Source organism: Streptomyces sp. NPDC002701 (assembly GCF_042889045.1).
GTDB lineage: Bacteria > Actinomycetota > Actinomycetes > Streptomycetales > Streptomycetaceae > Streptomyces.
This window is the reverse complement of the sequence record NZ_JBIAQL010000013.1, coordinates 1-57,671: the sequence shown is the minus strand read 5'-3', so window position 1 is coordinate 57,671 and position 57,671 is coordinate 1. Positions and strand designations below refer to the sequence as shown.

The 57,671-nt window shown below is 71.0% G+C and carries 44 protein-coding genes, 1 tRNA gene and 1 rRNA gene (1 of these 46 running past the window's edge); 16 read left to right on the top strand and 30 right to left on the bottom strand.

What is annotated here, in order from left to right:
- Window positions 1–268, top strand: the 3' portion of a protein-coding gene (locus tag ACFYXC_RS28490) for a trypsin-like serine peptidase (RefSeq protein WP_389554694.1). The gene continues 959 nt to the left of window position 1, outside the view; the window shows 268 of its 1,227 coding nt (coding positions 960–1,227); its start codon lies beyond the left edge, outside the window; its stop codon occupies window positions 266–268.
- Between the two features lie 186 nt (window positions 269–454).
- Window positions 455–1,654 (top strand): trypsin-like serine peptidase, encoded by a 1,200-nt coding sequence (locus tag ACFYXC_RS28485; protein ID WP_389554692.1) that lies wholly within the window; start codon window positions 455–457, stop codon window positions 1,652–1,654.
- 96 nt (window positions 1,655–1,750) lie between these two features.
- On the opposite strand, the gene hflX is transcribed toward ACFYXC_RS28485, so the two are convergent.
- The 9 genes from hflX to miaB all read right to left on the bottom strand — a co-directional run bounded on the left by hflX (window position 1,751) and on the right by miaB (window position 13,402).
- A complete protein-coding gene (hflX, locus tag ACFYXC_RS28480; RefSeq protein ID WP_389554690.1) occupies window positions 1,751–3,244 on the bottom strand; it encodes a GTPase HflX in 1,494 nt (497 codons plus the stop codon).
- A 180-nt stretch (window positions 3,245–3,424) separates the two neighbouring features.
- Complete coding sequence (locus ACFYXC_RS28475) at window positions 3,425–4,954, bottom strand: M1 family metallopeptidase (RefSeq protein ID WP_389554688.1); 1,530 nt, start codon at window positions 4,952–4,954, stop codon at window positions 3,425–3,427.
- A 164-nt stretch (window positions 4,955–5,118) separates the two neighbouring features.
- Entirely contained in the window at window positions 5,119–7,251 is a 2,133-nt protein-coding gene (locus tag ACFYXC_RS28470; RefSeq protein ID WP_389554687.1) for a RelA/SpoT family protein, read from the bottom strand.
- 169 nt (window positions 7,252–7,420) lie between these two features.
- Window positions 7,421–8,290, bottom strand: coding sequence for a diaminopimelate epimerase (gene dapF / locus ACFYXC_RS28465; RefSeq protein WP_389554685.1), 870 nt, complete (start codon window positions 8,288–8,290; stop codon window positions 7,421–7,423).
- A 101-nt stretch (window positions 8,291–8,391) separates the two neighbouring features.
- Window positions 8,392–8,913: a hypothetical protein gene (locus ACFYXC_RS28460; RefSeq protein ID WP_389554880.1), complete on the bottom strand. Its 522-nt coding sequence runs from the start codon at window positions 8,911–8,913 to the stop codon at window positions 8,392–8,394.
- A gap of 108 nt (window positions 8,914–9,021) precedes the next feature.
- Window positions 9,022–9,960 (bottom strand): tRNA (adenosine(37)-N6)-dimethylallyltransferase MiaA, encoded by a 939-nt coding sequence (gene miaA, locus ACFYXC_RS28455; RefSeq protein ID WP_388925600.1) that lies wholly within the window; start codon window positions 9,958–9,960, stop codon window positions 9,022–9,024.
- Window positions 9,961–10,821: 861 nt separating this feature from the next.
- A complete protein-coding gene (locus ACFYXC_RS28450; RefSeq protein WP_389554683.1) occupies window positions 10,822–11,550 on the bottom strand; it encodes a class III extradiol dioxygenase subunit B-like domain-containing protein in 729 nt (242 codons plus the stop codon).
- A gap of 34 nt (window positions 11,551–11,584) precedes the next feature.
- On the bottom strand, window positions 11,585–11,851 hold the full coding sequence (locus ACFYXC_RS28445; protein ID WP_389554682.1) for a hypothetical protein: 267 nt from the start codon (window positions 11,849–11,851) through the stop codon (window positions 11,585–11,587).
- 30 nt (window positions 11,852–11,881) lie between these two features.
- Window positions 11,882–13,402 (bottom strand): tRNA (N6-isopentenyl adenosine(37)-C2)-methylthiotransferase MiaB, encoded by a 1,521-nt coding sequence (miaB, locus tag ACFYXC_RS28440; RefSeq protein WP_389554681.1) that lies wholly within the window; start codon window positions 13,400–13,402, stop codon window positions 11,882–11,884.
- Window positions 13,403–13,502: 100 nt separating this feature from the next.
- Between miaB and ACFYXC_RS28435 the strand changes: the two genes are divergently transcribed.
- Window positions 13,503–14,501 (top strand): TAXI family TRAP transporter solute-binding subunit, encoded by a 999-nt coding sequence (locus ACFYXC_RS28435; protein ID WP_389554680.1) that lies wholly within the window; start codon window positions 13,503–13,505, stop codon window positions 14,499–14,501.
- 72 nt (window positions 14,502–14,573) lie between these two features.
- Here the strand turns inward: ACFYXC_RS28435 and ACFYXC_RS28430 are convergent, their stop codons facing one another.
- Together ACFYXC_RS28430 and ACFYXC_RS28425 are read right to left on the bottom strand one after the other, a co-directional pair.
- Window positions 14,574–15,980 carry an ATP-binding protein gene (locus ACFYXC_RS28430; RefSeq protein WP_389554678.1) on the bottom strand — a complete coding sequence of 469 codons (1,407 nt, stop codon included), beginning with the start codon at window positions 15,978–15,980 and terminating at the stop codon, window positions 14,574–14,576.
- 9 nt (window positions 15,981–15,989) lie between these two features.
- Window positions 15,990–16,676: a response regulator transcription factor gene (locus tag ACFYXC_RS28425; RefSeq protein WP_388925618.1), complete on the bottom strand. Its 687-nt coding sequence runs from the start codon at window positions 16,674–16,676 to the stop codon at window positions 15,990–15,992.
- Between the two features lie 312 nt (window positions 16,677–16,988).
- Here ACFYXC_RS28425 and ACFYXC_RS28420 point away from each other — a divergent pair, with 312 nt between their 5' ends.
- The 8 genes from ACFYXC_RS28420 to ACFYXC_RS28385 all read left to right on the top strand — a co-directional run bounded on the left by ACFYXC_RS28420 (window position 16,989) and on the right by ACFYXC_RS28385 (window position 23,396).
- Complete coding sequence (locus ACFYXC_RS28420; RefSeq protein WP_388925621.1) at window positions 16,989–17,765, top strand: amino acid ABC transporter ATP-binding protein; 777 nt, start codon at window positions 16,989–16,991, stop codon at window positions 17,763–17,765.
- A gap of 59 nt (window positions 17,766–17,824) precedes the next feature.
- Window positions 17,825–18,673 (top strand): glutamate ABC transporter substrate-binding protein, encoded by an 849-nt coding sequence (locus ACFYXC_RS28415; RefSeq protein ID WP_388925624.1) that lies wholly within the window; start codon window positions 17,825–17,827, stop codon window positions 18,671–18,673.
- Window positions 18,674–18,763: 90 nt separating this feature from the next.
- The gene (locus ACFYXC_RS28410; RefSeq protein WP_388925627.1) at window positions 18,764–19,429 is read left to right on the top strand and encodes an amino acid ABC transporter permease; all 666 of its coding nucleotides are present in this window, start codon (window positions 18,764–18,766) and stop codon (window positions 19,427–19,429) included.
- A complete protein-coding gene (locus tag ACFYXC_RS28405; protein ID WP_389554676.1) occupies window positions 19,426–20,322 on the top strand; it encodes an amino acid ABC transporter permease in 897 nt (298 codons plus the stop codon). Before ACFYXC_RS28410 ends, ACFYXC_RS28405 begins: the two co-directional genes overlap by 4 nt.
- 203 nt (window positions 20,323–20,525) lie before the next feature.
- The gene (locus ACFYXC_RS28400; protein ID WP_389554674.1) at window positions 20,526–22,121 is read left to right on the top strand and encodes an FAD-dependent monooxygenase; all 1,596 of its coding nucleotides are present in this window, start codon (window positions 20,526–20,528) and stop codon (window positions 22,119–22,121) included.
- Window positions 22,122–22,227: 106 nt separating this feature from the next.
- Window positions 22,228–22,275: a hypothetical protein gene (locus ACFYXC_RS28395; RefSeq protein WP_309506048.1), complete on the top strand. Its 48-nt coding sequence runs from the start codon at window positions 22,228–22,230 to the stop codon at window positions 22,273–22,275.
- 81 nt (window positions 22,276–22,356) lie between these two features.
- Window positions 22,357–22,914 (top strand): cysteine dioxygenase, encoded by a 558-nt coding sequence (locus ACFYXC_RS28390; protein WP_388925636.1) that lies wholly within the window; start codon window positions 22,357–22,359, stop codon window positions 22,912–22,914.
- Window positions 22,905–23,396, top strand: a complete 492-nt coding sequence (locus ACFYXC_RS28385; protein WP_389554879.1) for a rhodanese-like domain-containing protein — start codon at window positions 22,905–22,907, stop codon at window positions 23,394–23,396. The genes ACFYXC_RS28390 and ACFYXC_RS28385 overlap by 10 nt, the downstream gene beginning before the upstream one ends.
- Window positions 23,397–23,631: 235 nt before the next feature.
- On the opposite strand, the gene recX is transcribed toward ACFYXC_RS28385, so the two are convergent.
- From recX to ACFYXC_RS28365, 4 genes are all read right to left on the bottom strand, one after another.
- Complete coding sequence (gene recX / locus ACFYXC_RS28380; protein ID WP_389554672.1) at window positions 23,632–24,684, bottom strand: recombination regulator RecX; 1,053 nt, start codon at window positions 24,682–24,684, stop codon at window positions 23,632–23,634.
- A gap of 3 nt (window positions 24,685–24,687) precedes the next feature.
- Window positions 24,688–25,812, bottom strand: coding sequence for a recombinase RecA (gene recA, locus ACFYXC_RS28375; protein ID WP_388925644.1), 1,125 nt, complete (start codon window positions 25,810–25,812; stop codon window positions 24,688–24,690).
- Between the two features lie 382 nt (window positions 25,813–26,194).
- Complete coding sequence (locus tag ACFYXC_RS28370; RefSeq protein ID WP_388926570.1) at window positions 26,195–27,517, bottom strand: AI-2E family transporter; 1,323 nt, start codon at window positions 27,515–27,517, stop codon at window positions 26,195–26,197.
- A 61-nt stretch (window positions 27,518–27,578) separates the two neighbouring features.
- Entirely contained in the window at window positions 27,579–27,773 is a 195-nt protein-coding gene (locus ACFYXC_RS28365) for a DUF3046 domain-containing protein (protein ID WP_388926567.1), read from the bottom strand.
- Between the two features lie 79 nt (window positions 27,774–27,852).
- Here ACFYXC_RS28365 and ACFYXC_RS28360 point away from each other — a divergent pair, with 79 nt between their 5' ends.
- Window positions 27,853–28,797, top strand: coding sequence for a hypothetical protein (locus ACFYXC_RS28360; RefSeq protein ID WP_388926564.1), 945 nt, complete (start codon window positions 27,853–27,855; stop codon window positions 28,795–28,797).
- A 102-nt stretch (window positions 28,798–28,899) separates the two neighbouring features.
- On the opposite strand, the gene ACFYXC_RS28355 is transcribed toward ACFYXC_RS28360, so the two are convergent.
- The 3 genes from ACFYXC_RS28355 to ACFYXC_RS28345 are packed head-to-tail and all read right to left on the bottom strand — an operon-like array spanning window position 28,900 to window position 30,964.
- Entirely contained in the window at window positions 28,900–29,208 is a 309-nt protein-coding gene (locus ACFYXC_RS28355) for an AzlD domain-containing protein (protein ID WP_388926561.1), read from the bottom strand.
- Window positions 29,205–29,951 carry an AzlC family ABC transporter permease gene (locus ACFYXC_RS28350; protein WP_389554877.1) on the bottom strand — a complete coding sequence of 249 codons (747 nt, stop codon included), beginning with the start codon at window positions 29,949–29,951 and terminating at the stop codon, window positions 29,205–29,207. Before ACFYXC_RS28350 ends, ACFYXC_RS28355 begins: the two co-directional genes overlap by 4 nt.
- 2 nt (window positions 29,952–29,953) lie before the next feature.
- A complete protein-coding gene (locus tag ACFYXC_RS28345) occupies window positions 29,954–30,964 on the bottom strand; it encodes an AraC family transcriptional regulator (RefSeq protein ID WP_389554670.1) in 1,011 nt (336 codons plus the stop codon).
- 161 nt (window positions 30,965–31,125) lie between these two features.
- On the opposite strand from ACFYXC_RS28345, the gene ACFYXC_RS28340 reads away from it, so the two are divergent.
- The 3 genes from ACFYXC_RS28340 (at window position 31,126) to ACFYXC_RS28330 (ending at window position 37,912) form a co-directional block, all read left to right on the top strand.
- Window positions 31,126–36,090, top strand: coding sequence for an ATP-dependent helicase (locus ACFYXC_RS28340; protein WP_389554668.1), 4,965 nt, complete (start codon window positions 31,126–31,128; stop codon window positions 36,088–36,090).
- A 140-nt stretch (window positions 36,091–36,230) separates the two neighbouring features.
- Complete coding sequence (locus tag ACFYXC_RS28335) at window positions 36,231–37,061, top strand: Fpg/Nei family DNA glycosylase (RefSeq protein WP_389554666.1); 831 nt, start codon at window positions 36,231–36,233, stop codon at window positions 37,059–37,061.
- An 86-nt stretch (window positions 37,062–37,147) separates the two neighbouring features.
- Window positions 37,148–37,912: an SDR family NAD(P)-dependent oxidoreductase gene (locus ACFYXC_RS28330; protein ID WP_389554663.1), complete on the top strand. Its 765-nt coding sequence runs from the start codon at window positions 37,148–37,150 to the stop codon at window positions 37,910–37,912.
- A gap of 616 nt (window positions 37,913–38,528) precedes the next feature.
- On the opposite strand, the gene ACFYXC_RS28325 is transcribed toward ACFYXC_RS28330, so the two are convergent.
- The 9 genes from ACFYXC_RS28325 to ACFYXC_RS28285 form a co-directional block, all read right to left on the bottom strand.
- Window positions 38,529–39,008: a Dps family protein gene (locus tag ACFYXC_RS28325; protein ID WP_388926549.1), complete on the bottom strand. Its 480-nt coding sequence runs from the start codon at window positions 39,006–39,008 to the stop codon at window positions 38,529–38,531.
- Window positions 39,009–39,286: 278 nt separating this feature from the next.
- Window positions 39,287–39,661 (bottom strand): helix-turn-helix domain-containing protein, encoded by a 375-nt coding sequence (locus tag ACFYXC_RS28320; protein ID WP_388926546.1) that lies wholly within the window; start codon window positions 39,659–39,661, stop codon window positions 39,287–39,289.
- A gap of 109 nt (window positions 39,662–39,770) precedes the next feature.
- Window positions 39,771–40,316 (bottom strand): CinA family protein, encoded by a 546-nt coding sequence (locus ACFYXC_RS28315; RefSeq protein WP_389554660.1) that lies wholly within the window; start codon window positions 40,314–40,316, stop codon window positions 39,771–39,773.
- On the bottom strand, window positions 40,313–41,119 hold the full coding sequence (gene pgsA / locus ACFYXC_RS28310; protein ID WP_389554658.1) for a CDP-diacylglycerol--glycerol-3-phosphate 3-phosphatidyltransferase: 807 nt from the start codon (window positions 41,117–41,119) through the stop codon (window positions 40,313–40,315). Before pgsA ends, ACFYXC_RS28315 begins: the two co-directional genes overlap by 4 nt.
- A complete protein-coding gene (gene rimO, locus ACFYXC_RS28305; protein WP_388926537.1) occupies window positions 41,116–42,597 on the bottom strand; it encodes a 30S ribosomal protein S12 methylthiotransferase RimO in 1,482 nt (493 codons plus the stop codon). Before rimO ends, pgsA begins: the two co-directional genes overlap by 4 nt.
- A gap of 142 nt (window positions 42,598–42,739) precedes the next feature.
- Complete coding sequence (locus tag ACFYXC_RS28300) at window positions 42,740–43,594, bottom strand: helix-turn-helix domain-containing protein (protein ID WP_388926534.1); 855 nt, start codon at window positions 43,592–43,594, stop codon at window positions 42,740–42,742.
- A gap of 318 nt (window positions 43,595–43,912) precedes the next feature.
- Entirely contained in the window at window positions 43,913–46,690 is a 2,778-nt protein-coding gene (locus ACFYXC_RS28295; protein WP_389554656.1) for a DNA translocase FtsK, read from the bottom strand.
- A 292-nt stretch (window positions 46,691–46,982) separates the two neighbouring features.
- The gene (locus tag ACFYXC_RS28290) at window positions 46,983–47,669 is read right to left on the bottom strand and encodes a two-component system response regulator (RefSeq protein ID WP_388926527.1); all 687 of its coding nucleotides are present in this window, start codon (window positions 47,667–47,669) and stop codon (window positions 46,983–46,985) included.
- 338 nt (window positions 47,670–48,007) lie between these two features.
- The gene (locus ACFYXC_RS28285; RefSeq protein ID WP_389554654.1) at window positions 48,008–53,494 is read right to left on the bottom strand and encodes a HAMP domain-containing protein; all 5,487 of its coding nucleotides are present in this window, start codon (window positions 53,492–53,494) and stop codon (window positions 48,008–48,010) included.
- A 330-nt stretch (window positions 53,495–53,824) separates the two neighbouring features.
- Here ACFYXC_RS28285 and ACFYXC_RS28280 point away from each other — a divergent pair, with 330 nt between their 5' ends.
- Window positions 53,825–56,572 (top strand): SpoIIE family protein phosphatase, encoded by a 2,748-nt coding sequence (locus ACFYXC_RS28280; protein WP_388926518.1) that lies wholly within the window; start codon window positions 53,825–53,827, stop codon window positions 56,570–56,572.
- 73 nt (window positions 56,573–56,645) lie between these two features.
- Here the strand turns inward: ACFYXC_RS28280 and ACFYXC_RS28275 are convergent.
- The 3 genes from ACFYXC_RS28275 to rrf all read right to left on the bottom strand — a co-directional run.
- Window positions 56,646–56,718 (bottom strand) — tRNA-Thr (locus ACFYXC_RS28275).
- An 82-nt stretch (window positions 56,719–56,800) separates the two neighbouring features.
- Window positions 56,801–57,463, bottom strand: coding sequence for a DegT/DnrJ/EryC1/StrS family aminotransferase (locus ACFYXC_RS28270; protein ID WP_389554875.1), 663 nt, complete (start codon window positions 57,461–57,463; stop codon window positions 56,801–56,803).
- A 113-nt stretch (window positions 57,464–57,576) separates the two neighbouring features.
- A 5S ribosomal RNA gene (gene rrf / locus ACFYXC_RS28265) occupies window positions 57,577–57,671 on the bottom strand; the annotation flags it as partial.

Sequence of the window (57,671 nt, the reverse complement as noted above, 5' to 3'; positions counted from 1 at the left end):
CGACGGGGAGACCATGTACCAGTGCGCGGACAAGCCCGGCCGGCTCTCGATCGCCGAGTCCGAGCCGACGATGTACCGCATCGGCTGCACCATGACCGGCGGTTCCTCGGGCGGCGGCTGGGTCGCGACGGGCTCGGACGGCAGCCCCGCGCTGGTGTCCAACACCTCGATCGGCCCGGTGACCGCGGGCTGGCTGGCGGGTCCGCACCTGGGCGCGGAGGCCAAGGGGATCTACGACGCGGTGAGCAAGAAGTACGCCGAGCAGTAGCGGCGCAGCGGCGAACGGCGGCAGGGTGACCGCACGGAAACCTTCACCACCCGGCCGCCGTTCGTCCCCGACTCTCCGGGCATAGTGGGGGGTCGCGGTGGCAGGGGCTCGCGCAGAGCCTTCGTTCGCGTTCTTCGCGCCTGCCCGCAGGTGAACAGTGCACGTTCTATCGGGGGTAACGACACCATGCGTTCCACACGTCCGTCCTGTGCCAGGAGTCGCGGGCGGCGCCGCCTTCTCGCGGCCACCGGGCTCGTCGCGGCTCTGGCACTCACCGGGACCGCCTGTGACTCGGGCGACGACAAGGCGGCCGACGCGTCGGCCGCCACCGGGTCCGAGACGTCCGGCTCCGACAAGATCGAGATACCGGCCGACATCGCCGACAGGCTCAAGGAGCACGGCATCGACGTCGACGACTGGAAGGACGGCGAATGGAAGAACTGGGACAAGGACAAGTGGCTCACTGAGGCCCAGGACTTCGTCAATCCGGTGATCGAGGGGCTCTGGAAGCCCGAGCGGATGCGGTCCGCCGAGGACCCGTCGAAGACGATCTCCACGAAGGACGCGGCGGCCGAGCAGGGCGTCAGCGATCCGGCGCCCGCCCCGGTCAGGGCGACACCCGAGAAGACGCCCTACCACGAGAACGCGGCCCCGGTCGGCAAGGTCTTCTTCGACTCGCCCCAGGGCTCGATGGTGTGCTCCGGGACGGTCGTCAAGGATCCGCGCAACCCGGGCAGATCCAACCTCGTGTGGACCGCGGGCCACTGCGTGCACGCGGGCGGTGGCGGCGGCTGGTACCGCAACATCGCCTTCGTGCCCGCCTACAACGACCTCGGCAAGACCGAGGCACAGCTGGGCGACGCCACACAGCAGGAGGTGGCCCCGTACGGCCAGTACTGGGCCGACTGGGCCTCGACCTCCGACGAGTGGATCGCGGGCGGCTCGGAATCGGGCGGCGAGGGTGCCCCGTACGACTACGCGGTGCTGCACGTGAAGCCGGAGTCCGGTTCCAAGTCCCTGGAGGAGACGGTCGGCAACGCGCTGGACGTGGACTTCTCCACGCCTGCCGCCGCGGACGCGGGCGCGATGGGCGCCTGGGGTTACCCCGCCGCGCAGCCGTACGACGGTCTGATCATGCACAAGTGCGTCGATCAGCCCGGCCGGCTCTCGCTCGGCCAAGGGCTGCCGACGATGTACCGCATCGGCTGCACGATGACCGGTGGTTCGTCCGGCGGCGGCTGGTTCCACGTCGTCGGCGGCAAGACCGTGCTCGTCTCGAACACGTCGATCGGCCCGACCGACAGCACCTGGCTCGCGGGTCCGCAGCTGGGCGAGGGCGCCGAGGCGATCTACGACAACATGAGCGAGCAGTACGGCGCCAAGTAGCCGCCCGTAAAGGCTCGTACCCGTCTGCGCGTACGGCGAAGGCCCGCCCCCTGCGAGAGGGGGCGGGCCTTCGGTCTGTCTGCCGGCGTGCGGGGATCAGGCCGCGGGGGCCGGGACGTACGGGGCGAACTCCGCCGCCAGTTCCTCGTGCACCCGCACCTTCAGCAGGGTGCCCTCCGGGGTGTGCTCCTCGGAGAGGACCTCGCCGTCGGAGTGGGCGCGCGCCACCAGCCGTCCGAGCGTGTACGGCACGAGTGCTTCGATCTCGACCGCGGGGTGCGGCAGTTCGACGTCGATGAGCGCGAGCAGCTCCGCGATGCCCTGGCCGGTACGGGCCGACACCGCGATGGAGTGCTTCTCGTTCCGCAGCAGCCGCTGGAGCACCAGCGGGTCGGCCGCGTCCGCCTTGTTGACCACCACGATCTCGGGCACCTTGGTGGCGCCCACGTCGCGGACGACCTCGCGCACGGCGGCCAGCTGCTCCTCCGGCGCCGGGTGCGAACCGTCCACCACGTGCAGGATCAGGTCGGAGTCACCGACCTCCTCCATCGTGGAGCGGAACGCCTCGACGAGGTGGTGCGGCAGGTGCCGTACGAAGCCGACGGTGTCCGCCAGCGTGTACAGCCGCCCGCTCGGGGTCTCGGCCCGGCGCACGGTCGGGTCGAGGGTCGCGAACAGCGAGTTCTCGACGAGCACGCCCGCGCCGGTGAGCCGGTTGAGCAGCGAGGACTTGCCGGCGTTGGTGTAGCCCGCGATCGCGACCGAGGGCACCTTGTTGCGACGGCGCTCCTGGCGCTTGATGTCGCGGCCCGTCTTCATGTCCGCGATCTCCCGGCGCATCTTCGCCATCTTCTCGCGGATACGGCGCCGGTCCGTCTCGATCTTGGTCTCACCGGGTCCACGGGTGGCGAGGCCGCCGCCCGAGCCGCCGCCCATCTGACGGGACAGCGACTGGCCCCAGCCGCGGAGCCTCGGCAGCATGTACTGCATCTGCGCGAGGGCGACCTGCGCCTTGCCCTCCCGGGACTTGGCGTGCTGGGCGAAGATGTCGAGGATCAGGGCCGTGCGGTCGATGACCTTGACCTTGACGACGTCTTCGAGGTGGATGAGCTGGCCCGGCGAGAGCTCACCGTCACAGATGACGGTGTCCGCGCCGGTCTCGAGCACGATGTCCCGCAGCTCGTCGGCCTTGCCGGAACCGATGTACGTGGCCGCGTCGGGCTTGTCCCGGCGCTGGATGACACCGTCGAGCACGAGCGCTCCCGCGGTCTCCGCGAGGGCGGCCAGCTCGGCCAATGAGTTGTCCGCGTCGGTCGCGGTGCCCGAGGTCCACACCCCGACGAGCACCACACGCTCCAGACGGAGCTGCCGGTACTCGACCTCGGTGACGTCCTCGAGCTCGGTGGAGAGACCCGCGACGCGGCGCAGCGCCGCACGCTCGGAACGGTCGAACTGGTCGCCGTCCCGCTCTCCGTCGATCTCGTGGCTCCAGGCGACGTCCTCTTCCATCAGGGCATCGGCCCGAAGACCGTCGGGGTGGTTCTGCGCGAAGCTCTGCGTGTCCTGGGAAGAGAAAGAAGAGGAGGTCATTGGGTCCTTACGTCGGTGGGATACCTGGGTGGCGGACTGTCGTCCGTCACTCCTCACAACGTCCGGGGCCGCCGGGAGATTCCCGGCCGGGGTCGGAGGGTCAGGGCGTCGACCTGAGGCGTCGTCGACGTGACGATGTTCGCACGGCCCGCCTCGTCTCGTCATGCGAATTCCGGGGGGTCACCGGGCACTCTTCGCGCTCTTCCCGGCGGGCGCCGCGCTGCGCCAGTCGGGGTGCCCCGGCATGGGCGGGGTCTTCGGCGCGTACAGCCACGCCTCGAAGAAGCGGCTCAGATCGCGGCCCGCGAAGCCTGAGGCGAGCCGCTCGAAGTCCGTGGTGTCGGCGACCCCGTCCTGGTGGGCGCTCACCCAGGTGCGCTGCAGCTGTTCGAAGGCGGGGCGGCCGATCTCCTCGCGCAGCGCGTACAGGACGAGGGCGCTGCCGTCGTAGACGTTCGGGCGGAAGATGCTGAGCTTCTCGCCGGGCTCGGCCGCCTTCGGGGCGGCCGGCGGACCGCCTGCCGCGCGCCAGGCGTCCGAGGCCCGGTACGCGGCCTTCATGCGCGTCTCCATGGGCCTGCCGGCCTTCTCCTCCGCGTAGAGGGCCTCGTACCAGGTGGCGTGTCCCTCGTTGAGCCACAGGTCGGACCAGGTGCGCGGGGAGACACTGTTGCCGAACCACTGGTGGGCCAGTTCGTGCACCATGATCGATTCGACGTACCACTTGGGGTACTCGGACCGGGTGAAGAGCTCCCGCTCGAAGAGAGACAGCGTCTGTGTCTCCAGTTCGAATCCGGTCCGCGCCTCGGCGATCAGCAGGCCGTACGTCTCGAAGGGGTAGGCGCCGACCTTCTCCTGCATCCAGGCGATCTGGCCGGGCGTCCTCCTGAGCCACGGTTCGAGCCGCTCGCGGTCCTTGGTCGGCACCACGTCGCGTACGGGCAGACCGCCGGGGCCGGTTCGGCGCAGCACGGAGGAGCGGCCGATGGACACCTGGGCCAGTTCGGTGGCCATGGGGTGCTCGGTGCGGTACGTCCAGGTGGTGCCCGTGGCGCGGCGGGTCGATCCCGCGAAGAGCCCGTTGGCGACGGCCGTGTAGCCGTCGGGGGCGGTGACCCGGATGGTGAACATCGCCTTGTCCGAGGGGTGGTCGTTGCTGGGGAAGACGCGGTGTCCGGCGTCGGCCTGGTTGGCCATCGCGAGCCCGTCCGCGGTCCGCACCCAGCCGCTCTGCTGGTCCTCCGTGGACACCGGGTTGCTGTCGTGCCGCACGGTGACCCGCATCGTGTCGCCGTAGCGCAGGGGTTTCGCGGGAGTGACGACCAGGTCCTCGCCTGCGCTCCGGAACTCCGCGGGGTCGCCGTCGACCGCGACGGACCGCACTGTCCCGTGCGAGTAGTCGAGGTTGAATCGCTCCAGTCGGTCCACCGTCGTGCGGGCTTCGACGACGGTGACGGCCGGGAGCGGCTTGCTGTTGCTGCCGGGGTAGGTGAAGGCCAGGTCGTACGCCGTGACGTCGTAGCCGGGGTTGCCCAGGTGCGGGAAGAGGCGGTCGCCGATACCGAGCGGCGAGGGGGCGGGGGCGCTCGCGGCGATGAGGCAGACGGAGGCGGCGGAAGCGATGCAGGCCACCCGGAGGCGGCGCCGACGCTGTCGGGTGGGCTCGGGGGCGGGGGGTGCGGTGTGGGAGGTCGTGCGAGTACGCAGCATGGATCACCGCTATCAGCGCGTGCCCTCGGGGCGGTGACGGCTCGCGTCGGAGGCACCCGAACGGGCGCTCGCGCGTAGCTCCGAGGGGCCCGCGCGACGGTTCGTCGTGGGGTGCCGTTGTCGGGGCATGCCGCTGCCGGACCGTTCCTGTCCGGCGGGGGGGTCTACGGGGTGGGCGATGGGTGGTGGGCCCGGGTCACGTCGAAGACACCCGGCACGTTGCGCATCGCGCGCATCAGGGCGGGGAGGTGTGCGGCGTCCGGGAGCTGGAGGGTGTAGGTGTGGCGTACGCGCTGCTGGCTGGGCGGTTCGACGGTCGCCGAGACGATGGCGACGCCTTCCAGGGCGATGGCTTCGGTGAGGTCGGCGAGGAGGTGCGGACGTCCGAAGGACTCGGCGAAGAGCGTGACCCGGCACTCGCTGATGTCGCCCCAGCGCACTTCGACCTCCGCGCGCTGAGCGCTCTTCATCCGCGCCACCGCCGCGCACTCCACGCGGTGCACGGTCACCACTCCCCCGCGCACGGCGAACCCGGTGATCGCGTCGGGCGGTACGGGCGTGCAGCACCCGGCGAGACGTACGGTCGCGCCGGGCCGGTCGACGACGACGTCCGCGGCGGCCGGGCGGGCGGCGGGCCCCTCGGCGGCCGGGCGACGGGTCGCGGCGGGGGCCTCGGACGGGGTGGCCGGCGCCGGGTGCGCGGCCAGCCAGCGGGTGATGGCGATCCGGGCGACGGGCGTGTGGGCGTGCTCCAGCCACTCCCTGGAGGGCTCCGAGGCCGGGTCCTGGCCCATGAGGAGCTGGACGGTGTCCCCGTCGCTCAGGACGGTGCTCAGCCTCGCCAGACGGCCGTTGACGCGGGCGCCGATACAGGCGTGCGCGTCCTCGCCGTACTGGGCGTACGCGGCGTCCACGCAGCTGGCCCCCGCGGGCAGCCCGAGGGTGCCGCCGTCGGGCCGGAAGACGGTGATCTCGCGGTCCTGGGCGAGGTCCTCGCGCAGGGTGGACCAGAACGTGTCGGGGTCCGGGGCGGCCTCCTGCCAGTCGAGGAGCCGGGACAGCCAGCCGGGACGGGTGGGGTCGGCGCGCTCGCCGTCGGCGGGCCGGGTGCCGCCGCCGTCCGTCGGTTCGTCCGCGGGCGAGGCGTACGGGTTGCCGAGCGCGATGACACCGGCCTCGGCGACCTTGTGCATCTGGTGCGTACGGATGAGGACCTCGGCGACCTGGCCGTCGGGGCGGGCCACGGCGGTGTGCAGCGACTGGTACAGGTTGAACTTGGGGACGGCGATGAAGTCCTTGAACTCCGACACCACCGGGGTGAGACAGGTGTGCAGTTCGCCGAGGACGCCGTAGCAGTCGGCGTCCTCGTTCACCAGGACCAGCAGGCGTCCGAAGTCGGCGCCCCTCATCTCGCCGCGCTTGCGCGAGGTGCGGTGCACGGAGACGAAGTGCCGTGGCCTGATGAGGACTTCGGCCTGCAGACCGGCCTCGCGCAGGACCCCGCGCACCTCTTCGGCGATCTCGGCGAGGGGGTCGTCGGTGCGGGAGGCGTTCCGCACGATGAGTTCGCGGGTGTGGGCGTACTCCCCGGGGCGCAGGATCGCGAAGACGAGGTCCTCCAGCTCGGTCTTGAGCGCCTGCACCCCCAGACGCTCGGCGAGCGGGATGAGGACGTCCTTGGTCACCTTGGCGATGCGCTCCTGTTTCTCGGGGCGCATGACTCCGAGGGTGCGCATGTTGTGCAGCCGGTCGGCGAGCTTGATCGACATCACGCGTACGTCGCTGCCGGTGGCGACGAGCATCTTGCGGAACGTCTCGGGTTCGGCGGCCGCTCCGTAGTCGACCTTCTCCAGTTTCGTGACGCCGTCGACGAGGTAGCGGACCTCCTCGCCGAACTCGGCGCGGACCTGATCGAGCGTCACTTCCGTGTCCTCGACGGTGTCGTGGAGGAGGGAGGCGGTCAAGGTCGTGGTCTCCGCGCCGAGTTCGGCGAGGATCAGCGTCACGGCGAGCGGGTGCGTGATGTACGGCTCGCCGCTCTTGCGCATCTGGCCGCGGTGCGAGGACTCGGCGAGGACGTACGCGCGGCGCAGGGGGTCCAGGTCGGCGTCGGGGTGGTGGGCCCGGTGGGCCTCGACCACGTGGCCGATCGCGTCGGGCAGCCGGTCGCGGGCTGCGGGTCCCAGGAGAGCGGCCCGGCCGAGGCGCCGCAGGTCGATCCGGGGGCGGCCCCGCCTGCGCTGTGCCGCGGGCGTGATGGGGCCGGGCGTCGCGGGGTTCGTGGCCTCCGCACTCATGGGCACCTCCGGCTGCGTTGACCGGCGGACGGGGCGCCCCATGGCGTACGCGGCTCTGGGGATGGCGTCGTTCCCCCGTCCGGGCCGGTCCTTGATGCTACCGAGCCCACCACGTGCGACCGACCGCCTCTCGCCCAGCGTGAAACGGATCACCCATTCGAGCGAAGGTTCAGGGGGTCACGGTTTCGAACCACTCGGCGTCGATCTCACCCTCTGCGACGATCACCGCGGGCCCGGTCATCTCGATCTCGCCGTCGGGCCGCTCGGTGATCACGAGCCGGCCGCCGGGCACGTCGACGGTGTATGTGGCGGCATTACCGGTCACGGCGGGGTCGACACCGTCCCTGCGAGCCGCTGCCACGGCCACGGCGCACGCCCCTGTGCCGCACGATCTCGTCTCGCCGGAACCCCGCTCATGGACACGCAGAGCAACGTGATGAAGGCCACGGTCGACGACGAACTCCACGTTCACGCCGTCCGGGTAAGCGGACAGGGGGCTGAACGGCGGCGGGGCGTACAGACGTCCGGCGTGGTCGAGGTCCTCGACGAAGGCGACGGCGTGCGGGTTTCCCATGTTCACGTTACGGGTGGGCCAGGTGCGGTCGCCGACGGTCACGGTGACGTCCCCTTCGGGGAGGAGCGCCTTGCCCATGCCGACCGTGATGTCGCCCTCCTTGGCGATGTGCACGGCCTTGATGCCCCCGCGCGTGGCCACCGCGAGATCGCCTTCGGCCACGTGTCCGGCGCGCTGGAGATAGCGGGCGAACACCCGCACTCCGTTGCCGCACATCTCCGCGACCGATCCGTCGCCGTTGCGGTAGTCCATGAACCATTCCGCTTCCGCCGCCATCGACCGGGCCTCGGGGTGCGCCGCGGACCGGACGACGTGCAGCAGACCGTCCCCGCCGATGCCCGCGCGGCGGTCGCACAGGGCGGCGACGGTGGCCGGGGGCAGGTCGATGATGTTCTCGGGATCCGGGACGATCACGAAGTCGTTCTCGGTCCCGTGCCCCTTGAGGAAGGCGATCCGCGTGCTCATGTCCCGATCGTAAGGGGTGGGTACGACAGTCCGGCCGGTCGGCCCGGGGGGCCGCACCACGCGCGGACCGGCCGTCGGGCCGGCAGGGCTGTGGGAGTGGCTCAGCGCAGGCGCGCCACGCGCCACACGGCGAGCACCACGACCGCGGCGACGACCACGGTGTACGCGATCACGACACGCCAGTCCGGGCGACGGCCGGAGCCGCGCGGCGGCAGGCCGGGCCAGGTGTAACCCACCCGGCGGGCGGCCATCATGCCCCAGCCGGCGGCACAGGAGCAGATGAGCAGACCGAGCATGGCGATCATGGCGCCGCTGTCGCCGAAGTCGAAGGCCAGCGGGAAGGCGAACATCAGGGAGCCGAGTGCGGCCAGGCTCACGATGGGAGCGAGCTGCCAGATGCGCAGGCGGCGCTGCGGGCGCAGCTCGACCTCGACCTCGGGTCCCGCGAACATCTCGTCGGGCTCGGGCCCGTCGGCGGTCACACCGCCGGTGGTGTCGTCGGGTCCGTCCGGGCTCAGCCGGCCCCCGTCGGGGTCCTGCGGGTCCATCCCGGTGTCGTGCGCCCCGCCGGTGACGGCGCTGTGCTCCGTGCCTGGTGCGGTGTCACGAGGGCCGGCCTCCATCGCCACGCGCCCTCCCCACTCGGACTCCACTTGGTCGATCGAAGCTCGATGATGGCACGGCCTCGGATGCCCGGATGACGGCCGGAGCGTCCCGATGCCATGACGTGATCAGGCTGTGACCGGTCCTTCGACCAACGCCACTGCGAGCTGCGGAAGTTCCCTGCGGTCCGCCGCGGCCCCACTGAGCCAATGCACCCGTGGGTCGCGTCTGAACCAGGAATCCTGACGGCGCGCGAAGCGCTTGGTGGCACGTACGGTCTCGGTTCGCGCCTCGTCCTCGGTGCAGTCCCCGGCCAGCGCCGCGAGCATCTGCTGGTAGCCGAGGGCGCGCGACGCCGTACGCCCCTCGCGCAACCCTTGCGCCTCCAGTGCGCGCACTTCCTCGACGAGGCCGCCCTCCCACATGCGGTCCACGCGGCGGGCGATGCGTTCGTCGAGTTCGGGGCGCGCCACGTCGACGCCGATCTGCAGGGTGTCGTAGACGGAGTCGTGCCCCGGGAGGTTGGCGGTGAAGGGCTTGCCGGTGATCTCGATGACCTCCAGGGCCCGGACGATGCGGCGGCCGTTGCTCGGCAGGATCGCGTGGGCCGCCTCGGGGTCGGCGACGGCTAGCCGGGCGTGCAGGGCGCCGGAGCCCCGCAGGGTGAGTTCCTCCTCCAGGCGGGCCCGCACCTCGGGATCCGTGCCGGGGAACTCGAGGTTGTCCACGGCCCCGCGGACGTACAGGCCGGAGCCGCCGACGAGGATCGGCCAGCGGCCCTGGGCGAGCAGCTCGTCGATGCGTACGCGCGCGAGCCGCTGGTACTCGGCGACGCTCGCCGTCACCGTCACGTCCCAGATGTCGAGGAGGTGATGCGGGATGCCGCCGCGCTCCTCGGGCGTCAGCTTGGCGGTGCCGATGTCCATCCCCCGGTAGAGCTGCATCGAGTCCGCGTTGACGACCTCACCGCCGAGGTGCAGGGCCAGGTGGACGCCTAGATCGGACTTTCCGGCCGCGGTGGGACCCACGACGGCGATGACCCGCGGAGCGGGAGCTGCTCTACTCACCCCGTCAGTCTCGCAAACCTCGGGGCCACTTCTCGAACGAGCTACGTGACGGCACGGGGGCGGGGTCGTTGCCTGTTGCGAGGTTCCAGCCGCCGGTTTTGAGGACCGGTGACCCCGGGCGACGCAATGGAACGCACCGGGCGACGCGGGATTTCGCCCACACGAGTAGGTTATGGAGACGATATGGGCGTTTTTGCACGGCTTTTTGGTAAGGACAGGCCGAAGCCCACGGGGTCGGAAGAGGCGTCAGCCGCGGAGGCGCCGAGTGATGTTCCGACCGCCGCGTCTGTGGTGGAGGCGGAAGCGGGAGTGGTCTCGGGCTCGACCGAGTCCGAAGCGGACGTCAAGGTTGTCGGGACCGGGTCACGGGCTGAGTCCGGGGGCGCATCTGGATCCGGGTCCGCGTCCGGCTCCGGCTCCGGGGCGGACTCGGAGTCTGCGAGTGCGCCGGTGCCTGTGACGGCGTCGGCGGAGGCCGGTGAGTCCGCGGCCGAGGCCGTCGGGATTCCCAAGCAGCAGTCCGCCGCGAAGGTGGGCGACAGCGACGTGGTCGAGGGCGCCGGCAAGTGACCGGTTCCGCGGCTTCGGCGGTGGCGCTGTCTGTCTTCTGAGCGGCGGTTGTGTCGGTGGGCGGCCTCGGAGCGGGTGCTCTCGGGTCGTCCGCCGGGCCCTCCGGGCGACGGCCGTCCCGACGACGGCCGTCCCGGCGGGATTGCGGCTGCGGGTGCGTTGTGGCTGAGCGCGCCGTTCCCCGCGCCCCTTACGGGGCCCCAGCCCCACGGCGGGATTGCGGCTGCCGGTGCGTCGTGGCTGAGCACGCCGTTCCCCGCGCCCCTTGCGGGGTCCCCGGCGGGGTGGGGGTTAGGACCAGGTCGCGACGAGGTAGCCGACGCCGTAGGGGGCGTCCTCGTACAGCAGGGTGCCCTTCAGGGGGGTGCTGTTCGCCGCTCCTGCCAGGATCTGCCAGGGGGCCCGGCCGGAGGCTTTCAGTTCGTGGGCCAGGTCGGGGTCCAGGGCCGTGAGGGCCGCCACGTCCGCCGTGCCCAGCGCACGCGCGACCTCCGCGTCGAAGCCTGCCGCCCGTTCGTCCAGGTAGCCCGGCGCCTTGAGCGTGCGGCACGCGCTGGCGTCGCCCATCACCAGCAGCGCCACCCTTCCGGTCCGGGCGGCTAGATGCTCCCCGGTCCGGAGGCACCGCTCGGCGGGGAGGGCTTCCTCCACGCCGAGGCCCTCGACGGGTGCGGCGGACCAGTTCGTACGACCGAGCAGCCAGGCGGCGACCGCCAGCGAGGCGGGAAGGGGCGAGGGCCCTGCCGGGTTCTCCGGCGCCCCGGCCGCGTCTCCGCCGAGCCGCACCTCGACGTCCACGCCGAAGCCGCGGAACGAGCCGCGGGAGCCCTCGGGGTACGGTCCGCGCCCGTCCTCACCGGCGGGGCCGACGACCACCAGCCGGTCCGGGCGCGCGGCGGCCAGTACCCCCAGGGCGTCCGTGCAGGCGGCACGCGCCGCGTCCAGTTCGGGTGCGGCCCCCGCGGCGACGTCGGGCACGAGGAGCGGCGGGCAGGGGCACACGGCGGCGGCGACAAGCATGATCGGCAGCGTAACCCCGCGCGGCAGCCGGGCGTCACTCCTCGATGAGCACGTCCGTGAGGTCGATGACGGTGAGGAGGAGCACCACGAGTTTGCCGTCGCTGATCACGTACTCGACGAACAGGTTCCGCGACAGCGCTATCTCACGGGTCGCCTCGTCGCTGCCCACGGGATGGGACAGCTTGTGCCGCGGGTCGGTGACGAGTATGGCCAGGCCGCGGTCCAGGATCTCCCGGCGGTCGGCGGAAAGGCTGTCCCGCACGCGTGCGGCGCGTTCGGTGAACTCCACGCTGTACGGCACGAGGGACCCCTTTCCCGGCCCGGGACGCGGTCAGTCGCAGCCGCAGCCGGTGCCCACGGCGACGGGCAGCGGTTCGGGCGCGCCGATTTTCGGCAGCCCCAGCATGACGCCGGCGGGCTTGGCGGCCGCGGCGGCGTTGCGCTTCTCCCAGGCGTCCCCCGCGCGCGTGCGGCGCACGTCGAGGACGGCGCCCTCGGCGAGCAGGTGGTGCGGGGCGGCGTACGTGATCTCGACGGTGACGACGTCGCCGGGGCGGACCTCGGTGTCCGGTTTGGTGAAGTGCACCAGGCGGTTGTCGGGGGCGCGGCCGGAGAGCCGGTGCGTGGCGCCGTCCTTGCGGCCCTCCCCCTCGGCGACCATCAGCTCCAGCGTGCGGCCGACCTGCTTCTTGTTCTCGTCCCAGGAGATCTGCTCCTGGAGGGCGACGAGGCGCTCGTAGCGCGCCTGCACGACCTCCTTGGGGATCTGCCCCTCCATGGTGGCCGCGGGGGTGCCGGGGCGCTTGGAGTACTGGAACGTGAACGCCTGCGCGAAACGGGCCTCGCGGACCGCGTGCAGGGTCTGCTCGAAGTCCTCCTCGGTCTCGCCGGGGAAGCCCACGATGATGTCGGTGGTGATCGCGGCGTGCGGGATCGCGGCGCGCACCTTGTCGATGATCCCGAGGAACCGCTCCTGGCGGTAGGAGCGGCGCATCGCCTTGAGGACGGTGTCCGAACCGGACTGCATGGGCATGTGCAGCTGCGGCATGACGTTCGGTGTCTCGGCCATCGCGGCGATGACGTCGTCCGTGAAGTCGCGGGGGTGCGGGGAGGTGAACCGCACGCGCTCCAGGCCGTCGATCTTCCCGCAGGCCCGCAGGAGCTTGCCGAACGCCTCGCGGTCGCCGATGTCGGAGCCGTAGGCGTTGACGTTCTGCCCGAGCAGGGTGATCTCGGAGACGCCCTCGCCGACGAGGGCCTCGATCTCGGCGAGGATGTCGCCGGTCCTGCGGTCCTTCTCCTTGCCGCGCAGCGCCGGGACGATGCAGAAGGTGCAGGTGTTGTTGCAGCCGACGGAGATGGAGACCCAGGCGGCGTACGCGCTCTCGCGGCGGGTCGGCAGCGTCGACGGGAACGCCTCGAGCGACTCGGCGATCTCGACCTGTGCCTCTTCCTGGACGCGGGCGCGTTCCAGGAGGACGGGGAGTTTGCCGATGTTGTGCGTACCGAAGACGACGTCCACCCAGGGCGCCCTCTTCACGATGGTGTCGCGGTCCTTCTGGGCGAGACAGCCGCCCACCGCGATCTGCATGCCGGGCCGCTTCGTCTTCATCGGCGCGAGCCTGCCGAGGTTCCCGTAGAGACGGTTGTCGGCGTTCTCCCGTACGGCGCAGGTGTTGAAGACGACGACGTCGGCGTCACCGTCGGAGCCGTCGGGAGCGCGTACGTAACCGGCGTCCTCCAGCAGCCCCGAGAGCCGCTCGGAGTCGTGGACGTTCATCTGACATCCGTAAGTGCGCACTTCATACGTTCTCGTCAGGTCCACTGCCCGGCTCCGGTCGCTGCTGCTCATGTGACAAGGGTAGGTGGTGCCCCGGGTACGTCCCGCCCGGGCGCCGCGGGCCCGGTGCCGCCCTGGTCATCCGGGCCGGTGAGCTGGCAGGATCGCGCGCATGTTCCCGGCACTCACCCAGATCGGCCGCCGCCGAGCCCTCCAGGGCTCGGCCGCCGCCTTCGTGGCCTTCGGGCTGCTGTTGTGGTGGCTGCTGCCCCTGGGCGAGAGCTCACCGGACGGAAAGGTCGTCTTCAGTACGGGGACGCGCACCGGGGTGTACCAGCTGTACGGGCAGCTGCTGGAGGAGGCCCTCGACAAGGACATGCCGCGTCTGGACGTGGACCTGAGGCCGAGCGAGGGCTCGCTGGAGAACGTGGAGCGGGTGGCGACCGGACAGGCCGACTTCACCATCGCGGCGGCCGACGCGGTCGAGAAGTACAAGGACGCCGGCGGACGCGGCGCGGACCTGCTGCGCGGCTGCGCGCGGCTGTACGACGACTACGTGCACGTGGTCGTCCCCCGTAAGTCGTCCGTGCGCTCCATCGCGGAGCTGAGGGGTCTGCGGGTGGCCGTGGGACAGCCCGGTTCCGGGGTGCGCCTGATCGCGGATCATGTGCTGGGAGCGGCCGGGATCGATCCGAAGAAGGACATCCGGCCGGTGTCGGCGGGTATCGCGGACGCGACGGACATGCTGAAGGCGGGGGAGATCGACGCGTTCTTCTGGTCCGGCGGTCTCCCGACCACCGCCGTATCCGATCTCTCGGACAGCTTCGACATCCAGCTGGTCCCGATCGAGGCAGACCTGGTCGCGAAGCTGCACAAGCCGGGCACGGGGTCCAGCTACTACCGGTCCGCCCTCATGCCGGCCGACGCCTATCACCGGGCCCAGGACGGTATCGCCGTACCCACGGTGGCGGTGGCGAACCTGCTGGTGACGCGGGCCGGGACGGACGCGACCCTCACGGAGGGAGTGACCCGCACGGTGATCAACAGCCGTGACCGCATCGGCGAGGAGGTGCATGCCGCCCAGCGCGTGGACCTGCGGACCGCGATCTACACGGACCCCCTGGACCTGCACGGAGGCGCGCAGCGCTACTACCGCTCGGTCAAGCCGTAACGGCGGCGCTGCGACAGGCCCGGCCTCCCGGCGCTCGACGGCGAGGGCACCGCAAGGCCCCTGTACGCCCGCTCAGGCGCCCGGCATCGTCCGCGGGACCGTGACCGTCACCTTCAGCCCGTGCGGCTCGTGGTGCGCGTACGCGATGGATCCGCCGCCCGCGGAGAGCAGGGCCCGCGAGATCGACAGGCCGAGGCCCGAGCCCTTGATGTTCTGGTGGCCGGCGCTGCGCCAGAAGCGGTCGCCGACGCGGGTCAGGTCCTCGTCGCTCAGACCGGGCCCGCGGTCGGTGACGACGATCGTCGAGACCTCGCCGTTGGAGGCCACCACGACCTCGACGGACTCCCCTTCGGGCGTGAACTTCAGCGCGTTGTCGATGACCGCGTCCAGGGCGCTGGACAGCGCCACCGGGTCGGCCCAGGCCGTCGTGGCGGGGCAGGTCCCGACGAGCCGTACGCCCTTGTCGTCGGCGTAGGGCGCCCAGGACGCCACGCGTTCGGCGGTGAGCTCGCCGATGTCGGTGAGCCGCAGGTCCGCCTCGGCGTGCTCGGCGAGGGCGAGGTCGAGGAGGTCGTCCAGGACCTGGGCGAGGCGTTTGCCCTCGGTGCGGACGGCGGTGATCTCCTCGTTGCCCTCGGGCAGCTCCAGAGCGAGCAGTTCGATGCGCAGCAGCAGGGCCGACAGGGGGTTGCGCAGTTGGTGCGAGGCGTCGGCGACGAAGGCGCGCTGCTGTTCCAGGACGTCCTCGACGTTGTCGGCCATCTCGTTGAACGACCGGGCCAGGCGTCTGAGCTCCGGTGGTCCCCCGGCGGCGGCGACCCTGGACTTCAGGCGGCCGGTCGCGATGTCGTGGGTGGTGGCGTCGAGGACGCGTACGGGCCGCAGCACCCAGCCGGTCAGGCGCAGCGCGGCGCCGAGCGCGAGGAGCATCGCGGCGACCTCGCCGACGCCGATGACGAGCCAGCCGTGCAGGATCCTCGACCGCATCTGGCCGGTGGGCGAGTCCGTGACCACGACCGCGACGACGTCACCGTCACGGATGACGGGGGACGCGACGACGAGACGGTCCCGCTGCCACGGCCAGACCTGCTCGGGGTCGTGGCTGCGGCGGCTCTGGAGCGCTTCGTCGAAGGCGCCGCGCACCTCGCCGTCCGCCGGGAGGTACCAGTTCAGCGGCGCGTTCGCCATGACGTCCTCGTCGCGGTAGAAGACGCCGGCGTTGATCCCGTACAGCTCCTGGTAGGTCTCGAGTTCCTGCAGGAGCGTCTCGCCGCGCTGTTCCGTGGGGCCGACCCGTGATCCCTCCGGGCGGTCGGCCACGAACTGGGCCAGGGACGCGAAGCGGGCCGTGTCGTCGATCCGGTCGACGACCACGTTCTGCTGCTGGGCCGCCGCCAGGCTCACGGCGAGGGGGACGCCCAGGGCGAGCAGGATGGCCGCCATCAGGACGATGAGCAGAGGGAGAAGGCGTGTGCGCACCCGGGCCCGCTACGCGGCGGGCGCGACGAGCCGGTATCCGACGCCGCGCACGGTCTCGATCAGGGCCGGCATGCGCAGCTTGGAACGCAGCGACGCGACGTGCACCTCCAGGGTGCGGCCCGTCCCCTCCCAGCTGGTGCGCCAGACCTCGCTGATGATCTGCTCCCGCCGGAACACCACACCGGGCCGCTGTGCCAGGAGCGCCAGCAGGTCGAACTCCTTGCGGGTCAGCTGGACGACCGCACCGTCGACGCTGACCTGGCGGGTGGGCAGTTCGATGCGCACGGGCCCGAGGTGCAGCGCGTCGTCGCCGGGGGACGCCGTGTCGCCCGGGACCGTACGCCGGCTGACCGCGTGGATACGGGCGAGGAGCTCGCCGGTGTCGTAGGGCTTCACCACGTAGTCGTCGGCGCCGAGGTTGAGGCCATGGATCCGGGAGCGTACGTCGGCCCGCGCAGTGACCATGATCACGGGCGTGCTGGTCCGCTTGCGGATCTTGCCGCAGACCTCGTACCCGTCCTGGTCGGGCAGGCCGAGGTCGAGGAGCACCACTCCGAAGCCGGCGCCTTCCGGGACGAGCGCCTGAAGGGCCTCCTCGCCGCTGCGGGCGTGGGTGACCGCGAAGCCGTGCCGGGCGAGGACCGCGGACAGCGCGGCGGCGACGTGGTTGTCGTCCTCGACGAGGAGCAGTCTCATTACGGCCCCCTTCGGTTCATCAGTCGTATGTTCTGACCGGATAGACATGCGTTCCGGGTGGGTGGACAGCGGATGGACTGGGCACGCGCGCGTGTCCCCTGGCAGTCAGGCCGATGGACGCGGACGGCGTCAAGCGTGTGCGGGGCGCGGCCCACTTCCGTTACGCAGCCGGTACGCGCCCGAGGCGGCCTTCACGAAGAGTGTCTGTTTGCCGCCGGATCGTTATGCTCAATTTCCCCTCAGATGTAATGACGCTGGTCGTGCCGCGTTACTACTGTCCTCCGCAACCGAGGAGGACGGAGCTAGAGGCCGATGACCGAAGTATCGGTGACCAAGGACGCCGTACCCACGGCCGAGGATCTGGTCGTACTGAAGAACGTCAACAAGCACTTCGGTGCGCTGCACGTACTTCAGGACATCGATCTGACCATCGCCCGTGGTGAGGTTGTCGTGGTCATCGGACCCTCCGGGTCCGGAAAGTCCACCCTGTGCCGCGCGATCAACCGCCTGGAGTCGATCGAGTCGGGTTCCATCACGATCGACGGAAAGCCGCTGCCCGAGGAGGGCAAGGCACTCGCCCGTCTGCGTGCCGACGTCGGCATGGTCTTCCAGTCCTTCAACCTGTTCGCGCACAAGACCGTGCTCGAAAACGTGATGCTGGGCCAGCTCAAGGTCCGCAAGACGGACAAGAAGGACGCCGAGGACAAGGCTCGCGCGCTGCTCGACCGGGTGGGCGTCTCCGCCCAGGCGGACAAGTACCCGGCGCAGCTCTCCGGCGGGCAGCAGCAGCGTGTCGCGATCGCCCGCGCGCTGGCGATGGGCCCCAAGATCATGCTCTTCGACGAGCCGACCTCGGCTCTCGACCCGGAGATGATCAACGAGGTCCTGGAAGTCATGCAGCAGCTCGCGCGTGACGGGATGACGATGGTCGTCGTCACCCACGAGATGGGATTCGCCCGTTCGGCCGCCAACCGCGTCGTCTTCATGGCGGACGGACGGATCGTCGAAGAGGCTGTGCCGGACCAGTTCTTCAGCAATCCGCGCAGCGACCGGGCGAAGGACTTCCTGTCGAAGATCCTGCATCACTGACGATCTACGTCACCCGCACCGCCGGATCGCACTTCTTCACCACTCAAAGGATGTTCACCATGAAGCTCCGTAAGGTCACCGCCGCCTCGGCCGCCGTCCTCGCCCTCGCTGTCGCCGCCACCGCGTGCGGTTCCGACGACAAGGACGACAGCGGTTCCTCGTCCAGCAGCGGCTCCGGCAACAAGAAGATCACCATCGGCATCAAGTTCGACCAGCCCGGCATCGGCCAGAAGACGCCGGACGGCTACGCGGGCTTCGACGTCGACGTCGCGACGTACGTCGCCAAGGAGCTCGGCTACGGCGAGGACCAGATCCAGTGGAAGGAGGCAAAGAGCGCCGACCGCGAGACCATGCTCCAGCGTGGTGACGTCGACTTCATCGCCGCCTCCTACTCGATCAACGACGAGCGCGCGGCGAAGGTCGACTTCGCCGGCCCGTACCTCCTCGCCCACCAGGACGTGCTGGTCCGCGCCGACGACAAGTCGATCAAGGCGCCGGAGGACCTCAACAGCAAGAAGCTGTGTTCGGTGACCGGCTCGACCTCGGCGCAGAACGTCAAGGACAAGCTCGCCCCGAAGGCCCAGCTGCAGCAGTACCCGACGTACTCGGCCTGTCTGACCGGTCTGCAGAGTGGCGCCATCGACGCGCTGACCACGGACGACTCGATCCTCGCCGGTTACGCCTCGCAGTCGAACTTCAAGGGCAAGTTCAAGCTCGGCGGCTTCAAGATGACGAACGAGAACTACGGCATCGGCGTCAAGAAGGGCAGTGACCTCAAGGGCAAGATCGACACGGCCCTGGAGAAGATGGTTTCCGACAAGTCGTGGGACAAGGCGGTGGAGGCCAACTTCGGTCCGGCCGAGTACAAGAACGAGCCCGCCCCGAAGATCGGCAACGTCGTCAAGTAAAGCGGGATCCGACCTGACTGGTGCGCCGTCCTCCTGGGGCGGCGCACCAGTCAGGAGGAGCCCTCCCCACACGCGGAAGCGCGGGAGATCGTGTTCGATTTTCTTGAAGGTTACAACCTGTGGGAAGCCTTTTGGACGACGGTGCAACTGACCGTCCTGTCCGCCGTCGGCTCCCTGATCTGGGGAACTCTGCTGGCCGCCATGCGGGTCGGTCCGGTGCCTCTGATGCGCGGTTTCGGTACCGCCTACGTAAACATCGTGCGGAACATTCCGCTGACAGTGATCATTCTGTTCACGTCCCTGGGACTCAACCAGACGTTCCGGGTCACCCTCGGCTCGAACAACTTCGACACCACCAACTTCCGGCTCGCGGTGCTCGGTTTCATCGTCTACACCTCGGCGTTCGTGTGTGAGGCGCTGCGGTCCGGCATCAACACGGTGCCCGTGGGACAGGCCGAGGCGGCGCGTGCCATCGGTCTGAACTTCACGCAGGTGCTGACACTCGTCGTGCTGCCCCAGGCGTTCCGTTCGGTCGTCGGCCCGCTGGCGAACGTCCTGATCGCGCTGACGAAGAACACCACGGTGGCGGCCGCCATCGGTGTCGCCGAGGCCGCGCTGCTGATGAAGGAGATGATCGAGAACGAGGCGCAGCTCGTGCTGATCTCCGCGGTGTTCGCGTTCGGATTCGTGTGTCTGACACTGCCGACCGGTCTGATCCTCGGCTGGGTGAGCAAGAAGGTGGCGGTGAAACGATGAGCTCGGTCCTCTATGACGCCCAGGGCCCGCGGGCCAGGCGACGGAACGTCATCGTCTCCGTGATGTTCTTCGCCGTCCTCGCCGCGGTGCTGTGGTGGATGTACGACATGCTGGACGAGAAGGGCCAGCTCAAGTGGGTGCTGTGGAAGCCCTTCTTCACCGACGGCGAGGCTTGGAGCACGTATCTGTGGCCGGGCCTGCTGAACACGCTCAAGGCCGCGGCGCTCTCCATGGTCATCGCGCTTCCGCTGGGCGCGGTCCTCGGTATCTCCCGGCTGTCCGACCATGCCTGGGTACGTGTCCCGGCCGGCATCGTGGTGGAGTTCTTCCGCGCCATCCCGGTGCTGGTCCTGATGATCTTCGGCCTGGCGCTGTTCTCGGAGTACACGAACGTCAGCACCGACGACCGTCCGCTGTACGCGGTCGTCACCGGTCTGGTGCTCTACAACGCCTCGGTCCTCGCCGAGATCGTCCGGGCGGGCATCCTGTCGCTGCCCAGGGGCCAGGCGGAGGCCGCGTCGGCCATCGGTCTGCGCAAGAACCAGATCATGCGGTTCATCCTGCTGCCGCAGGCGGTCACGGCGATGCTCCCGGCGATCGTCAGCCAGCTCGTGGTGATCGTGAAGGACACGGCGCTCGGTGGCGCGGTCCTCACCTTCCCGGACCTGATGGCGGCCGTCAGCCCGATGAGCTCCTACTACGGCGCGAACACCATCGCCAGCTTCACGATCGTGGCCCTGATCTACATCGCGATCAACTTCTCGCTCACGACCTTCGCGAGCTGGCTGGAGCGCCGCCTGCGCCAGGGCAAGAAGTCCACCGGCGCCGTCGTCGAAGCGGGCGCGGTGGAAGAGCTGAGCACTCCGGGTGAGCACGTGGAAGGGCAGCGGTAGGCAGGTCCCGCGAACAGCCCGCGTACATCGCGGAACTGACGAGATGTGAGCAACCGGAGGCAGTGGCGTGGTCGCCGCTGCCTCCGTCACTTGACGCAAGCAGCGGCAATGGGTTGCATACGTTCTGTGATCGTGTACCCCGCTCCACCTGCAAGTCCCGGTCAAGCACTCTGGACGCCGCTCCGGGCAGGGGGCACCGCGCCGTGGACCCGGTGATCATTGTCGGAGCGGGCCCCGTCGGACTCACGCTCGCCCTGGCGCTGGCGCGTCAGGAGGTCCCCTCGGTCGTCCTGGACGAGGGCCCCGGCAACGACGAACAGCGGCTGGCCCGTACGGCCGTCCTGCGCGAGGACACCGCCGCGCTGGTCGGACGGCTGACGGGCTTCCCCGTCGCCGAGGCCGGTTTCCGTTGGGCCGGATGGCGGTCGATGCGGCGCAAGCAGGTGATGCGGCAGATCACGTTCGGCGAGGACGATCCCGCGCTCCTGCACATCCCCCAGCACGTGCTGACCGCGGCGCTGCGGAGGGCCATCGCGGCCGAACGCCTGGTCGAGGTCTCCGTGCAGAGCCGTCTCGACGCCGTCGAGCAGGAGAGCGCGGGCGTCACGGCACACACGCGGGGTCCCGAGGGCACCTGGTGGCGCGGCAGCTATCTGGCCGGCTGCGACGGCCCGCGCTCGACGGTGCGCAAACTCCAGGACATCCGCTTCCCCGGCCGCACCGCCGTCGAACGGCACGCGGTCGCGGCCCTGCGTACGGAACTCCCGTGGCCCGGCGAGGCGCTGCTGCACCGCATGCCGCCGTGGCGGACTTCGGGCCCCCCAGTCGCCGAGGTCACCGCGCGCCCTCTCGCGGAGGACGTGTGGCGCATGGACTGGCTGCTGCCGCCCGGAAAGGACCTCGTCACGCCCGACCTGCTCGTGGCGCGCGTCCGGGAGACCCTCGCCGGCTGGTGCGGGGGCACCACTCCGCCGTACGAGCTGCTCGACACCGGCGTCCACACGGTGCACCACCGGCTGGCGCGGCGCTGGCGGGCCGGCCGGGTCCTCCTCGCGGGGGACGCGGCGCACCTGCTCGGCGCCCTCGGCACCCAGGGCCTCGACGAGGGGCTGCGGGACGCCGACAACCTCGCGTGGAAGCTGGCCCTCGCCTGGCACCACGGTCCGCACGAGGCTCTGCTCGACAGCTACCAGATGGAGCGGCGCGCGGTCGTCGCCGCCCGGCTGCGTGCCGCCGACCAGTCCCTGCCGGTACTGCGCGCCGGGGGCCTGCGGTCCGCGGTGCCCGGAGCGGCTCGCGGCCATGACGCCTTGCTCACGGACGGCCATCTGGGGCGCGGCGCACTGGGTGCGCCGGGAGCGTACGCCGATTCGCCGCTCGCGCCTCCACGCGCCGAGTCCTCGGTCGACGTCGACACGGCGGTGGGCGCACAGGTCGCCGACGTGCGGGTGACGGCCGAGGACGGCTCGACCGTGGGGCTGCGGGACCGGCTGGGCCGGGGTGCTCTCCTCGTTCTGCTCATCGCACCGGGGACCGTGGTGTGGGAGCGCAAGCACTGGGTGACGGCCGGGATCATGCCGCGGCTGGCCGCCGCCGTGACCGCGCTGCCGCACCGGGCCGAGCTGCTGGTCGCCGAGAGCTACCCCGGCGCGGCGGCGCACACGGTGCTGCTCGTCCGCCCGGACGGGCACCTGGTCACGGCGTTGAGCGGGGTGCGCCCGGCGGATCTGTACGAGGCCGCGGAGGCGGCGCTGGGCGGCCCCCGGGCCACGGCGGAAGCAGCCTCCAGCAGGGCTTGAGGCTGCCTCTGTCCACGTGATGACATCGAGTTGACCGGCTCGCGTCGCCGATGGTGTACTCCGGAGCGTGACCGACACCTGTGTGCGCCTGTGGCGGAGGGTCCATATGGACCTCGTCCGCTATGCGGGCTGCGTGTGTCGCCCGTCCTGCTGAACTCGCATCTTTCCTCTCCTCCCGCGCGCGGCCCGTGTGCTGCCGCGCGTACCCCCGCGAACGTTTGTCAGGACGGTACCCGTGTCTGTGTCACCCTCTGTTCCCGTCTCCGCTCCCGCCGACTCGGCGGTCTCGGCTCCGGCCGGCACCCCCACCCAGGCGGAGTTGCTGGACTTCGTGCGGCGTGTGGCCGCCGATGCCGAGCTGATCGCCTCCCTGCCGCTCGATCCCGAGGGCCGTACCTGGGTACGTCTCGACGGTCCTGGCGGCAGTGAGGCATGGCTCATCGGCTGGCCGCCCGGCACGGGCACCGGCTGGCACGACCACGCCGAGTCGGTGGGCGCCTTCCTCACCGCGTCGGGCGAACTCAAGGAGAACTCACTCGTCGCGCGACTGCCCACCGACGGCTGGCAGACCCTCGAACTCACCGAGGGCATCGACCGTGAACGGCGCCTGTCGGCGGGCACGGGCCGTGCCTTCGGCCGCCACCACGTGCACGAGGTGCTCAACGAGTCCACGGAGGAGCACGCCGTCTCCGTGCACGCGTACTACCCGCCGCTGCCGCGGATCCGCCGCTACAGCCGCAGCGGCCGGGTCCTGCGTCTGGAGCAGGTCGAGCGCCCGGCGGACTGGCAGTGACGGCGGGACGCCCCACGGCGACCGAACGCCCCGTAGGCATCGACGAGTTGCTCGAACGGGTCCGTGCGGACCTGGACCGTGTGGAGGCGCAGGCCGCCCACGACGCCGTACGGGCGGGCGACGCCCTGCTCGTGGACATCCGGTACGCGGCACTGCGCGAGCGCGACGGCCTCATCCCCGGGGCGCTCGTCGTCGAACGCAACGAACTGGAGTGGCGGCTCGACCCGCAGGGCAGCCATCGCGCTCCCGAGGCCACGAGCCACGACCTGCGTGTCGTGGTCGTCTGCAACGAGGGCTACGCGTCGAGTCTCGCGGCCGCGTCCCTGCGGCAGTTGGGCCTGCACCGGGCCACGGACCTGGTGGGAGGCTTCCAAGCCTGGCGAACGGCCGGCCTGCCGGTGAACACCACCGCGCCCGCGGCTCCGGCTCCGGCTCCGGCTCCGGCTCCGGCTCCGGCTCCGGCTCCGGCTCCGGCAGTCTAGGAGCACAGGCACACGGAAAACCGGCTCCTCCGGCGTATTCCGTCACCCTATTGGGCATAGCTGACGGTGGGGGCCCCTTCACGTAAGGGGCCCCCACCATTGCGTACCGCCCCTTACCCTGTGCCGCCCTCGTCATTGCGGCGCCGGGCAGGAGGCTCTCCGGGCGACCGGCCCCCGGACGCGATGGGCGCCCCCGCGCGCTCACCGTGCCCGGAGCCTTGAACCGGCGGCCCTTTCAGAACTCCTCGTCACCGAGGAACTCCGTGTCCTCGCCTTCTTCTTCGAGCGCCTGCCGGACCACGCGGAGGGCTGTGCCCTGGGAGTAGCCCTTGCGGGCGAGCATGCCCGCGAGGCGCCGAATGCGCTTGTCGCGGTCGAGTCCGCGGGTGGCACGCAGCCTGCGTGCCACGAGGTCGCGCGCGGTCGCCTCCTCCTGGTCGGAGTCGAGCTGTGCGACCGCTTCGTCGATCAGGGTGGAGTCCACGCCTTTGGTCCGCAACTCCTGGGCGAGGGCGCGCCGGGCGAGGCCCCGGCCGTGGTGGCGGGACTCGACCCAGGCTTCCGCGAAGGCGCCGTCGTTGATCAGTCCGACCTCTTCGAAGCGGGACAGCACCTCGTCCGCCACGTCGTCCGGGATCTCGCGCTTGCGCAACGCGTCCGCGAGCTGTTTGCGCGTACGCGGAGTCCCGGTGAGCAGGCGCAGGCAGATGGCTCGCGCCTGCTCAGCCGGGTCCCGCGGGGGCTCCCCCACCTCGGCCCTCGACGAGGAAGGGGGGCCTCCGTCCTGTGTGCCGCCGCCAGGTGGATCGCCGAAGCCGCGCCGCCGGCCGCGTCCCCCTCGGGCACGGCCTCCGCGGCTCGAGGCACTCTCCTCCCGCGGCCCGCGGCCCTGTCTTCTCCCGGGCTCTCCCCCGTTCCGCTCTTCCCCGTTCCCCTCTTCCCCGTCCCGCTCTCCGTCGTCCCCGTACGGCCAGCCCCTTGCACCACGTCCTGGGGCGTCGCCCAGGGACCCGTCACCCTGCCACGGGCCGACACCGCGGGACGTACCGGCACTGCGCCGCGAACCGCCGGCCGTCCGACGGCCGCCTCCGTGATCACCCCCGTGGCCGCCGTATGCCCCGTCCGCGCCCCAAGCACCGGGACCGGACGGCTCGTCACCGCCGTACGGTCCGCCACCGTCACCTCCGAACGCGCCGCTCCGGTCTCCGGCAGAGATGTCTCCCCCGTGGCCCTGCCCTTCGGGGGCGACGGGGTAGACGTACTCGGACCAGTCCGTTCGTCGTGTCACGGATCAGCTCTTGGCCGCCGCGGCCTTGGGCTTGGTGGTCTTGGCCGCGGGTGCGGGAACCGTCTTCGCGGCCTCTCCGGGGGCGGCCGGCACCGCGGTGTCCGCAGCCGGCTCGGCGGCGGGCTTCTCCGGCTTCACACCGACACCCAGCTTCTCGAGGATCTTCTTCTCGATCTCGTTGGCCAGGTCGGGGTTGTCCTTCAGGAAGTTGCGCGCGTTCTCCTTGCCCTGGCCGAGCTGGTCGCCCTCGTACGTGTACCAGGCACCGGCCTTGCGGACGAAGCCGTTCTCCACGCCCATGTCGATCAGGCCGCCCTCGCGGCTGATGCCCTGCCCGTAGAGGATGTCGAACTCAGCCTGCTTGAAGGGCGGCGCGACCTTGTTCTTGACGACCTTGACGCGGGTGCGGTTGCCGACCGCGTCGGTGCCGTCCTTCAGGGTCTCGATACGGCGGATGTCGAGGCGCACCGAGGCGTAGAACTTCAGCGCGCGGCCACCGGTCGTGGTCTCCGGGGAGCCGAACATCACGCCGATCTTCTCGCGGAGCTGGTTGATGAAGATCGCGGTGGTCTTCGACTGGTTGAGCGCGCTGGTGATCTTCCGCAGGGCCTGGCTCATCAGACGGGCCTGCAGACCCACGTGCGAGTCGCCCATCTCGCCCTCGATCTCCGCGCGCGGCACCAGGGCGGCGACGGAGTCGATGACGATGAGGTCGAGGGCGCCGGAGCGGACCAGCATGTCCACGATCTCCAGAGCCTGCTCGCCGTTGTCCGGCTGCGACAGGATGAGGTTGTCGATGTCGACGCCGAGCTTCTTCGCGTACTCGGGGTCGAGAGCGTGCTCCGCGTCCACGAAGGCGACCTGGCCGCCGGCCCGCTGCGCGTTCGCCACCGCGTGCAGGGTCAGGGTCGTCTTGCCGGAGGACTCCGGGCCGTACACCTCCACCACTCGGCCGCGCGGCAGGCCGCCGACGCCGAGGGCGACGTCGAGGGCGGTCGACCCGGTGGGGATGATCTCGATGGGCTCGTTCGGCCGCTCGCCGAGGCGCATCACCGCGCCCTTGCCGAATTGCCGTTCAATTTGTGCGAGCGCGGCGTCGAGCGCCTTCTCGCGGTCGGTTCCTGCCATGGGTTCCACCCGATTTGCTTGAGTCGATCGCTTCACGTCAAAGACGCTAACGCCTGCCACTGACAATGCGCCCCGACGCCCGTCCGGCCTGTGGATAACTCGGGCACTTCCGCAGGAAATCCCCGCCTGTATCCCGTCTCGGGCTTCGCCGGAGCCTCCATAAGAATGGATGTTCGATTTTAGTGTCAAGCGCATCCCGCGCTCGGGCGAGGGCGTGTCGCGGCCCGTGCCGCCCGGCTGTTCCGGGCACGGACAGCCCGGGGGCGGGACGGCCGGGGAGACGGCGTAGGGACGCCCTGAGGACGGTCTCGAGACGGCGTGAGGACGGCCTCGGGGCGGGGTGAGGGCCGCCCTCGGGACAGAGGGCGGTGTGGGGACGGCGCTAGGAGGAGGCCCCCGGCTCGCCGTCCACCGGCGGCTGCCGCGTACCGCCGCCGTCCACCGGCGGCTGTGGCTGCGGCAGTGGCTGCGACTGCGCCTGTGGCTGCCGCGTGCCGCCGCGCAACAGGCTCCGTATGCGTTTGCGGAGGGTGCCTGAGCCCCGTTCCCGGCGTCCGTGCACCCGCGGGTCGTCCGTGACGTCGTACCGCTTCACGTACGCCCCCAGGAACGCCTGCAGTGTGGCGATCGCCGGGATGGCGATCAGGGCGCCGACGGCTCCGAGCAGGGCGGTGCCCGCGATGACCGACCCGAAGGCGACCGCCGGGTGGATGTTCACGGTCTTCGCCGTCAGCTTGGGCTGCAGGACGTAGTTCTCGAACTGCTGGTAGATCACTACGAAGATCATGACCCACAGCGCGTACCAGGGGTTGACCGTGAAGGCGATCAGCATCGGCAGGGCGCCCGCGAGATACGTACCGATGGTGGGGATGAACTGCGAGACCAGGCCCACCCAGACGGCGAGCACGGGCGCGTAGTCCACGCCGAGGAACTCCAGCAGGACGTAGTGGGCCAGCCCGGAGATGAGGGCCATCAGACCGCGTGAGTAGAGGTACCCGCCGGTCTTGTTGACGGCGATCTCCCACGCGCGCAGGACCTCGGCCTGCCGGGCCGGCGGCAGTACCGAGCACAGCGCGCGCCGCAGCCGCGGGCCGTCGGCGGCGAAGTAGAACGCGAACAGCGTGATCGTCAGGAGCTGGAAGAGGCCGCCCAGTACCTGCGCGGACACGTCCAGGACGCCGGTCGCGCTGTTCTGCACGTACTTCCGGAGCCAGTCGGAGCGCAGCAGGCTGTCCTGGATGTCCACCCGGCTGAGCTCCGTGTGGAAAGTGGTGTTGATCCAGCTGATCACCGAGTCGACGTACTTGGGGAAGTCCTCGACGATGTCGATGATCTGCCCGGCGAGCATCGAGCCGAGCAGTGTGACGAAGCCCGCACTCACGATCATCACGATCAGGAACACGAGGCCGGTTGCCAGCCCTCTGCGCATGCCGAACGAGGACATCCAGCTCACCGCGGGCTCGATGGCGAGGGCCAGGAAGAACGCGATCAGAATGTTGATCAACAGCCCGGTCAGCTGGTGGAAGGCCCAACTGCCCAGCTGGAAGCAGGCGATGAGGGCGAGGCCCAGCACCATGGCCCGCGGCAGCCAGCGCGGCATGCCGCTGCCCCCTTCGGCCGCACCCCCGGCCGGGGGCCTGGGAGGTGTCGTGCCGAGCGGGGATGTGCGCTGTCCGACCTGCGCGGTCTCGTCTGTCGCTGCCACGGGGCAAGTCTCGCCCACGTCACCGACAATCGGCCCCGATCCCTCGGATCTTCGTGGTCGGTCAGCGTGATTCGTGAGGAACGTTCACCGCCGTACACACCGCGCGCCACACGTCCTTCGCCTCCCAGCCCGCGTCCAGCGCCTGCTGCACCGTGCGTCCGCCGAGTTCCGACATCACGTGATCGCGCGCGAAGGTGTCGGCGTACTCCGTACCGAAGTGATCCGCCATCCGCTGCCAGAAGACCGTCAACCGCATGCATCCAGTATCCCGCTCCTGAGGGTGGCCCGAGCCGGGACCGCCTGCCGAGAACGCTTTCCGCCCTACGGTCTGACGCATGGCCGATACCGGAGCATCCCCACTCCCCCCGACGCCCCCGGCGCACACCCCCGTCGCCCGCGCCGAGCAGTTCGTCTGGCTCACCGCCCGCGTGCTGGAGCAGCGCCGTTTCGCGTACCACTTCCTGGGTGGCGACGCGGAGGCGGTCGAGACCGCGCTGTCCGCCTACCGCAACGAGGACGACGGGTACGGCCACGCGCTGGAGCCCGACCTGCGCGGCCCGGTCAGCCAGCCGCTGCACGTCGGGCACGCGCTGCGTGTGCTGGACTCGATCGGGCGCTGCGGTGGGCAGCGGGTGGAACGCGTGTGCCGTTATCTGACCTCCGTGTCGACACAGGACGGTGCGCTTCCGGCGGTCCGTCCGAGCCAGCGGGGCTACCCGTCGGCGCCCTTCGTGCCGATCGTCGACGACCCGCCCAGCGAACTGCTCGCGACGGGCCCGGTGGTGGGTCTGCTGCACCGCAACGAGGTGTGGCACGCCTGGCTGTTCCGGGCCACCGACTTCTGCTGGCAGGCGGCGGAGTCCCTGGAGAAGTCGCATCCGTACGAGATCGAGGCCGCCGTGGCCTTCCTGGACACCGCGCCCGACCGCCCGCGCGCGGAGGCCGCCGCCGACCGGCTCGGCCGTCTGGTGCGCGAGCAGCGGCTCGCCGTGCTGGATCCGGAGCAGTTCGAGGCGTTTCCCGTGGCGCCCGGTTACGCGCCGGGAGAACGCCATCTGCCGCACGACTACGCAAAGACGCCGGGCTCCCTGGCGCGCGCGTGGTTCACCGACGAGGAGATGACCCGTTCACTCGGCTTCCTGGCGGCCCAGCAGCAGGAGGACGGCGGCTGGCCGATCCGCTGGCGCCAGTGGGCCCCGGGCACCGCCCTGGAGGCCCGCCCGATCGTCACGATCGAGGCGCTGCGCACGCTGCGGGCGTACGGGCTGCTCGTCAGCTGAGCGGCGGGGCCCGGAGCCCGCACCTCAGCGGCCCGGCGCCCGGCTGCCCGGCCCAGCACTCAGCCCTACCGCCCAGCCCTGCCCGGCCCAGCTGCCCGGCCCTCAGCCCGTCATCGCCCGCACCCCCGCCGTGACCAGCACGGCCGCGGCGACGACCAGCAGGAAGGGGGCCCGCAGCAGCAGTGCGACGGCGGCCGCAGCGAGCCCGGCGGCCCTCGCGTCCAGCACCAGGACCCGGCCGTCGGCGAAGGTCTGCTGGGCGGTCAGGGCCGCCAGCAGGGCGACGGGCAGCAGAGCGGCCAGTCGCTGGACGAGTGGCCGCTCCAGCACGCCCGCGGGAATCAGCAGTCCGATCAGTTTCACGGCGTAGCAGCCGACAGCGGTGAGACCGATCGCGATCCAGAGGTTCACCGCTTCTCCTCCGCCGCGTCGTCCTTGTCCGCCGTCTCTGTGCGCGCCCCGCGGCGGCCGTCCGCCCAGAGGGCGACCGGGGCGGCCAGCGCGGCCACCAGGACGGGGACGCCGGCAGGAAGTACGGGCAGCAGGCCGAGTCCGAGGACGACCGCGAGTGCCGCGACGGCCCGTTCCAGGGTGGTCCTGACCATCGGCGCGAGCAGTGCCAGGAAGACCGCGGGTCCGGCCGCGTCCAGGCCCCACGCGTCCGTGTCGCCGATGGCTTCGGCGCCCAGCGCGCCGAGCAGGGTGGTGAGGTTCCACAGTACGTACAGCGACAGACCGGTGACGGTGAACCCGATCCGCACACTGCGCCGGGTGGGCTGCGCGAGGGCCACGGCCGTGGTCTCGTCGATGACCCACTGAGCGGCGAACGGGCGCACCGCGCGCGGGAGGGCCAGCAACTGCGACAGACGCAGCCCGTAGAAGGCGTTGCGCACCCCCAGGAAGAACGCGCCCGCGGCGGCCGTGAACGGGTTGCCCCCGCCGGCCAGTGCCCCCACCAGGGCGAACTGCGAGGCGCCGGTGAACACCAGGAGGCTGAGGGCACAGGTCTGCAGCACGGTGAGCCCGCTGCCCGCGGAGGTCACCCCGAAGGCGAAGCCGGAGAGTCCGACGGCCACCCCGACACCGAGGGCGTCCCGCACGACGGCGGCGTCGGGTTTTCCGCCGCCTTCACTTCGTGCGTCCTCGCCACGTATGCCTACGTCTGATGTGTCTGTGCTTGATGTGTCTGTGCTTGATGTGTCTGTACCTGGTTCGTCTGTGCCTTGTGTGTCCGCGTTTCGTGGGGCCGCGCTTGGTGCGGGTGCGCTCGGTGTGTCCGTACGAGTTGTTTCTTCTGCCACGTCCCGGACCGTAGGCCGGGCTCCTGCCGCGGGTCTTGTACGTTCTTGCGCTCTCGCTGGTAGGCCCCCGGTGGTACACCCACGATCCGGGTGAAGTGCCGGTTGAGGTGCGGCTGGTCGGTGAACCCGACCGTGAGCGCCGCCTCGGCGGGGACCACCCCCGCGTCCAGCAGCCGGCGTGCGTGCCGTACACGGACGTCGGTGAGCCACGCGTGGGGCGGCATGCCGTAGGCGTCCCGGAAGGCGCGCAGCAACGCGAAGGGGCTGGTCCCGAGATCGCTCGCGAGCCGTTCCAGCGTGGGCGGCTGCACGATCCGCTCCTCGAGAACGGCACGCGCGCGTGCCGCCACCCGGGCGCCCGCCGTCCGCGGGACCCGTTGGGGCAGCGGCCCGCCGTTGAGTCGCAGCAGCCGGGTCACGGCCACCCGCAACAGTGTGTCGGCGGCGAGCGCGTTGCCCTCGTCGGCGGCGCGCAGCACCTGGTGGACCAGGCCCACGGTGTACGGATCGTCGAGCACGGGGCTCCTGAATCCGGGAGCGCCACGGAGGGAGGTGGTCTCGGCGGCGATCTCCGCCACCAGGTCCGGCGACGGGTAGACAGCCCCGTACCGCCAGCCCTCGGGAACGCCGGCCCGTCCCGTGTGCGGGGTGTCGGGGTTGACCAGGGCGAGGGTGCCGGCGCCCGCGTACTGGTCGGCGCCACCGTGGTGGAAGACCTCGACACCGTCGGCGATGGCGGCGATGACGAAGTTCTCGTGCGTGTGCCGGACAAAGGTCTTGCGGACGTACCGGGCGCGCAGCAGATCGACACCGGGCAGCTCCGCGTACTGCCAGTGCCGCGCCCGCTCCTGCCCCGCGCCCGCCATGCCACCATTCTCCGCCACGGCGGCATGGCCCGGACGAGGCCGCCCCTCGTCGCGCGGGCCGGGTCGGCCCCGCCCTGGCGACGGCCCATCGCGCGAGCCCTGCACGGCCCGCGTTCCCGCAGGTCAATGCCATTGTCAGTGTCCGGGTGCAGGATGGACGCATGGTCAGCTCCGCGCAACGAGCCCTGAACGGCTTCTCCCCCGCGACCCGCGCCTGGTTCACGGGGGCCTTCTCCGCGCCCACCGAGGCGCAGGCCGGCGCGTGGCAGGCCATCGGTGAGGGCTCGGACGTGCTGGTGGTCGCCCCGACCGGCTCGGGCAAGACCCTTGCCGCGTTCCTCGCCGCGCTGGACCAGCTGGCCTCGACACCGCCGCCCGCCGACCCGAAGAAGCGCTGCCGGGTCCTGTACGTGTCGCCGCTGAAGGCCCTCGCGGTCGACGTGGAGCGGAACCTGCGCAGCCCGCTGACCGGTATCCGGCAGGAGTCGGTGCGCCTGGGTCTGCCCGAGCCCGAGGTGAAGGTGGGTATCCGCTCCGGCGACACCCCGGCCGCCGAGCGCCGCACGCTGGCCACCCGCCCGCCGGACATCCTGATCACGACTCCGGAGTCGCTGTTCCTGATGCTCACGTCGGCCGCGCGGGACGCGCTGACCGGCGTCGAGACGGTGATCCTGGACGAGGTGCACGCGGTCGCGGGCACGAAGCGCGGCGCCCATCTGGCCCTGACCCTGGAGCGGCTCGACGAGCTGCTGCCGAGGCCGGCGCGCAGGATCGGCCTGTCCGCGACCGTCCGCCCGGTCGACGAGGTCGCCCGCTATCTCTCCCCTCAGCGCAAGGTGGAGATCGTCCAGCCCCCGTCCGGCAAGGAGTTCGACCTCTCGGTGGTCGTGCCCGTCGAGGACCTGGGTGAGCTGGGCGGCTCGCCCGCGACCGACTCGGACGAGGGCGCGGAGAAACCCTCCATCTGGCCGCACGTCGAGGAGCGGATCGCCGACCTCGTCCAGTCGCACCGCTCGACGATCGTCTTCGCCAACTCCCGCCGCCTCGCCGAGCGCCTCTGCAACCGGCTCAACGAGATCGCGTACGAGAGGGCGACGGGCGAGCCCCTGGCGGAGCACCACTCCCCGGCCGAGCTGATGGGCGGTTCGGGCACGGCCCAGGGCGCCCCGTCGGTCATCGCCCGTGCCCACCACGGCTCGGTCTCCAAGGAGCAGCGCGCCCTTGTCGAGGAGGACCTCAAGGCGGGCCGCCTGCCCGCTGTGGTGGCCACCTCCAGCCTGGAGCTCGGCATCGACATGGGCGCGGTGGACCTCGTCGTCCAGGTCGAGTCCCCGCCCTCCGTGGCCTCGGGCCTGCAGCGCGTGGGCCGTGCGGGCCACCAGGTCGGGGCGGTCTCCACAGGGGTGGTCTTCCCCAAGTACCGGGGCGACCTCGTCCAGGCGGCCGTCGTCACCGAGCGGATGCGCACCGGCTCCATCGAGTCCCTTCGGGTCCCCGCGAACCCGCTGGACGTGCTGGCCCAGCAGATCGTCGCCATGACGGCCCTCGACAGCTGGCAGTTCGACGACCTGCTCGCCACGGTCCGCCGGGCCGCGCCGTTCGCCTCGCTGCCCGAGTCGGCGTTCACCGCCGTGCTCGACATGCTCGCGGGCCGCTATCCGTCGGACGCCTTCGCGGAGCTGCGTCCGCGCGTGGTGTGGGACCGGGTCGCCGGTACGATCACGGGCCGCCCCGGCGCGCAACGGCTCGCCGTCACCTCCGGAGGCACGATCCCGGACCGTGGCCTCTTCGGGGTGTTCCTCGCCGGTTCCGACCCGAAGAAGGGCGGCGGCCGGGTCGGCGAGCTCGACGAGGAGATGGTCTACGAGTCCCGCGTCGGTGACGTCTTCACCCTGGGCACCAGCTCCTGGCGCATCGAGGACATCACCCGCGACCGTGTGCTGGTCTCCCCCGCGCCCGGGGTGCCCGGCAGGCTGCCGTTCTGGAAGGGCGACCAGCTCGGACGCCCGCTCGAACTGGGCCGCGCGCTCGGCGCGTTCCTCCGCGAGGTCGGCTCGCTGCCCAAGGACGACGCCCGGCGGCGACTCCTCGCCGCGGGCCTGGACGCCTGGGCCGCGGACAACGTCCTGTCGTACCTGGCCGAGCAGCGGGAAGCCTGCGGGCACGTCCCGGACGACCGCACCATCATCGTCGAGCGGTTCCGCGACGAGCTGGGCGACTGGCGGGTCGTCGTGCACTCCCCCTTCGGCGCCCAGGTCCACGCCCCCTGGGCGCTCGCCCTGGGTGCCCGCCTCTCCGAGCGGTACGGCATGGACGCGCAGGTCATGCACGCCGACGACGGCATCGTGCTGCGCCTGCCGGACGCCGATCTGATGAGCCTGGACCTGCTCGACCAGGATCCCGCAAAGCCGGGCACGGAGTACGACTCCGAGCAGGCCCCCGTGGGCGCGGCGGACGTCGCGTTCGACAAGGGCGAGGTCAATCAGATCGTCACGGACCAGGTCGGCGGCTCGGCCCTGTTCGCGTCCCGCTTCCGCGAGTGCGCGGCCCGCGCCCTGCTCCTGCCGCGCCGCAGTCCCGGCAAGCGCACCCCGTTGTGGCAGCAGCGCCAGCGCGCCGCCCAGCTGCTCCAGGTGGCCAGCGAGTTCGGTTCCTTCCCCATCGTCCTGGAGGCGGTCCGCGAGTGCCTCCAGGACGTCTTCGACGTACCCGGCCTCGTCGAGCTGATGGGCGACCTGGAGTCGCGCAAGGTGCGGCTCGTCGAGGTGACCACACCCGAGCCGTCCCCGTTCGCCAGATCGCTGCTGTTCGGTTACGTGGCGCAGTTCCTGTACGAGGGCGACTCACCCCTGGCCGAGCGGCGCGCGGCGGCCCTGTCGCTGGACTCGCACCTGCTCGCCGAGCTCCTCGGCCAGGCGGAGCTGCGCGAGCTCCTGGACGCGGACGTCCTCACCGAGCTGGAGAGCGAACTGCAGTGGCTCACCGAGGACCGCCGTATCAAGGACGCCGAGGGCGTCGCGGACCGGCTGCGGATGCTGGGCCCGCTGACCGACGCCGAACTGACGGGGCGCGGAGCCGAGCCGGAGTGGGCCCGTGAGCTGGCCGCGTCCCGCCGGGTCATCCAGGTCCGGATCGCCGGCGCCGACCACTGGGCGACGATCGAGGACGCGGGCCGGCTGCGGGACGCGCTCGGCACCGCGCTGCCCGTCGGCGTCCCCGAGGCGTTCACCGAGCCGGTCAAGGACCCGCTGGGCGACCTCCTCGCCCGGTACTCGCGCACCCACGGACCGTTCACCTCGACCGCGGCGGCGGCCCGCTTCGGCCTCGGCACCGCGGTCACCGAGGGCGCCCTGCAACGGCTCGCGGCGAACGGCCGTGTCGTCCAGGGCGAGTTCCATCCGGCGGGCATCGGCCAGGAGTGGTGCGACGCGGCGGTGCTGCGCAGACTGCGGCGCCGCTCGCTCGCCGCGCTGCGCCACGAGCTGGAGCCGGTGCCGCCCGCCGCGCTCGCACAGTTCCTGCCGCAGTGGCAGCACCTGGGCAGCGGGCACGGCCTGCGCGGTGTCGACGGACTCGTGCGCGCCGTGGAGCAGTTGCAGGGAGCTTCGGTGCCCGCGTCCGCGCTGGAGAAGCTCGTCCTGCCGTCCCGCGTCTCGCACTACGCTCCGGCGATGCTCGACGAGCTCACCGCCGCCGGCGAGCTCGTGTGGGCCGGCGCGGGTTCACTGCCCGGCAAGGACGGCTGGGTGTCCCTCTACCTGGCGGACGCGGCGCCGCTCCTGCTGCCGGCTCCGCATCCCCTGGAGCTGACCCCGCTCCACCAGTCGGTCCTGGACGCCCTCTCCGGCGGGTACGGCCTCTTCTTCCGCCAGATCACCGACCAGGTCCGGGCCACCACACACCCGGAAGCCACCGACCCCCAGCTGGCCGACGTCATCTGGGACCTGGCGTGGTCGGGCCGCCTGACGAACGACACGCTCGGCCCGATGCGGTCGCTCCTCGGCTCGGGCCGTACCGCGGGCTCCACCGCACACCGCGCGAAGCGCACCGTGCCCCGCGGGCGGTACGGCAGCCTGACGGGCGCCGCGCGCCCCACCTCGCGCACGGGCCCGCCGACAGTCGCGGGCCGCTGGTCGCTGCTCCCCGACCGCGAACCCGACGCCACGGTGCGCGCCCACGCCCTGGCCCGTACGCTGCTCGACCGGCACGGCGTGGTCACGCGGGGCGCGGTCGCCGCCGAGGGCGTGGAGGGCGGCTTCTCCGCCGTGTACCGGGTCCTGTCCGTCTTCGAGGAGAGCGGCCAGGCCCGCCGCGGCTATGTGGTGGAAGGGCTCGGAGCCGCGCAGTTCGCGATGGACGGCGCCGTGGACCGGCTGCGCGCGGCGGCCACCGCCCGCGAGCGGGGTGAGACCCAGCCCGATCCCGCCTTCGCGGGCGCCCCCGCCCTCAGCCACTCGGGCCTCAGTCACTCGGACGCGCACACTCCGAGTCCTTTCGGCGGCCCCGCCGGGCACCCGGACCCCTTCGCCGACGACGCGGGCCTGCCGTCCGCCGACGCCCTGCGGCCGGACAGCGATCCGTACTCCCTGGGCAGTGGTTCCGGACCGTTCCCTGCCGCCGACGGCTCCCCGCCGGGCTTCGGGAGCGGTTACGCGTCCCCCTTCGCCGACTCGCCCCGGGCGGCTCCGCAGGCGTTCCCGGGAGGCCCCGGCTCCCGCGCCCGCGCGAGCACCGCGAACCGTGCCATCGTGCTGGCCGCCGCAGATCCGGCGAACGCCTACGGCGCGGCCCTCCCGTGGCCCGAGCCCCCGACCGGCGCCGGTCACAAGGCCGGCCGCAAGGCGGGCTCCCTGGTCGTGCTGGTGGACGGCGAGCTGACCCTGTACATGGAGCGCGGCGGCAAGACACTCCTGGCCTGGCCCTCCGCACCGGACGAGACGCCGTCGCACGACGCGCGTCTGCGCATGGCGGCCGAGGCGCTCGCCGCGTCCGCGCGCGCGGGTTCTGTCGGCACGGTCACCGTGGAGCGCGTCAACGGCACGTCCGCGCTGACGTCGGAGTTCGGCACCCTCCTGGAAGAAGCCGGTTTTCACGCGACCCCACGCGGACTGCGCCTGCGCGCGTAGGGAACCCGTCCACCGGCAGCATCCCCCCGGCCCGCCTCACCCAGGCGCCTCCCTCAACCGCCCAAGCCCGGCCCGCCCAGTCCGGGAGCGCCCTTCCCCGCGAAGGACGCTCCCACCCCACCCGTGAAACCCTGGATCCCATGCCTGAAGGAGACACCGTCTGGCAGGCCACCAAGCGCCTGCACGACGCCCTCGCGGGTCACGTGCTCACCCGTTCCGACCTCCGGGTCCCGAAGTACGCCCTGTCCGACCTCACCGGGCGTACGGTCCTGGACGTCACCCCGCGCGGGAAGCACCTGCTCACCCGCATCGAGGGCGGTCTGACCCTGCACTCGCACCTGCGCATGGACGGTTCCTGGAAGATCTACGCCCCCGGTGACCGCTGGAGCGGCGGGCCCGGCCACCAGATCCGCGCGATCCTGGGCACCGAGGAGCGCACGGCCGTCGGCTACCGGCTGCCCGTGCTGGAACTGCTCCACACCGCCGACGAGGACCGCGCGGTCGGCCATCTCGGCCCCGACCTCCTGGGCCCCGACTGGGATCCCGACCAGGCCCTGGCGAACGTCCGGCGCGACCCGGACCGGGCCCTCGGCGAGGCCCTCCTCGACCAGCGCAATCTCGCCGGCATCGGCAACGTCTACAAGAGCGAGCTCTGCTTCCTGCTGCACGTCACGCCCTGGGTGCCCGTCGGCCGGCTCTCCGACGAGTACGCCGCCCACCTGATGACACTCTCCAAGAAGCTCCTGGACGCCAACCGTGAGCGCTCCAACCGCATCACGACCGGCCGCCGCGACCAGAACCTGTACGTGTACGGCCGCGCGGGCCGCCCCTGCCTGCGCTGCGGCACCCGGATCCGGGTGGCGAACCAGGGCGACGGCTCCCGCGAGCGCCCCACGTACTGGTGCCCGACCTGCCAGCAGGGCCCGACCCCGCAACCCGGCCCGGTCGCCGGGCTCGGCCGCACGAGGTGACGGCCACCCGCCCCACCTCATGACGTCCGGTTTCCGCCCCGCACAGGGAATTGACGACCCGTCAGAAGCGCTCGTACGGTCCTTTCATGCCCGTCACGGCGTACGACCTCACCGGACGCACCGCATTCGTCACCGGCGCGGCGAGCGGCATCGGCCGCGCCAGCGCCGTGCTGCTCGCCGAGGCGGGCGCGACCGTCCACTGCGCGGACCGTGACACTCGGGGCCTCGACGGAACGGCCGCCCTGATCAAGGACCGGGGCGGTACGGCCCACACCCACGCCCTCGACGTCACCGACCGGGAACGGCTGGGCGAGGCGGTCGCGACCTGCGCGCGCCTGGACGTCATGGCCGCCGTCGCCGGGATCATGCACAGCAGCCCCGTCCTGGAGACCCGGGACGAGGACCTCGACCGGGTCCTGGCGGTCAACTTCAAGGGTGTCCTGTACGCCTGCCAGGAGGCGGCCCGCTCGATGCTGGCCTCCGCCACCCGCGGCAGCATCATCACGATGGCCTCCGGAGCCGTCGACACCGGCGGGCCGGGGCTGCTCTCCTACGGGGCCGCGAAGGCGGCGGTCGTACAGTTGACGAAGACCCTGGCGACCGAGATGGGCCCGCACGGGATACGCGTCAACGCGGTCGCACCGGGCTGGGTCCGTACACCGATGACCGACCGCCACGACGGCGAGGCCCAGGCGCGGACGGAGACCTTGATGGCACGGATGTCCCCACTGGGCCGGGTCGGTGACCCCGTGGACATCGCCCACGCGGTCCTGCACCTCGCCTCCGACGCCTCGGCCTTCACGACGGGCCAGATCCTCCGCCCGAACGGGGGCGTGGCGATGCCCTGGTAGCGACACCCCCGCCCGGCGTTCCCCGCGCACACTCCGTCCGCGGGCCCGCACCGACCCAGGCCACCCAGGCCGAACCCGAGATCCGCGAACCGCCACCCGCCACTCACGGCCCGCGACCCACGGCCCCTCACCCGCGACCCAACAGCAAGCACCCTCAGAAGGGCTCGCCCCGCCCCAGAAACGGTCCACCTCTCCTTCGCCAAGCCTCCGAGACCCGTCGCATCCACCGGTCCGACCCGGCCGCCCCCACAGCCCGGTTCTTCGGCACGCAGTGCACCGGCAGCAGGCTCAGCCCCCACCCGCCGGCCGCGACGGCACCCTCCAGCACCCCGGCGTCGGCAGCGAACGCCAGGCGTATCACCGCCCACCACCACAGCCCGCCGACGCCCAGAGCCAGCCCCCACCTGCCTATTCGTCCCATCCGCCCGGTCATGGCACCGCCTCCAGCCCGACGCTAGACCGCCGTGCTCCCGCATCGACAGGGCGCATCGGCACCACGAGAGCGCGCTGGGCGCACGCGCGAGTCCCACCCGACCGCAGCACGCCCCGTGCCCGTATCGACGCCGGCACCGGGCCCGAAGCCCATCTCGATATCAAGACCGAAGCCGAGGCCGCGTCAGCCGTTGCCCGCGTTCTCCGCCTGGAACATCCAGTGGTGCTTCTCGAGGTCCGCGGTGATCCCGATGAGGAGGTCCTGACTCACCGGGTCCGGAGTCTCCGTCGCTTCCACGCGCTCCCGCATCCGTCCGATGACGGCTGCGAGCGCGTCGACGAGGGCGCCGACCGCGTCGACGTCCCTCACCCATCCGTCCGGCTGGACACGGATTCCGCTGCTGCTCGCGACGGTCGCGGCCCGTCCGTCCGGTGAGACACCCAGCGCCGAGGCACGTTCCGCCACGCTGTCGGAGTGCAGCCGGGCGGAGTCGACGACCTCGTCGAGCTGGAGGTGGATGGACCGGAAACGCGGCCCGACCACGTTCCAGTGGATCTGCTTCGCCACGAGCGACAGATCCACCAGATCGACGAGCGCACCCTGCAGTGCCTCGGACACGATTTTCAGGTCGGCATCGGACAGCGGGCTCTTCACGACGTACATCGACATCCTCCGGTCAGCAGCGGCCCCCGGCCTTGCGCCCCCGCCACTCCACCATCGCCGCCCCGACCATTCCCGGCAAACGCGCCGCATCACCCCCGGCGCTCCCCCGGGCACCCACACCGAGCCGCGGCGCCAACGCAAGAACCCCGGCCGCGCTCCTCCAGGTCTCCCCGGAGAAGACCCGGCCGGGGCCCTCACACAACTCTTTTGCACAGAGCGCGAGCTTCTCGGCACGCGGCCCCGAAGCTGCTCAGCTCATGGGCGCGAGCCCATGAGCGTCACGCGGCGACGACGTCGACCGCCTCCGCAGGCGCCTTGATGGTCACCCGTTCCGGCGGGACACCGCTCACCGAGACGGAGTTGAGCCTTGGGCGTACCGGTGTGGGCACAGGCTCGGCAGCCGCTGCCGACTGGGCCAGTTCAGCGAGTGCGAGTTCGTCGCTCACTTCCCGCATGAGTTCGGACATCCGTACGTCCAGCGCGTCGCAGATCGCGGAGAGCAGCTCGGAGGAAGCCTCCTTCTGCCCCCGCTCCACCTCGGAGAGATAGCCGAGTGAAACTCGGGCGGACGAGGAGACTTCGCGCAGAGTACGGCCCTGGCGCTGGCGCTGCCGACGCAGCACGTCACCAAGCAGGCGACGGAGCAGAATCATCGGTGGCTCCCTCCTCGGACCGCGTAGCCGCATCCTTCTCGCCCCACCGTACCGCCTAGCGCCGCGGCCGTGCGGGGAGCGATGTCGTGTTCACTCAGGGCTGCAAACATCAAAACCCCCCGTTCTGTTCCGTATCCTGTGCCCGCTCATTCTCAGCGCGTTCGCCCACAAGCCGCTCCAGAAGCAGGCCGAGTACGCTCCGTACACTCTCCATACGGATTTCCGTCCGGGAGCCGTTCAACCGCAGCGCCGTCACTTTCCCGCCAGAAGCGCCCGCCGTCGTGGTCCCGGGAGGTCCGTCGACGGCGACGAAGACCGTACCGACCGGCTGTCCGTCCTGGGGTTCGGGCCCCGCGACTCCGGTGGTCGAGATTCCCCAGTCCGCGCCGAGAATCCGGCGGGCGCCGGCCGCCATCTGGGCCGCGACCTGCGGATCCACCGCTCCGCGCTGGTCCAGCAGAGTGGCGTCGACTCCCAGCACGTCCCGCTTGAGGTCGGTGGCGTACGCGGTCACCGAGCCGCGGAACGCCTTGGAGGCCCCGGGCACCGCCGCGAGCTCCGCGGCCACCAGACCGCCGGTCAGCGACTCGGCGACGGCAAGGGTCTCTCCCCTCACCGTGAGTAGTCGCAGCACGTCGGCGGCCGTGGAGGTCACGCTTCCGCCTCCTCGGTGGCGGCCCGTCGCTCGGCCAGACCCTGGCGCCGCAGCACAATGGCCTGTCTCACATAGTCGGCGCCCGTCGCGACGGTGAGGGCGACCGCTGCGGCCATCACCCAGAACCTCAGGGTCGCCAGCGGCCCCACCAGCGCCAGGACGTACATCCCGACGGCCACGCCCTGCGTGAGCGTCTTGACCTTGCCGCCGCGGCTGGCGGGGATCACGCCGTAGCGGATCACCAGGAAGCGCAGGCAGGTGATCCCGAGCTCACGTCCGAGGATCACCCCGGTCACCCACCACGGCAGATCGCCTAGGTAGGAGAGACAGATCAGCGCCGCACCCATGATCGCCTTGTCGGCGATGGGGTCGGCGATCTTCCCGAAGTCGGTGACGAGATTGTACGTACGTGCCAGATGGCCGTCGAAGATGTCCGTGATCATGGCGACCGCGAAAGCCGCCCAGGCCCAGGCCCGCCACACGGGGTCGTAACCGCCATCGGCCAGCATCAGCGCCACGAACCCCGGCACGAGCACCAGGCGGAGCATGGTGAGCAGGTTGGCCACGTTCCACAGGCTGGCCTGGTTGACGGCCGCGGCGCCGAGCTTGCCGCCGGGCGGCGTCTTCTGGCCCTGGGCGCCGGAAGCACCCGTGGCAACGGCCCCGCCTTCGGCCCCAGCCCTCGCGCCGGCGCTGGCACCAGCACCCGTAACGGCGACACCGCGCGTCCCGGACGTTCCCGCGGCACCGCGCGTACCGGGCGCACCGGGGCCGCCCGCCGCGGATGCCGGGGCTCCGGTCATCTGGCCGCCTCCTCAGTACACACCAGCGAGCCCGGGAGCGGCTCGGCCACCAAGTCGACACCTTCCGTGCCGACCACCTTCGCCTCGACCATACGACCGACGGTCAGTCCTTCGCCGCTCGTGAACAGCACCTGGCCGTCGGTCTCGGGCGCCTGGTGCGCGGCGCGGCCGTACGCCGCCTCGTCCTCGGCGGCCGAGCCGGTGGACTCGACGAGCACCTGCAGGGTCTCCCCGACGCGCTCCTCCGCCCGCTGGGAGACCAGTTCCTCCGCGAGCCGGGACACCCGTGCGAGCCGCTCGGCGACGACGTCCTCGTCCAGCTTGTTCTCGTACGTCGCCGCTTCGGTGCCGTCCTCGTCGGAGTACCCGAAGACGCCGATGGCGTCCAGCCGCGCGCCGGTCAGGAAGCGCTCCAGCTCCGCCAGGTCGTCCGCGCTCTCGCCGGGGAATCCCACGATGAAGTTGGACCGGACCCCGGCCTGCGGGGCCTTGGAGCGGATCGTGTCGAGGAGGCCGAGGAACTGGTCGGTGTTCCCGAAGCGCCGCATCGCGCGCAGCACCCCGGGCGCGGAGTGCTGGAACGACAGGTCGAAGTAGGGGGCGATCTTCGGTGTGGAGGTCAGCACGTCGATGAGGCCGGGCCGCATCTCGGCGGGCTGGAGGTAGCTGACCCGCACCCGCTCGATGCCGTCGACGCCGGCGAGCTCCGGCAGCAGCGTCTCCAGGAGCCTGATGTCGCCGAGGTCCTTGCCGTACGACGTGTTGTTCTCGGAGACCAGCATGACCTCCTTCACGCCCTGTTCGGCGAGCCAGCGCGTCTCGGCCAGTACGTCGCTGGGGCGCCGCGAGATGAAAGAGCCGCGGAAGGACGGGATGGCGCAGAAGGAGCAGCGCCGGTCGCAGCCGGAGGCGAGCTTCACCGAGGCGACCGGGGATCCGTCCAGCCGCCGGCGCAGGGGCGCGCGGGGGCCGGATTCCGGAGCGAGCCCTTCGGGGAGGTCGGCGGGGCCGTGCCCGGGCAGGGCGACCTCCGCGCCGGCGTCCTGGCGCTCGGCGGGGCTGATCGGCAGCAGCTTGCGCCGGTCGCGCGGGGTGTGGGCGGCGTGGATCCCGCCGTTCAGGATGGTCTGCAGCCGGTCGGAGATGTCGGCGTAGTCGTCGAAGCCGAGCACGCCGTCGGCCTCGGGCAGGGCCTCGGCCAGTTCCTTGCCGTACCGCTCGGCCATGCAGCCGACGGCGACCACCGCCTGCGTTCTGCCGTGACCCTTGAGATCGTTGGCTTCCAGGAGGGCGTCGACGGAGTCCTTCTTGGCGGCCTCGACGAAGCCACAGGTGTTGACGACGGCGACGTCCGCGTTCTCGGCGTCCTCCACGAGGTGCCAGCCGTCCGCCTCCAAACGGCCTGCGAGCTCCTCCGAGTCCACCTCGTTACGGGCGCAGCCAAGAGTGACGAGTGCGACGGTACGGCGTTCAGGCATGGGCTCAAGACTACTTCGTCCCAGTGACAGCCCACGTCGACGGGGTTGGCCGATCCTGGCCAACCCCGTTCCCGCGTGCCCGGAAGGCCGGGCGGACGGGTGGACACGCGTTCGCCGGTACGGGCCGGCGAGGCCGCTCGGCTCAGCCGACCTCGGGGTCGCCCTTCGTGTAGGTGAGCCGCTCGACCTGTCCCGACTGGAACTCGTCGTCGATCTTCTTGCCGTTCACGTACAGCTGGATGGCGCCCGCGTCACCGAGGACGAGGTCGACCTTCTCCTTGTCCTGGAAGGTCTTGGTGTCGCCCTGCTCCAGCAGGCCGTCGAAGAGCAGCCGTCCGTTGTGGTCCTTGGCCGAGATCCAGCTGCGGCCGTCGGGGGCACTGACCTGGACGGTGACCTTGTCCTGCGGCGCGGCCGCGATGGCGCTGTCGGACGGGTCGGGCTTCGCGGTCTGCTTGGTCGGGGCCGGCTTGGTCTCGGCCGACTTGCCGGCGGTGGGCGTGGATCCCTCGGCGACCTGGGCCTTCGTGCCGTCGTCGTCGCCGCTGAACAGGGTGAAGCCGACGAAGCCGATCACGGCGACGATCGCGGCGACCATGGCCGCGGTCCAGTTGGGGCCCCGGCGCTCGGGGCGGATGCGCTCCGCCTCGAACATGGGTGCCGCGGGGGTGGGTGCCGGCCGCCCGCCGTGATCGGCGTCGTAGGCCGCGAGGAGCGGCACCGGGTCGAGTTCGACGGCGCGGGCGAGCGTCTTGATGTGGCCGCGCGCGTAGACGTCGCCGCCGCAGGGGCCGAAGTCGTCCTGTTCGATCGCGTGCACGATGGCGATACGGACCCGCGTGGCGTTACTGACGTCGTCGACGGTCAGTCCCGCCGCGATGCGCGCCTGCCGCAGAGCATCGCCGACCGAGGGCCGATCGTCCTCTACGGAGGGACGCTCGTCCTGAGGGGAGTTGTCGTCGGAGGGGTTGTCGTCAGGGGAGTTGCCGATGGACACGGGGGCGCCTTTCGAGCGTCGAGCCACCTGTGCTGGGGGTTCAGTCTAGGGGGGGTGCGAAAGGGTGGGGCAACCGGGCGGTGGGACTTTGTACGCCATCAGAATGGCCGGTCATCCTGATGATGGGACATGTTCCTGTCCCCTTGCTCAACTTGACGTGCGACGTAGGGAAACGGTTGCTCACCGTTTCCTTACGGCTGAGTCACGTTCGGATCACCCCGATGGCCCGGCCTAAACCTCCGGCTTTCCGACGGGGCCCGAACGGCCTCGCGGGAGGGAGCGGCCCCCTCCGCGGAGCGAACGGTCCGCCCTGTCTCCCTACGGTTGAGCCTCCCCACGGATCACCGCGAGCACTCCGTCCAGCTCGTCGGCCTTCACCAGGACATCACGCGCCTTGGACCCCTCGCTGGGCCCCACGATGTTGCGGGACTCCATGAGGTCCATGAGCCGCCCGGCCTTGGCGAAGCCGACGCGCAGCTTGCGCTGGAGCATCGAGGTCGACCCGAACTGCGTGGAGACGACGAGTTCCGCGGCCTGGCACAGCAGGTCGAGGTCGTCGCCGATGTCCTCGTCGATCTCCTTCTTCTGCTTGGTGCCCACGGTGACGTCGTCCCGGAAGACCGGCGCCATCTGGTCCTTGCAGTGCTGCACGACGGCGGCGACCTCGTCCTCGGTGACGAAGGCCCCCTGCATCCGGGTGGGCTTGTTCGCGCCCATCGGCAGGAAGAGTCCGTCGCCCTTGCCGATCAGCTTCTCGGCGCCCGGCTGGTCGAGGATGACGCGGCTGTCGGCGAGCGAGGACGTGGCGAAGGCGAGCCGGGACGGCACGTTCGCCTTGATCAGACCGGTGACGACGTCGACGGACGGCCGCTGTGTGGCGAGCACCAGGTGGATGCCGGCCGCGCGCGCGAGCTGGGTGATACGCACGATGGCGTCCTCCACGTCCCGCGGCGCGACCATCATCAGGTCGGCGAGCTCGTCCACGATCACCAGCAGATACGGGTAGGGGGACAGTTCCCGCTCGCTGCCCTCGGGCAGCTTGACCTTGCCCTTCCTGATGGCGTCGTTGAAGTCGTCGATGTGCCGGTACCCGAACGCCGCCAGGTCGTCGTACCGCAGATCCATCTCCCGTACGACCCACTGCAGCGCCTCGGCGGCCCGCTTCGGGTTGGTGATGATGGGGGTGATCAGGTGCGGAATGCCTTCGTAGGCGGTCAGCTCGACGCGCTTGGGGTCGACCAGGACCATGCGCACGTCCTCGGGGGTCGCCCGCACCATGACCGAGGTGATCAGGCAGTTGATGCACGAGGACTTTCCGGAGCCGGTGGCTCCGGCCACCAGGACGTGCGGCATCTTCGCGAGGTTGGCCATCACGTAGCCGCCCTCGACGTCCTTGCCGAGCGCGACCAGCATCGGGTGGTCGTCCTCGGCGGCGGCCGCGAGGCGGAGCACATCGCCGAGGTTGACCATCTCGCGGTCGGTGTTGGGGATCTCGATGCCGACGGCGGACTTGCCGGGGATCGGGCTGATGATCCGCACGTCCGGGCTGGCGACGGCGTACGCGATGTTCTTGGCGAGGGCCGTGATCCGCTCGACCTTCACGGCGGGGCCGAGCTCGACCTCGTACCGCGTGACCGTCGGGCCGCGGGTGAAGCCCGTGACGGCCGCGTCGACCTTGAACTCGGTGAAGACGTTGGTGAGCGAGGCGACGATGGCGTCGTTCGCGGCGCTGCGCGTCTTGCCGGGGCCACCGCGCTCCAGCAGGTCGAGCGACGGCAGAGCGTACGTGATGTCGCCGGAGAGCTGGAGCTGCTCGGCCCGTGCCGGGAGGTCCCTGGGCGCGTCGGGAGCGGGTTTGGTCAGGTCGGCGACCTCGCCCCGCAGAGTCTCCTGCTTGGGCCTGGTGCTCCTGGCACGCGCGGCGGGCACCGGTGTCGGCTCCGCGGCGGGTCCCGCCACCTCGCCGTGGCCCGTGCCCTCACGGTCGCCGCGGTCCGTGCCGACGCCCTGCGTCAGGTCGGCGACCAGCGGCGAGGGCGGCATCCCGTGCATCACGGCGCCGTCGAGTGCCGCGGCGGCGGCCGCGGCCACGTCGACCGCGTCCATGGGCCTGTCCATCTCGGGCTGCTGCACGGCGGGCCGCCTCCGACGGCCCCGGCGCTGCGACAGCGCCTCCTGCTCGGCGTCGTCCGGGTCGTACGCCCCGGGCTCCGGCCGGCGCCGCCTGCCTTTCGCGGGCAGTGCCTCCCGCCACTGCTCGTCGTACCGCTCGTCGTCCTCGCCGTACTCCTCGTAGCTCTCGTAGACCTCGTCGGTCGCCCGCGGCTGCAGCACGCCGAGGCGGACACCGAGCAGCCGCAGCCGGTGCGGGATCGCGTTGACGGGCGTCGCCGTGACCACGAGCAGCCCGAAGATCGTGAGCAGCACGAGGAGCGGCACGGCTAGAACGTCACCCATCGTGTACGTCAGCGGGGTCGCCGCGCTCCAGCCGATGAGCCCGCCCGCGTCCCTTATCGCCTGCATGCCGTCGCTGCGCGCGGGCGCCCCGCAGGCGATGTGGACCTGGCCGAGCACACCGATGGCGAGCGCGGACAGGCCGATGACGATGCGCCCGTTGGCCTCGGGCTTCTCGGGATGCCGGATGAGCCGGGCGGCGACGACCGCCAGCAGTATCGGCACCAGCAGGTCGAGGCGCCCGAACGCGCCGGTCACCAGCATCTCGACGAGGTCGCCCACCGGGCCGCGCAGGTTGGACCAGGTTCCCGCGGCGGTGATCAGCACGAGGCCGATCAGCAGCAGTGCGAGACCGTCCTTGCGGTGCGCCGGGTCGAGTCCCCTCGCGCCCTGCCCTATGCCGCGGAACACGGCGCCGACGGCGTGCGCGACTCCGAGCCAGAGGGCGCGTACGAGCCGGTACACGCCCCCGGTCGGGCTGGGCGCCGGCCTCGGGGGCGGCGCTTTCCTGACGGCGGCCTTCTTGGCGGGCGCCTTCTTCGCGGGAGCTTTTCTGGCCGGGGCCCTCTTCGCCACAGCCTTCGTCGGAGCGACCGCCTTCTTCGGGGTCGGCTTCTTGGCTGCGGGCTGACGTGAGGCCATGGGTGTGAGGTTACCGGTGGAGACCACTGCGGACACGTGTGCCCACTGCTTCACCCGTTCGTGTCGTCCATCCGGGGCACGGAACTGACGCCGCCTCGGCAGCAACACCGGCCCGGGACTGCGCCGTTCGGCTCACGAACGACCGCGGGACGCGCGCGACCCGGTAGACCGCATCCCGGACCCCCGCCGCCCCACCGGCCACATGCGGCAGAGGCAGAGGCAGCATGACGCCTCCCGTGCCGGAGGGCGTCCGAATCAGTGCCGGACGGACGATCCGTGTCCGCGCCCGGGCTCAGTTCTGCGACGGCAGCGAGGCCGCCCCGCTGCCCGTGCCCGGCTCCAGCGCGTCCAACGCGCGGCGCAACCCCGTCAGTTTGCGTTCGAGATGGGCGGCGGTCGCCACCGCCGCCGCGTCCGCCGAGTCGTCGTCCAGCTGTTTGGACAGCGCCTCGGCCTGCTCCTCGACGGCCGCGAGCCGCGCGGAGAGCTCGGCGAGCAGTCCGGCCGGCTCCTTGGGATCGCCGAGAGCCGCTTTGCCGCCGCCACCCTCCAGCTGGAGGCGCAGCAGCGCCGCCTGCTCCCGCAGTTGGCAGTTCTTCATGTACAGCTCGACGAAGACCGAGACCTTCGCGCGCAGCACCCACGGATCGAACGGCTTGCTGATGTAGTCCACCGCACCCGCCGCGTATCCCCGGAAGGTGTGGTGCGGGCCGTGGTTGATCGCGGTGAGGAAGATGATCGGGATGTCCCGGGTCCGTTCTCGCCTCTTGATGTGCGCGGCGGTCTCGAAACCGTCCATGCCTGGCATCTGGACGTCCAGCAGAATGACCGCGAAGTCGTCCGTGAGCAGTGCTTTGAGCGCTTCCTCCCCGGAAGATGCCCGAACCAGTGTCTGATCGAGCGCAGAGAGGATGGCCTCCAGCGCCAGCAGATTCTCCGGCCGGTCATCGACCAGGAGGATCTTGGCCTTCTGCACCATGGCCCGCCCTCCTCGTCCCGGCAGTGCACCGGGCGCCGCCCCAGGGGACGGCTTCTGAGCGCCGCCCGTCCTTGTGCCGGTCATGGTAGCCGCACCCCGCCTGTCGCCACACCCTGTCACCGCGATGTCACTGTGCACGTAGCAGAAACGTAGCGGGGGACCAGAAGGTTCCCCGAATCCCGGGTTTCTACACGGCTCCGGACACGGTCAGTCAACAATCCGGCATGCCGGACCGCCACCCGACCGCCCCGTGCGCGCGGTCATTTCCCTGCCACTCAATCATCCTCCGGCCGCCCGGTCACACCCCGCCGTCCGCGTGGCCGCGCTCCGCCGTCCGCTCACTGGCCGCGCATCCACTGCTCCATCACCGACAGCAGATGGTCGGGATCGACCGGCTTCGTCACGTAGTCGGAGGCGCCCGACTCGATGGCCTTCTCCCGGTCGCCCTTCATCGCCTTCGCGGTGAGGGCGATGATCGGCAGCCCGGAGAACTGGGGCATCCTGCGGATCGCCGTCGTGGTCGCGTAGCCGTCCATCTCCGGCATCATGATGTCCATCAGGACGACCGTCACGTCGTCGTGCTGCTCCAGCACCTCGATGCCCTCGCGGCCGTTCTCGGCGTACAGCACCGAAAGACCGTGCTGCTCCAGGACGCTGGTGAGCGCGAACACGTTGCGGATGTCGTCGTCGACGATCAGCACCTTCTCGCCCTCGAAGCGGAAGACGGCGCGTGGCCGCGCGGCCACCTCCTCGCCATCCGTGGCCCACGCCTCCGGAGCCTGCCCCGAGGACCCCGGCAGCGCGTGCCGCTGCTCGGCCGCGGGCACCGCCCTGCGACGCCGCCTGAAGAGCGCGGCGGTCCCGTTCTGGGCCTCCTGGTACGACTTGATCTCCGCCGGTGTCTCCGTCCGGGCCTCGGGCTCGTCGTCCGAGCCCGCCGGCAGCGCCCCGTTCTCCAGGGGCGGGGAGAGCTGCGGGTAGCCCTGCGGCGGCAGCTCGCTCGGGTGCAGCGGCAGATACAGCGTGAACGTGGAGCCGCGTCCCGGCTCGCTCTGCGCGTGGATCTCGCCGCCCAGCAGCCGCGCGATCTCCCGCGAGATGGACAGTCCGAGGCCCGTACCGCCGTACTTGCGGCTCGTCGTACCGTCCGCCTGCTTGAACGCCTCGAAGATCACGCGCATCTTGCTGGCCGCGATACCGATACCGGTGTCGGTCACCGAGAACGCGATGAGGTCGGCGTCCGCGTCCCGCAGCGAGCCCGCCTCCAGCAACTGCTCCCGGATGGCGACCGGCACCTCCGCGCCCGCGGGCCGGATGACCAGTTCGACCGCCCCCGTGTCGGTGAACTTCACCGCGTTCGACAGGAGGTTGCGCAGCACCTGGAGGAGCCGCTGTTCGTCCGTGTGCAGCGTGGCCGGCAGCTCCGGCGACACCCGTACGGAGAAGTCGAGCCCCTTCTCCGCGGTCAGCGGACGGAAAGTGGCCTCCACGTAGTCGACGAGCTGGACCAGGGCGATACGCGTCGGCGACACGTCCATCTTGCCCGCCTCGACCTTCGACAGGTCGAGGATGTCGTTGATCAGCTGGAGCAGGTCGGAACCCGCCCCGTGGATCGTCTCGGCGAACTCGACCTGCTTCGGGGTGAGGTTGGTGTCCGCGTTGTCGGCGAGCAGCTTGGCGAGGATGAGCAGTGAGTTGAGCGGCGTGCGCAGCTCGTGGGACATGTTGGCCAGGAACTCGCTCTTGTAGCGCATGGAGACCGCGAGTTGCTCGGCGCGCTCCTCCAGGACCTGCCGCGCCTCTTCGATCTCGGTGTTCTTTACCTCGATGTCGCGGTTCTGCTGGGCCAGCAGCTCGGCCTTCTCCTCCAGTTCGGCGTTGGACTCCTGGAGCGCCTTCTGCCGGTTCTCCAGCTCCTCCGACCGCTCCCGCAGCTGCTCGGTCAGCTCCTGCGACTGCTTGAGCAGCACCTCGGTCTTGGTGTTCACCGCGATGGTGTTGACGCTCGTCGCGATCATCTCGGCGATCTGGCTCAGGAAGTCCTTCTGGATCTGCGTGAACGAGTGGAACGACGCCAGTTCGATCACCCCGAGGACGGTCGCCTCGAACAGCACCGGCAGCACGATGACATGCGCCGGAGGTGCCTCCCCCAGACTGGAGGCGATCTTCAGATACCCCGGCGGCACGTTCTCCACGAGGATCGTGCGCTTCTCCTTGGCGGCCGTCCCGATCAGCGTCTCACCGGGCCGGAACGACGTCGGCATGGAGCCCATCGAGTAGCCGTACGACCCGAGCATGCGCAGTTCGTACGAGTCGTCGTGCGCGGCGCCCACGTCCTTGCCGTCGTCCAGCGGCATCGCCAGGAAGAACGCGCCGTGCTGCGCCGAGACCACCGGAGTCAGCTCGCTCATGATGAGCGAGGCCACGTCGGCGAGGTCGCGGCGGCCCTGCATCAGGCCGGAGATCCGGGCGAGGTTGCCCTTCAGCCAGTCCTGCTCCTTGTTGGCGATGGTGGTGTCGCGGAGGTTCGCGATCATCTTGTTGATGTAGTCCTGAAGTTCCTGGATCTCGCCGGAGGCGTCCACGTCGATCTTCAGGTTGAGGTCGCCGCGGGTCACGGCGGTCGCCACGCGCGCGATGGCACGCACCTGCCGGGTCAGGTTCCCGGCCATCTCGTTCACCGACTCGGTCAGGTCGCGCCAGGTGCCGTCGACGTCACGCACGCGCGCCTGGCCGCCCAGCTGGCCCTCGGTGCCCACCTCGCGGGCGACCCGGGTGACCTCCTCGGCGAACGACGACAGCTGGTCGACCATCGTGTTGATGGTGGTCTTCAGCTCCAGGATCTCGCCGCGCGCGTCGATGTCGATCTTCTTGGTCAGGTCGCCCTTGGCGATGGCCGTGGTGACCATCGCGATGTTGCGCACCTGGCCGGTCAGGTTGGACGCCATGCCGTTCACGGACTCGGTGAGGTCCTTCCACGTACCGGACACGCCCGGTACGCGCGCCTGGCCGCCGAGGATGCCGTCCGTGCCCACCTCGCGGGCCACCTTGGTGACCTGGTCGGCGAACGAACTCAGCGTCTTCACCATGGTGTTGAAGGTGTCGGCGAGCTGCGCGACCTCGCCGCGCGCCTCGATCGTCACCGTCCTCGTCAGGTCACCGTTGGCGACGGCCGCCGCGACCTGGGAGATGTTGCGCACCTGCACGGTCAGGTTGTTGGCCATCAGGTTGACATTGTCACTGAGGTCCTTCCAGATGCCCGTTACACCCGGTACACGCGCCTGACCGCCCAACTGGCCCTCGGTGCCCACCTCGCGGGCCACCCGGGTCACCTGCTCGGCGAACGACGACAGCTGGTCGACCATCGTGTTGACGGTGGTGACGAGTTCGAGGATCTCACCCTTCGCGTCGACGGTGATCTTCTTCGACAGGTCGCCCCTGGCGACGGCGGTCGTGACCTCGGCGATGTTGCGCACCTGGATCGTCAGGTTGTTCGCCATGAAGTTCACGGACTGCGTGAGGTCCTTCCAGGTGCCGGAGACACCCTGCACCTCGGCCTGCCCGCCGAGGATGCCCTCGGTGCCCACCTCACGGGCCACCCTGGTGACCTGCTCGGCGAAGTTCGACAGCTGGTCCACCATCGTGTTGAGGGTGTTCTTCAGCTCCAGGATCTCGCCGCGCGCGTCCACGTCGATCTTCTGCGACAGGTCACCGCGCGCCACCGCCGTCGCGACCTGCGCGATGTTGCGCACCTGGGCGGTGAGGTTGCCGGCCATGCCGTTCACCGAGTCGGTGAGGTCCCGCCACACGCCCGCGACGCCCGGCACCTGCGCCTGACCGCCGAGGCGGCCGTCCGTGCCCACCTCACGGGCCACCCGGGTCACCTGCTCGGCGAAGGCGCTGAGCTGGTCGACCATGGTGTTGATCGTGTTCTTCAGTTCGAGGATCTCGCCACGGGCGTCGACCTCGATCTTCTGCGACAGGTCACCGCGCGCCACCGCCGTCGTCACCTGGGCGATCTGCCGCACCTGGGACGTGAGGTTGCCCGCCATGAAGTTGACGGAGTCCGTGAGGTCCTTCCACGTACCGGAAACGCCGTCCACGCGCGCCTGGCCGCCCAGACGGCCCTCCGTGCCCACGTCCCGCGCCATCCGCGTCACCTGGTCGGCGAAGGACGACAGCTGGTCCACCATCGTGTTCACGGTGTTCTTCAGCGCGAGCATCTCGCCGGAGACGTCCACGGTGACCTTCTGCGACAGGTCGCCGTTGGCCACCGCCGTCGTCACCTGCGCGATGTTCCTCACCTGCCCGGTGAGGTTACGGAACGCCGTGTTGACGGAGTCGGTGAGGTCCTTCCACGTACCGGCCGCGCCGGGCACCTGCGCCTGACCGCCCAGCTCGCCCTCGACGCCGACCTCCCGCGCCACGCGGGTGACCTCCGCACCGAAGCTCGACAGCTGGTCGACCATCGTGTTGACGGTGTTCTTGAGCTCCAGCATCTCGCCGGCGACCTCGACGCTGACCTTCTGCGACAGATCACCGTTGGCCACCGCAGTAGTTACTGCGGCGATGTCCCGCACCTGCGTGGTGAGATTCCGGAAGACCGTGTTCACCGAATCGGTGAGGTCCTTCCACGTTCCCGCCGCGCCCGGCACGTTCGCCTGGCCGCCGAGCCGCCCCTCGCCACCGACCTCGTTGGCGACACGGGTGACCTCGTCCGCGAAGGTCCGCAGCGTCTCGGTCATCTGGTTGATCGTCTCGGCGAGCTGCGCGACCTCGCCGCGCGCCGAGACGGTGACCTTCTGCGACAGATCACCGTTGGCGACCGCCGTGGTGACCTGGGCGATACCGCGCACCTGGGCGGTCAGATTGCCCGCCATGAGGTTCACCGAGTCGGTGAGGTCCTTCCACACACCGGCCACACCGGGCACCTGCGCCTGGCCGCCCAGCTCACCCTCGGTGCCCACCTCGCGCGCTACCCGCGTCACCTCGGAGGAGAACGAGGACAACTGGTCCACCATCGTGTTGACGGTGTTCTTCAGCTCCAGCATCTCGCCGGCCACGTGAACCGTGACCTTCCGGGACAGATCGCCCTTGGCGACCGCCGTCGTCACCAGCGCGATGTCCCGCACCTGAGCCGTCAGCCGGTACGCCATCGTGTTGACGGAGTCCGTGAGGTCCTTCCACGAACCGGACATACCGCGCACCCGGGCCTGTCCGCCCAGCTTGCCCTCGGTGCCGACCTCGCTGGCCACCCGCGTGACCTCGTCGGTGAACGTGGACAGTTGGTCGACCAGGTTGTTGACCGTGCGCCCGACCTTCAGGAACTCGCCCCGCAGCGGATGACCGTTGCCGTCGACGGCCGGCGCCCGCAGCTCCATACGCGGCGACAGGTCGCCCTCCGCCACCGCGGACAGCACCCGGCCGACCTCGGAGACGGGCCGCACGAGATCGTCCACGAGCGCGTTGGACGCGTCGATCGCCGCGGCCCAGGAGCCCTCGCAGGCCCCCGTCTCCAGCCGTTCCGTGAGCTTTCCCTCACGTCCGACCATGCGCCGCACCCGCGACAGCTCACCCGTGAGCTGCAGATTCCGGTCGCCCACCTCGTTGAAGACCGCCGCGATCTCGGACATCACGCCGTCGCCGGAGACCGTGAGCCGCTTGCGGAAGTTGCCGTCCCGCATCGACACGAGGGCCGCCAGCAGCTTGTTCAGGGCCGCCGTGTCCACCTCGGTGGTGCCGTTGCGTGGTTTGCTCCGGTTACTCAGGGACTGTCCGCCTTTCGCGCGCGTCTTAGTGCCCCGCGTCGCTGCGCCAGACTCCACTGTGTCCCTCCCGCAAGGGTCGACCGTTACTGCTCGGCGTACTCGGATACCGCTGGTCCGCTACTGCTGTTCCACTTGCCGGAAGGCTCTCGGCCTGCCCGGACCTTCTCCTGAAGCCTGCCCAGTGTTTCACCATGGTTGAACCAGGCCATAACAGTTCGGCAGCTTCGCACACGGTCCGCACACCCTCCGGACGTAAACACTGGCAACCGGCATCCGTATGGACGGCGAAGGTAAGTAACCTTGCATGCGGCTGTCCAGCCACGCCGGTCCTGTCGGCCTGGGCGGTGGCACGAGCACGAGCGGGCAGGCATCGGAGGGCACCGCACCATGACCACCGGACTGCATCCCGGGGGACCACCCCAGGATCCCCGGCCGACCGAGAACCAGCTCCTGCCGCGGCAGGGGCGGGCCGGCCATGAAGCCCTGCCCGCCGACGACCGGACAAGGAGTTCTGTGATCACCGCTCGCGCGGCCGCCAGCTTCGACCCTGTCGGGCGGTCCGTCGCGACCGCCCGCTCCTTCGTCCGTGACACCCTCCAGGGCTGGGGCTTCGCCGACATCGTCGACGACGCCGTGGTCCTCACCAGCGAGCTGGTCACCAACGCCGTCGTGCACGCCGGCACCGCCGCGGACGTCCTGTGCCTCCGCAGCGACGACGGCGTACGGATCGAGGTCGCGGACCACTACCCGGAACGTGAGATCCCGCTCCAGGGGAACGCCCTCACCATGGGCAACCCCGACCGCGAAGGCGGCCGCGGCCTCCAGCTCTGCGCCGCCCTGGCCGGCCGCTGGGGCGTCGAGTACACGCCCACCCGCAAGCAGGTCTGGTTCCAGCTCGACCTCCCCGAGCGCGCGGTCGGCACCCGCACGGCGGGCCCCTCACTCCCCTCCCACCTGCTCCCGCTCGCCGACGGCCGCGTCCGCGTGGCCGTCGTCCAGATCGACCGCGCCGGCGCGATCAACGCCTGGAACGAGGACGCGGAGGAACTCTTCGGCTACGGGGCCGAGCAGGTCATAGGAAAACCGCTCACCGACCTGGCGGCCTGGCCCCACACCCCCGGCACCGGCACCGGCATCGCCGAGGCCCTCCAGCTCTCCCGCTGGGAGGGCAGCTACGGCCTGCGCGGCGCCAACGGCCGCGTCACCCCCGTCTACGCCTCGCACCTGCGCGTCCGCGACACCGACGGCGAACCCTCCACGGTCTGCCTCCTGGTACGCGACCACGAACGCGCGGTCCTCCAGACGCCGCTGCGCGCCTCGGCGACGGACACGACCACCAGCTCCGAGGGCCAGGCATCGGACTCCTTCGAGGTCTTCATCGGCTCACCGGCCCCGGACGACCTCGACGGCCTCCTCCAGCGCACGGTGGAACGCGCCCGCGACATGCTCGACGGCGACTCAGCCTTCCTGCTCCTGGCCACCGACGACGAGACGGAGCTGGAGGTACGCGCCTCCACCGGCCTCCCCTCCGCCCGTCAGCGCTTCGCCCGCGTCCCCGTGGAAGCGGGCACCGGACGCTACGGCTCCGCCCGCATGCCGGCCGTCCACGAGGACCTCACGGCCGTCCCGGGCGCCGTACCGCTCCTCAGCGGCACCGGCATGCGCTCGGTCGTCACGGTCCCCCTCAAGGTCGAGGGCCGGCTCACCGGCTCGCTCGGCGTGGCCGCCGAGTCGCCGAGCCGCTACTCGAACGAGGAGGCCCTGCGCCTCCAGTTCGCCGCCGACCGCATCGCCCTCGCCGTGGAATCGGCCCGCCTGGGCGAGCTGGAACGGCTGCGCCGCGGCTCGCTGTCCTTCCTCGTCGAGGCGTCCGACCTCCTCGCGGGCACGCTCGACCGCGACCAGACGCTGGCCCTGATGGCCCAGATGACGGTCCCGACCCTGGCCACCTGGTGCGCCGTCTACACGATCGCCGACCAGTCCTCCGACCCCTACCTCTCGTACGTCCTGCACGAGGACGAGGAACGCATCGACGGCCTCAAGGCCCTCCTGTCGAAGATCGCCCCTCCGGACCCGGTCCCCACCCCGGGCGCCCGCGTCTGGGCCGCGCCCGCGGAGGCGGCCCACACGGCCGCCCTGCGCACCTCCATGCGCAGCCTCGGCCTGGGCGAACCCGCCACGGTCAGCTCCGGCATCGGTACGACACTGGCGACGGCCGGCGCGGTCGGCGGCGAGACGGTCGTCCTGCCCCTGGTGGCCCGCAACCGCGTCATCGGCATGCTGACCCTCGGCAAGCCGACGGACGAGCACTTCCGCCAGGAGATCCTGGAACTGGCCGAGGACCTGAGCCGCAGAGCGGCCCTCGCCCTGGACAACGCCCGCCTGTACTCGGAGCGCACGGCCATCAGCCAGTCCCTCCAGCGCAGCCTCCTGCCCCCGGAACTCCCCCACATCGAGGGCGTGGAGGTCGAGGTCATCTACCGCGCGGCAGGCGAGGGCAACGAGGTCGGCGGCGACTTCTACGACCTCTTCCCCATCCGCGACGGCGCCTACGGCTTCGCCATCGGAGACGTCTGCGGTACGGGACCGGAGGCGGCCGCGGTCACCGGCCTCGCCCGGCACGCACTGCGCCTGCTGGCCCGCGAGGGGTACGGCGGCCCGGCGGTCCTGGACCGGCTGAACTCCGCGATCCTCGACGAAGGCGCCCGCAGCCGCTTCCTGACCCTCCTGTACGGCGAGTTGTGGCCCCAGGAGGACGGCTCGGCGCTGCTGAAGGTGGTCTGCGCCGGCCACCCGCTCCCCCTGCGGCTCCGCCCGGACGGCACCGTCGAGCCGGCCGCCGAACCGCAGCCGCTCCTCGGCGTCATGGACGATCTGGAGCTGTACGAGCAGGAAGTGACCCTCGACCCGGGGGACGTCCTGCTGTGTGTGACGGACGGCGTCACCGAACGCCGTGAGGGAACCCGCATGCTGGGCGACGACGGCCTCGCGGAGGTCCTCACCACCTGCACGGGTCTGACGGCCGGCGCGGTGGCCGCCCGCATCATGCGCGCGGTCGAGCGCTTCGCGAGCGACGCCCCGTCCGACGACATGGCCATTCTGGCGATGCGCGTCCCGGGTCTGCAGAACGACTGATCCGGGCGTCCTGATCCGGCCCCGGAACACACGAAAGGCCCCCGCCCAAGAGGGCGGGGGCCTTTTCTGTCTGAGCCCCCAAACGGAATCGAACCGTTGACCTTCTCCTTACCATGGAGACGCTCTACCGACTGAGCTATAGGGGCCTGTTGCTTTCGAGGTCTCCCTCGCGGCAACGGAACAGAGCATACCCCGAACGCCGGTGTGCTCCCAACTGCGTTCGATCAGCTAGAAGGCAGGCTGAAGCAGTCCACCGAGGGCGTTGCACGCGGACACGATCCGCTGCATCTCCCGCTTCGTCAACGCCGCGTGGACCGGCAGCGCCAGCGTCTCGTCGGCAGCCCGCTCGGTCTCCGGCAGGCAGACGTCACGCCGGAAGGCCGGCATCCGGTGCACCGGCGTCTTCACCGGCACCCGGCACTCGACGCCCCTGGCCCGCAGGGCTCGCGCGAACGCGTCGCGATCCGGCCGCCCGTTCCCCGGCACCCGCACGACGTACTGCTGGTACGTGTGTCCCGCGCCGCGCTCCGGTGTCCGCACGCCCCGCAGCCGCCCGTCGAGGAAGCTCGCGTGCGCCCTGCGCTCCTCGATCCCGGCGTACGGCGCCTCGGACTCGCCCTGTTCGAGCACCAGCAGTCCGTGCCGCTGCCCGATGTCCCACAACCGCGGCATGTCAGCGAGCCGCCCGAACCGGTGTACGGCCACGACCGCGGCGGTACGCGGCCCGACAGCCGCCTCCACCTCCGCGGCGTCGAGGCAGTACGTGCCCGGGTCGATGTCGACGAACATCGGCAGCGCGCCGGCCAGGATCACGGCCTCGGCGACCTCGGTGTTCCCGAAGGCGGGCACGATGACCTCGTCACCGGCTCCGACACCTGCGGCCCTGAGCATTGCAGCAGTACCCATGTCTGTGATGTTGGTCGCGCAACGTGAACTCCAAGTGACGCCCAACAAAAAAGAGCTGGTCCCTGAACTTAAGTTCAGGGACCAGCTCTTCAAAAGGAGTTCGGCGGCGTCCTACTCTCCCACAGGGTCCCCCCTGCAGTACCATCGGCGCTGTAAGGCTTAGCTTCCGGGTTCGGAATGTAACCGGGCGTTT

Coding starts and splice junctions, on each gene's coding strand:
- ACFYXC_RS28485 (WP_389554692.1), top strand. CDS start 455: ATGCGTTCCACACGTCCGTCCTGTGCCAGGAGTCGCGGGCGGCGCCGC.
- hflX (WP_389554690.1), bottom strand. CDS start 3,244: ATGACCTCCTCTTCTTTCTCTTCCCAGGACACGCAGAGCTTCGCGCAG.
- ACFYXC_RS28475 (WP_389554688.1), bottom strand. CDS start 4,954: ATGCTGCGTACTCGCACGACCTCCCACACCGCACCCCCCGCCCCCGAG.
- ACFYXC_RS28470 (WP_389554687.1), bottom strand. CDS start 7,251: ATGAGTGCGGAGGCCACGAACCCCGCGACGCCCGGCCCCATCACGCCC.
- dapF (WP_389554685.1), bottom strand. CDS start 8,290: ATGAGCACGCGGATCGCCTTCCTCAAGGGGCACGGGACCGAGAACGAC.
- ACFYXC_RS28460 (WP_389554880.1), bottom strand. CDS start 8,913: ATGGAGGCCGGCCCTCGTGACACCGCACCAGGCACGGAGCACAGCGCC.
- ACFYXC_RS28450 (WP_389554683.1), bottom strand. CDS start 11,550: ATGCTTGTCGCCGCCGCCGTGTGCCCCTGCCCGCCGCTCCTCGTGCCC.
- miaB (WP_389554681.1), bottom strand. CDS start 13,402: ATGAGCAGCAGCGACCGGAGCCGGGCAGTGGACCTGACGAGAACGTAT.
- ACFYXC_RS28435 (WP_389554680.1), top strand. CDS start 13,503: ATGTTCCCGGCACTCACCCAGATCGGCCGCCGCCGAGCCCTCCAGGGC.
- ACFYXC_RS28425 (WP_388925618.1), bottom strand. CDS start 16,676: ATGAGACTGCTCCTCGTCGAGGACGACAACCACGTCGCCGCCGCGCTG.
- ACFYXC_RS28420 (WP_388925621.1), top strand. CDS start 16,989: ATGACCGAAGTATCGGTGACCAAGGACGCCGTACCCACGGCCGAGGAT.
- ACFYXC_RS28415 (WP_388925624.1), top strand. CDS start 17,825: ATGAAGCTCCGTAAGGTCACCGCCGCCTCGGCCGCCGTCCTCGCCCTC.
- ACFYXC_RS28405 (WP_389554676.1), top strand. CDS start 19,426: ATGAGCTCGGTCCTCTATGACGCCCAGGGCCCGCGGGCCAGGCGACGG.
- recA (WP_388925644.1), bottom strand. CDS start 25,812: ATGGCAGGAACCGACCGCGAGAAGGCGCTCGACGCCGCGCTCGCACAA.
- ACFYXC_RS28365 (WP_388926567.1), bottom strand. CDS start 27,773: ATGCGGTTGACGGTCTTCTGGCAGCGGATGGCGGATCACTTCGGTACG.
- ACFYXC_RS28360 (WP_388926564.1), top strand. CDS start 27,853: ATGGCCGATACCGGAGCATCCCCACTCCCCCCGACGCCCCCGGCGCAC.
- ACFYXC_RS28345 (WP_389554670.1), bottom strand. CDS start 30,964: ATGGCGGGCGCGGGGCAGGAGCGGGCGCGGCACTGGCAGTACGCGGAG.
- ACFYXC_RS28340 (WP_389554668.1), top strand. CDS start 31,126: ATGGTCAGCTCCGCGCAACGAGCCCTGAACGGCTTCTCCCCCGCGACC.
- ACFYXC_RS28335 (WP_389554666.1), top strand. CDS start 36,231: ATGCCTGAAGGAGACACCGTCTGGCAGGCCACCAAGCGCCTGCACGAC.
- ACFYXC_RS28330 (WP_389554663.1), top strand. CDS start 37,148: ATGCCCGTCACGGCGTACGACCTCACCGGACGCACCGCATTCGTCACC.
- ACFYXC_RS28325 (WP_388926549.1), bottom strand. CDS start 39,008: ATGTACGTCGTGAAGAGCCCGCTGTCCGATGCCGACCTGAAAATCGTG.
- ACFYXC_RS28320 (WP_388926546.1), bottom strand. CDS start 39,661: ATGATTCTGCTCCGTCGCCTGCTTGGTGACGTGCTGCGTCGGCAGCGC.
- pgsA (WP_389554658.1), bottom strand. CDS start 41,119: ATGACCGGAGCCCCGGCATCCGCGGCGGGCGGCCCCGGTGCGCCCGGT.
- rimO (WP_388926537.1), bottom strand. CDS start 42,597: ATGCCTGAACGCCGTACCGTCGCACTCGTCACTCTTGGCTGCGCCCGT.
- ACFYXC_RS28295 (WP_389554656.1), bottom strand. CDS start 46,690: ATGGCCTCACGTCAGCCCGCAGCCAAGAAGCCGACCCCGAAGAAGGCG.
- ACFYXC_RS28290 (WP_388926527.1), bottom strand. CDS start 47,669: ATGGTGCAGAAGGCCAAGATCCTCCTGGTCGATGACCGGCCGGAGAAT.
- ACFYXC_RS28280 (WP_388926518.1), top strand. CDS start 53,825: ATGACCACCGGACTGCATCCCGGGGGACCACCCCAGGATCCCCGGCCG.
- ACFYXC_RS28270 (WP_389554875.1), bottom strand. CDS start 57,463: ATGCTCAGGGCCGCAGGTGTCGGAGCCGGTGACGAGGTCATCGTGCCC.